Origin of the sequence: Streptomyces sp. NPDC007264 (assembly GCF_042869095.1) — a bacterium.
Taxonomy (GTDB): Bacteria; Actinomycetota; Actinomycetes; order Streptomycetales; family Streptomycetaceae; genus Streptomyces.
The window spans coordinates 56,322-113,992 of the sequence record NZ_JBIAFD010000021.1; the positions used below are offsets into that span (position 1 = coordinate 56,322).

Genomic DNA, 57,671 nt, shown 5'->3' on the forward strand with positions numbered 1-57,671 from the left:
TCCTCTACGACCCCACGCTTCCGCCCGACAGCGAAGCCGGCCACCGCGCGGCCTACTACCGCAATGCCATCGACGACCTGGCCGCGACCGGCAGCGCCGACCTCCTGCACACCGCCGGAACCAGCGACCCGCTCGACGCCGACGCCCTCAAACACGCATGGCGTGGCCTGTGCACCGCCCTGGTCCGCTGGTGGATCAACCACCCCGACGAGTCACCCGACGCCATGACCCGGCGCTGCGCCCGTCTGACCAGAGCCAGCCGGACCATCCTCGCCGCCGACGACGACACCCCGTGAGGCGGACGACGCCCCACACCCTCGCCGTCAAGAACTCGCGACCGTCACGAGGCAGGCAGGCGGGCCCGGCATCGTGCGCCGTGTCGAAGCCGGTGCGCCGGGTACTCGCAGCCCGTACGGGCGCCGCTCATTGCGCCGCGTGGCGAACCGACCTCGGCAGGTAGACGGTATGGCAATGACGCAGAACGCGGACGACGCAGCTGTGGGCGCGAGTGGGCGCGTACCCGATCTGCGGGTGGCCAAGAACCACCTGGAGCATCCCTCACCACGCGGCGTCCGGGACCAGGAACAGAACCTGCCGCGCGACCGCAACCAGGCGATCCTGGAGGCGGCGAAACAGGTCGGCACCCTCCTGAAGCGGAAGGGGCACGCCTTCGCGCTGGCCGGCAGTGTCGCCGTCTACGCCCACGGCGGAAGCGAGAACCTCCAGCACGACGCGGACTTCTGCGTCAGACCCGACGACGTGGAAGCGGTCGCGGCCACGCTGCGGGAGGCCGGACTGGAGGTGCACACGCCGCCGGAGGACTGGCTGCTGAAGGCCAAGTGCTTCGGCCAGGACATCGACATCATCTTCACCCTCGCGCACCGGCCCGTGACCACGGCCATGCTGGAGCGGGCGGTGGAACTGCCGGTCGACTCGGTGCGCATGCCGGTCCTGGTGCCGACCGACCTCATGGAGAGCCTGCTCGCGGCCTTCTCGGAGCACTACTGCGACTTCGGCGCGGTCCTGCCCATCGCGCGTTCCCTGCGCGAGAAGATCGACTGGGAGCGGGTGCGACGCGCCACCGGGGAGGCGCCGATGCCCGCCGCCTTCCTGTTCCTCCTGGAGCGCCTGAACGTCATCCCCCCGCGGCAGCCGTGCCCCGCGCAGCAGGAGCAGCCATGAGCGAGCACGGCGCGGAGCATCCGGGCGGTGCTCCGGCCGCCTGGCACACCGACTACCGCATCGCCCATCTCCAGGACCGGCTGGCCGTCGGCGACCTCGCCGAGCTGGGCGTCCGCATCGAGGCACGCGGCGACGCGGTGATGCTGACCGGCACCGTGCCCTCCGCGCAGTGCCGGGAGGACGTGCTGCGCATCGTCCACGAGGAGCTGAGCGGGCTCGCCGTCCACAGCGACCTCGTGGTCGCGGAGACCTCGTCCCCCGACCACGCGGAGGAGGTGACATGATCCGGGTCGCGGCCGTCGGGGACATCCACATGGGACCCGACAACCAGGGTCTGCTCCGGCCGGCGTTCGAGACGCTGCCGGAGTGCGCGGACATCCTGCTCCTGGCCGGCGACCTCACCCGGCACGGCACGCCCGGGGAGGCCCGTGTGGTGGCCAAGGAGGTCCAGGGGCTGGGCGTGCCGGTCGTCGCGGTCCTGGGCAACCACGATCATCACGCCGAGTGCCCCGAGGAGGTCACGGCGGTCCTCGAGGACGCCGGTGTCCGCGTGCTCGAAGGGCAGGCGACGGTCGTGGAGGGCAACGGCGCGCGCATCGGCGTCGCCGGCACGAAGGGGTTCGGAGGCGGCTTCGTGGGCCGCAGCGCGGGCGAGTTCGGCGAACCGCTCATGAAGGAGTTCGTCCGCTGCTCCCGGCGCTGCGCGGACGGCCTGCGGACGTCCCTGGACGAGCTGGCGCGCAACGGCTGCGACGTGCGCATCGCCCTGACCCACTTCTCACCGGTGCCGGAGACGCTGGCCGGCGAGCCGCTGGAGATCTACCCCTTCCTCGGCAGCTACCTGCTGGCGGAGGCCATCGACACCTCCGGTGCCGACCTCGCCGTCCACGGGCACGCCCACGCCGGCACGGAGCACGGCATGACGAGCGGCGGCGTCAGGGTGCGCAACGTGGCCCAGCCGGTCATCCGGCGGGCGTTCAACGTGTACCACCTGCACATCCGCGAACCGGCCGCGACCGGCGCGGCGGGCAACGGCTCCGGCTGAACGCGGGCTGGAACGCGCGGGGCCGCCGCGGCCGACCGCTGCCCTGACCGCTCGGCCCCCCGCTCGGGCCCACCGCTCAGGTCGGCTCCTGCCGCGAACACACCGGGTCGGCTCCCGCCTGCCCCGGGTCGGCTCCCGTCGGACACCCCGCGCCCGCCCGGACACGCCCAAGGCCCCGGCCCGCCCGTCACGGACGGGCCGGGACGCCTGCCCGGGGAGGACGAGGGGCGGGACCGCGGCCCACGGCGCCCGTCCCCCCGACCCGGCCCGACCCGCCCCGACCCGCCCCGACCCGGCCCGACCCGGCCCGGCCCGACCCGGCCCGGCCCGACACGGCCCGACACGGCCCGGCTCAGCCAGGCGTGATGCGGCCGCGCCAGGACCCGGACTCGCCCCCGCGGTGCTCGATGAACTCCTTGAAGCGCCGCATGTCCCCCTTGATGCGCCGGTCGACCATCCCCAGCATGTCCGCGGTCTTCTCCATCACCCCGCTCGGCTCGACGTCCATCACGAGTTCGACCCTGGTGTGCCGGTCGTCCACCCGCTGGAAGCGGACCATGCCCTTCTGCCGGGTGTCGCCGCTGGTGGTGCGCCAGGTGATCCGCTCATCGGGGAGCTGGTCGACGATCTCGGTGTCGAACTCCCGGCGTACACCGCCCAGCTTGGTGGTCCAGTGGTTGTGCCGGTCGTCGAGCTGCCTGACCTCCTCGACGCCCTCCATGAAGTTCGGGAACTCCTCGAACTGCGTCCACTGGTTGTACGCGGTGCGGACCGGGACCTCGACCTCGACCGATTCCTTGACGGTGCTCATCTCTGCGCCTCCTTGTCACTGACCGACTGCGGACGGCCGGTTCTGCCGTGCAGATCCGGCACCCCGCGCCGAGTACCCGGCAATCACCCGCTTACGGCCGTGCGGCGGCGACCCCGTTCGGGTGGGACCGGCGCGCGCCGTCACCGCGCGGCCCGGACGCGCTGGTAGCCGTGGTCCATGCCGCACAGCCTCCGCTCCGTCATCCCGCGTGCCCGCCGTACCTCCGTCCCCGTCGTCCCGCGTGCCTGGCGTGCCTGCGTCGTCCCGCGTTCCCGGCGCGCCCGGGCCGCCGTGCTCGCCTCCGCCGTCTCCGGCTGCCTCGTGGCCGCCGGCGCCCCGGCGCCCGCCGTGCCCCTGGGCGTCGGCGACCGGCTCTACCCGGCGCTCGGCAACCCCGGGTACGACGTCCGCTCGTACGACCTGTCCTTCACCTATCCGGGTGACAACAGTGAGCCGCTCACCGCGGTCACCACGATCCGTGCGCGCACCACCGAGCGGCTGGAGCGCGTCAACCTGGACTTCGCGCACGGCACGGTGCAGTCCGTCGCCGTCAACGGGGCGCCCGCGGACTTCGCCACCGCGGGCGAGGACCTGGTGATCACCCCGGTCACCCCGGTCCCCAAGAGGAGCACCCTGCGGATCACGGTGCGGCACACCAGCGATCCCGCGTCCCCGGACGGCCGTGACGGCGGCTGGGTGCGGACCGACGACGGGCTCGCGATGGCCAACCAGGCCGACGCCGCCCATCTCGTCTTCCCGTGCAACGACCACCCGTCCGACAAGGCGATGTTCACCATCCACGTGACCGCGCCGGACGGCTACACGGCCGTCGCCAACGGCCTGCCGGCGGGCAGCGTACGGACCGGCCGGACCACCACGTGGACCTACCGCACCGCACACCCCATGGCCACCGAGCTCACCCAGGTCTCCCTCGGCCGCACCACCGTGCTGCACCGCTCAGGACCCCACGGGCTGGCCCTCCGCGACGTCGTGCCCGCCGCGGACCAGACGGTTCTGCGGCCGTGGCTGGAGAAGACCCCCGCGCAGATCGCCTGGCTGGAGAAGAAGCTCGGACCGTATCCCTTCGAGACCTACGGACTGCTGATCGCGTCGGCGCAGACCGGCTTCGAACTCGAGACGCAGACGCTCTCCCTCTTCGAGAAGGGGCTGTTCACGGAGCCCGCGTACCCGCCGTGGTACGTCGAGTCGGTCATGGTGCACGAGCTGTCCCACCAGTGGCTCGGGGACAGCGTCACCCCCCGCACGTGGTCCGACCTGTGGCTGAACGAGGGACACGCCACCTGGTACGAGGCCCTGTACGCGGAGGAGACCGCCGGCAGGTCCCTGGAGGCGCGGATGAAGGCGGCATACAGCCTCTCGGACCAGTGGCGCGCCGACGGGGGCCCGCCGGCCGCCCCCAGGGCGCCGCGGCGCGGCCAGAAGATCGGCATCTTCCGTGCGAGCGTCTACGACGGTGCCGCGCTCGCGCTGTACGCGCTGCGCCAGGAGATCGGACGTCCCGCCTTCGAGCGACTGGAACGGCTCTGGGTGAGCCGGTACCGCGACCGCACGGTGACCACGGCGGACTTCGAACGCCTCGCGTCCGCCGTCGCGGGACGCGATCTGGGCGGGTTCCTCCGCGGCTGGCTCCACGGGGAGCGGACCCCGCCGATGCCGGGACACCCGGACTGGAGGAGCGGCCCCGTCCAGGCCGCCGGAGCGGCGCGACAAGTCGGATGACGAGACGGGGCGTGCCGTGCGACCATCGTCAGGTCCGCGGCGCGGCCCCCAGGGCGGGTGACCGGGAATCCCCCGGGGTATCCCAGCGTTGTGACCGGTGACGAGTACTGGGCCGTGAAGGGCCCGCGCTCCGTCGCCGCCATCAAGATCCCCATCGACGTAAGGACCCAATGACCTCCTCTTCTTCCCCTTCCCAGGACACCAAGCGCGTTGCGCACGCCTACCCCGAAGGTCTTCGGGCCGATGCCCTGATGGAAGAGGACGTCGCCTGGAGCCACGAGATCGACGGAGAGCGGGACGGCGACCAGTTCGACCGCTCCGACCGCGCGGCCCTGCGCCGTGTGGTGGGGCTCTCCACCGAGCTCGAGGACGTCACCGAGGTCGAGTACCGGCAGCTGCGCCTGGAGCGCGTCGTGCTCGTCGGGGTGTGGACCTCGGGGACCGCGCGGGACGCGGACAACTCGCTCGCCGAGCTGGCAGCGCTCGCGGAGACCGCGGGCGCGCTCGTGCTCGACGGCGTGATCCAGCGCCGCAACGAACCGGACGCGGCGACCTACATCGGCTCCGGCAAGGCCGCCGAGCTGCGGGACATCGTCCTGGAGACGGGCGCCGACACCGTCGTCTGCGACGGCGAGCTCAGCCCGGGCCAGCTGATCCACCTCGAGGACGTCGTCAAGGTCAAGGTCATCGACCGTACGGCCCTGATCCTCGACATCTTCGCCCAGCACGCCAAGTCCCGCGAGGGCAAGGCGCAGGTCGCGCTCGCGCAGATGCAGTACATGCTGCCGAGGCTGCGAGGCTGGGGTCAGTCGCTGTCCCGGCAGATGGGCGGCGGCAGCGGCGGCCTGGCCACCCGCGGTCCCGGTGAGACCAAGATCGAGACGGACCGGCGGCGGATCCGCGAGAAGATGGCGCGCATGCGCCGGGAGATCGCGCAGATGAGGACCGGCCGCGAGATCAAGCGCCAGGAGCGCAGGCGCCACAAGGTGCCCTCGGTCGCCATCGCCGGGTACACCAACGCGGGTAAGTCCTCCCTCCTCAACCGCCTCACGGGCGCCGGCGTCCTGGTCGAGAACGCGCTGTTCGCGACCCTGGACCCGACCGTGCGCCGGGCCGAGACCCCGAGCGGGCGGCTGTACACGCTGGCCGACACGGTCGGTTTCGTCCGGCACCTGCCGCACCACCTGGTCGAGGCGTTCCGCTCCACGATGGAGGAGGTCGGCGACGCCGACCTCATCCTGCACGTCGTGGACGGCTCGCACCCGGCGCCGGAGGAGCAGCTGGCCGCCGTGCGCGAAGTGATCAGGGACGTCGGCGCCACCGACGTGCCCGAGATCGTCGTGATCAACAAGGCGGACGCGGCCGACCCGCTGACGCTCCAGCGGCTGCTGCGGGTCGAGAAGCGCTCCATCGCCGTCTCCGCCCGCACCGGCCGGGGCATCGAGGAACTGCGGGCGCTCATCGACGCCGAGCTGCCCAGGCCGTCCGTCGAGATCGAGGCGCTCGTGCCGTACACGCACGGCAGGCTGGTGGCGCGGACCCACTCCGAGGGCGAGGTGATCTCCGAGGAGCACACCCCGGAGGGCACCCTGCTCAAGGCACGGGTGCACGAGGAACTGGCGGCGGAGCTGGCGCCGTACATGCCGGCCTCCGCGTTCTGACCCACGGCCGCGGCCCACGGCCACGGCCCACGGCGGAAGGGCCCGCTCCCCGAGACAGGGAGCGGGCCCTTCCGCCGTACGTGCCGCCGCGGCGGGGCCGCCCGGGCGAGGTGGCACGGGTACGGCGCAGCCGGTGCGTCGGCCGGCGGCGGAACGGACGCCCGGCGCGCCGACGCGCCGGGCGTGCGAGCCGGAGGCCGACGGGTCACTGACCGCCGTACTGGCGGCTCATGTTCTGGTACAGCGCCTCGGCCTCCTGGCCCAGCTGCGGTCCCGCGAGCCAGGTGTTGTCGGACGGGCCGATCGAGGTGTTCGAGACGAGTTCCGTCTTGCCGTCGACCACCCGGAACCAGCCGCCGCCGGAGGAGCCGCCGGTCATCGTGCAGCCGATGCGGTACATCGTCGGCAGGCCCGGGGACAGCGACAGACGGCCGGGCCGGTCGATGCACTTGAACATCTTCTGGCCGTCGTAGGGCGGAGCCGCCGGATAGCCCCAGGCACCCATCTTCCCGACCTCCGTCGCGGACGGGGCGGAGAAGTCCACGTCGAGGGCGGCGCCGACCGTCTCCTCCAGGGACTTGGTGCCGGACTCGGGCTTCACATGCAGGATCGAGTAGTCGTACGGGGCGCCGGCGCCGCCGGACTCCGAACCGCCCTGGATCCACTCGTTGGTGGTGGAGGCCCAGTCCGCCCACCACTGGCCGTACGGCGCGATCTCGGACGCGGCGGCGTCGGTCAGCTCGGAGGCGGGCCTGCCCTGGTCGTTGTAGGCGGGCACGAACGCGATGTTGCGGTACCAGCCTCCGCCGCCGCCCGCGTGCACGCAGTGGCCCGCGGTCCACACGAGGTTCGACCTGCCGGGATGGTTCACGTCCTTGACGACCGTGCCCGAGCAGACCATCGAGCCCTCGGGGGAGTCGAAGAAGACCTTGCCCACCGGGGCCGCGTGGTCGTGGTACGGGGTCTTCTCGGCCGCGGCCTGCACCGGCGCCGGATCCGGGTCACTCACACCCTGGTCGGCCGACGCGTCCTTCGCCGAGATCGTCTTGTCCGGGTCCTTGGCGGACTTCATCCGCTCGGGCTTCCACAGCCCCTTGATGACCGGGTTGACGAAGTCCTTGGCGGCGCTGAGCCACTTGTCCTTGTCCCAGTCCTTCCAGCCGCCGTTCGCCCACTGGTCGACGTCGATCCCGTGCTTCTTGAGCTTGTCGGCTATGTCGCCGGGAACATGGAGCTTGTCCTGGCCCGACGACGACTGCGAGGCGGTCGAGCCGGGCTTGTCGCCCGCGGCCGTGTCGTCGCCGTTGCAGGCGGTGGCGGTCAGCGCCAGCGCCGCGACGGTGGCGGCGAGAACGGTCCGCCTCGCGCGCCGGAGCGCGAAGGGCGTGGATTGGGAACGCATGCTGCTGTGACCCCCGTGAAAACGTGGTGATGTCCTGTCAGGTGCCGGCGGCGGACGCCGGATGCGGGGCCCGCCCGCAGGCGAGACCCCACTATGCCCGTGCGAAGGGGGACGAACGGCGGGGAGGCGGTGAAGATTCCCGTGAGCCGCCGCGCCGCCGGACGTCCCCGTCCGTCAGGCGCGACGCGTCACTGCGTCGCGAACTTCTTGCTGACCGACTGGTAGACGCCCTTGGCCACCGCTCCCAGCCGCGGGCCGGCCAGCCAGCCCGACGTCACCGGGCCGATCGAGGTGTTGGAGACCAGCGTCGGCTTGCCGTCCGAGCCCGTCTCCACCCAGCCGCCGCCGGAGGAACCGCCCGTCATGGTGCAGCCGATGCGGTACATCGTCGGGTCCGTCTTCGCGAGCGAGAGCCGGCCCGGCTTGTCCTGGCACTGGTACAGCTGCTGGCCGTCGTACGGGGCCGCAGCCGGGTAGCCGATCGCCTTCATGCTGTCGACCTTGGGCACGGCGGGCGCGTCGAAGCCGACGGGAAGGGCCGAACCGACGGTCTCCTCCAGGGACTTGCCGCCGTTGCCCTTCTCCGGAGTCACATGGATGACGGCGAAGTCGTAGGACGCGCCCTGGCCGCCCGTCTCCCCGCCCTGCTCGATCCACTGGTCCGAGGTCTGCGCCCAGTCGCCCCACCAGACGCCGTACGGTGCGAGCTGCTGCTTCGTCGCGTTCTGCAGCTCGGCCGCCGTCTTCCCGGCGTTGTTGTACGCCGGCACGAACGCGATGTTGCGGTACCAGCCGCCCTCCTTGCCCGCGTGCACGCAGTGGCCCGCGGTCCACACCAGGTTGGACTTGCCGGGGTGGGCCGGGTCCTCGACCACGGTCGCCGAACAGACCATGGTGCCGCCGGGAGCGTCGAAGAACACCTTGCCGGCCGTGGGCGCGCTGTCGTGGTACGCGGCCGGCACCGCCTGTGCCTTCACCGGCGCCGGAGTCGGGTCCGTGACGCCCTGGTCGCCCGAGAGGTCGTTGTCGTCGACCCCCTTGTCGGGGTCATTGGCGTCGCGCATCCGGCCCGGGTCCCACAGACCCTTGATGATGGGATTGACGAATTCGTCGGCCTCGCGCAGCCAGTCGTCCTTGTTCCAGTTCTTCCAGGCGCCGTTCTTCCACTTGTCGATGTCGATCCCGTGCTCCTTGAGCTTCCGGCGGATGTCGTCCGGGATCTTGATCTTGTCGTCGCCGGCCGAGGGCGCCGACGCGCTCGTCCGGTCGCTCGCCTTGGTGTCCCCGCCCGGGCCGCACGCCGTCGCGGTCAGTGCCAGCGCCGCGGCGAGGCCGAGTGCCGCCGGAACGGGGGAGATCGCGCGGCGCGCGCCTCTTCCTCGGGCGGCGGCGAAGAGCGGGCGTATGGGTCGCATGGTGTGAACTCCCCCTGGGACGGACCTGTGTGGAGGCGGCGGTGCACGGCCGTCGAGACGTGTGTGTGATCACCGCTTCCACCGAACGGCACCACACACTATGCGGTCGCTGTGGGGGAGTTCCGACGGAACGGCAACGGTTCCGTCACGGCACTGACCACCGGTGCACCTCTGCCGGGGCGGCGACGTCTTCCCCGTCCACGGTCCCCGTCTCCGGTCCCGCCCCCGTCCCGGACCGGCGGGCGGTGATCTCGCCTTCACCCGCTTCCCCGGGGCGTCCGCGTCGTTGGTACGTACGGGCGACCTGCCGTCGGTGCTCAGGCCCTCGCCCATAGCCTCTGGACAGCGGGAGGAACGGACGTCGTGGCCGTGACGGAGACTGCGGTGGTGCCGCTGGACGGCGAGCCGGAAGGGCGCGGGGGAGCGGAGGGGGAGCGCTCGGCCGGTGGGGCGGCGGGCGGAACCGCGGGAGGGCCTGACCCGCACGAGGGCATTCTGCGGCGGCAGTCGGCGCGCGAGTCCGCCGCGCGCACCTATGCGCGCGCCCTGCCGATCGTGCCGGTGCGGGCCCGCGGGCTCACCGTGGAGGGCGCGGACGGGCGCCGCTATCTCGACTGCCTCTCCGGCGCGGGCGCCCTGGCCCTCGGCCACAACCACCCGGTCGTCCTGGAAGCGATCCGGAAGGTCCTCGACTCCGGTGCGCCGCTGCACGTCCTGGACCTGGCCACGCCGGTCAAGGACGCCTTCACCACCGAACTGTTCCGCACCCTCCCGCCCGGCCTCGCCGACCGCGCACGCGTGCAGTTCTGCGGGCCGGCCGGCACGGACGCCGTCGAGGCGGCGCTCAAGCTGGTACGGGCGGCGACCGGCCGGACCGGGCTCCTCGCCTTCACCGGCGCCTACCACGGGATGACCGCGGGTGCGCTCGAGGTGTCCGGAGGCGCGACCGACGTCCGCGTGACCCGCCTGCCGTATCCGCAGGACTACCGCTGCCCGTTCGGCGTCGGGGGCGACCGCGGCGCCGAACTCGCGGCCCGCTGGACCGAGTCCCTCCTCGACGACGACAGGTCCGGTGTCCCCCGGCCCGCCGGCATGATCCTCGAACCCGTCCAGGGGGAGGGCGGGGTCCATCCCGCGCCGGACGCGTGGATGCGCCGTATGCGGAGCATCACCGAGACCCGGTCGATCCCGTTGGTCGTGGACGAGGTGCAGACCGGGGTGGGCCGCACCGGGCGCTTCTGGGCGGTCGAGCACAGCGGTGTGGTGCCCGATGTGATGGTCCTCTCCAAGGCGATCGGTGGCAGCATGCCGCTCGCCGTCGTGGTGTACCGCGACGATCTCGACGTCTGGAGCCCCGGCGCGCACGCCGGCACGTTCCGCGGGAACCAGCTCGCCATGGCCGCCGGCACCGCGACCCTCGCCTATGTGCGGGAGAACCGCCTGGTCGAGCGCGCGGCCGCGCTCGGCACTCGCATACTGGACCAACTGCGCAGGCTGGCCGAGGAGTTCCCGTGCATCGGGGACGTACGCGGCCGGGGGCTGATGCTCGGTGTCGAGCTGGTGGACCCGGAGGCCGTGCCCGGGCGGGCGCCCCTGGACCCCTCGACCGCCGTTCCCCCGGGGGACGGGTCCGGGTCCTGCCCCGCCGCGCCCGCACTGGCCGCCGCCGTCCAGCGGGAGTGCCTGCGGCGCGGCCTGATCGTGGAACTCGGCGGACGGCAGGCGAGCGTGATCCGGCTGCTGCCGCCGCTGACGATCAGTGACGAGCAGACGAACGCGGTACTGGACCGGCTCGCCGACGCGGTGGCGGCGGCGGCCCGGGGGCCCGTCCGCCGCTGAGACCGCCCCGCCCCGCCCTCCGGCCGCCCGCGAGCACGACGCCACCGAGCCCCCGGCCGGGTGCCCCGCCGCACCCGGCGGAACACGCCGGGCGAGCCGGATCGACCTCCCGAGGAACACCCTTGAACGCCACCCCCACCCCCGACCACGAGTCCCGCGCCCCCCAGCGGGAGACCGTCGCGCTCCCGCGGCAGACGACGGCACCACCGGAAGGGGGAGCGCCGCACGAGGAGCACACGCCGCAAGCCCAGCACGCGCCCCACGTGGAGCACACGCCGCAAGCCCGGCACGCGCCCCACGGCACCCTCGCCGACCCCCTGGACCACCCGGACCCGTACGCGGCGGCGGAGGCCGCCACCGTGGAGAATCTGCTGCGCTGCTGGGTCCGCGAGAACGACCTGCCCGCTCCCGCCGACGGCACGCTGTGCGTCCCGCTCCCCGCCAGCGGCACGGCCCTTCTCGCACCGGTCCGCCACTGGTCACCGGCCGGCTGGCACCGATTCGGCCCGCCGCACCTGGCCGACGCACCGGGGTCGGCCCCGCCGGCGGACGCCGTGACCGTGGCCGCCCTGCTGGCGCGCGAGGTGACGGGAACCCACCCTCCGCAGCAGCTCGCGACGGACGGTGCGCGAGGCTCGACGGCAGATGCCGCCCCGGGGCGCGGCGCCGGCCTGGTGGGCCGGGTCGCGGACTCCGTGCTGCGCACCGCCACCTTCATCGCGGAACGCCGCGCGCACCCCGCCGACGAGGGAACGGACCTCTTCCTGAGCGCCGAGCAGACGCTGCTGCTCGGGCACCCGCTGCACCCCACGGCGAAGAGCCGCGAGGGCCTCTCCGACTCCGAGACCCGGCTCTACTCGCCCGAAGTGCGCGGTTGCTTCCCGCTGCACTGGCTGGCGGTCGCGCCCTCCGTCCTCGCCGCCGACTCGGCGTGGACGGAAGGGGGCCGGCCCGTGGCGGCCGACCGGCTGACCGCACGGCTCGTCGGCCCCGGCCTGCCGCTGCCCCGGGGCTTCGCCGCCCTGCCGCTGCACCCCTGGCAGGCGCGCGAGGTCAGGCACCGCCCCGAGGCCGCGGCCCTGCTGGACGCCGGACTGCTGCGGGACCTCGGCCCGCACGGCGAGCGCTGGTACCCCACATCCTCCGTCCGCACCGTGCGCCGCCCGGAAGCCCCCGTGATGCTCAAGCTGTCGCTGGGCCTGCGCATCACCAACTCCCGCCGGGAGAACCTCCGCAAGGAACTCCACCGGGGCGTCGAGGTGCACCGCCTGCTGCGCAGCGGCCTCGGCCGGCAGTGGCAGTCCGCTCACCCCCGCTTCGACATCGTGCGCGACCCCGCCTGGGTCGCCGTCGACGACCGGGACGGCAGGCCCGTACCCGGGCTGGATGTCGTGATCCGCCACAACCCGTTCGCGCCGTCCGACGACGCCTGCTGCGTCGCCGGGCTCGTCTCGCTCCGGCCCTGCGCGCCGGCGGCCGGGGAAGGGCGGCCCGTGCTGCGCTCCCGGCTCGCCGAGATCATCACCCGTCTCGCCCGGCACACCGGCCACTCGTGCGGCGCCGTCGCCACCGAGTGGTTCCTGCGCTTTCTCGAACGGGTGGTGCGCCCGGTGCTCTGGCTGGACGGCGAGGCCGGTGTCGCCCTGGAGGCACACCAGCAGAACACCGTGGTCCTGCTGGACCGCGAGGGCTGGCCCGTGGGCGGCCGCTACCGGGACAACCAGGGGTACTACTTCCGTGAGTCCCGCCGCGCCGAACTCGACGCCCGGCTGCCCGGCATCGGGGAGCACAGCGACACGTTCGTCTCCGACGAGGTCACCGACGAGCGCTTCGCCTACTACCTCGGCATCAACAACGTGCTCGGCCTCATCGGCGCGTTCGGCTCCCAGGGCCTCGCCGACGAGCGGCTGTTGCTCGCCGCGTTCCGGGGCTTCCTCGCCGACACCGCCATCGGGCCCGACCGACTGCGCACACCGCTGCCCGCCCGCCTGCTCGACTCTCCCGTCCTGCGCTGCAAGGCCAACCTCCTCACCCGAGTGCACGACCTCGACGAACTCGTCGGCCCGGTCGACACCCAGTCCGTCTACGTCAGCATCACCAATCCCTTCCGTTCCTGAAGAACCCTTCCGAGAGGAGCGTCGCCGTGCCTCCCACCGATGCGAGCGCCGACACCACCTCCGCCCCCGGCCCCGGCCGTGGTGGTGGCCCCGACGTCGAGGACACCCTCGACCTGCGGCTGCCCGACCGGTTCATGGCGCTCCGCCCGGACGGCGCAGCGGGCCGGACCGGGGCGGACGACGCCGCACCGGCCGCAGCGGCCGCCCACGGGGACGCCGGCCTCCTCGACCACGTCGCAGACTGGGGCACCACCCCCACCCCCGCGGGCGGCCTCCACCTCGTCCCCGTGCACCCGGACCGTGATCTCCCTCTGATCACCCGCTGGATGAACGACCCGGCCGTCGCGGCCTTCTGGGACCTGGCGGGAGACGCGTCGGTGACCGAGCGGCACCTGCGGGCCCAACTCACCGGTGACGGACGCAGCGTCCCCTGCCTCGGCCTGCTGGACGGCACCCCCATGAGCTACTGGGAGATCTACCGCGCCGACCTCGACCCGCTGGCCCGCCACTATCCCGCCCGTCCCCACGACACCGGGATCCACCTCCTCATCGGCGGTGTCACCGACCGCGGGCGCGGCCTCGGCGCCACACTGCTGCGTGCCGTCGCCGACCTCGTCCTCGACCGGCGCCCCTGCTGTGCGCGTGTCGTCGCGGAACCCGACCTTCGCAACACCCCTTCCGTCGCCGCCTTCCTGGGCGCCGGCTTCCGGTACTCCGCCGAGGTCGACCTGCCCGGCAAGCGGGCCGCCCTCATGGTCCGGGACCGGAGCCTGCGCCATCTGCTGTAGATCCATCACTCTCCGTAACGAAACCGGCCGGCGCGCCGGTTCCCGGCCGAGGAGTCACCGTCACCCATTCGCCCGTTCGTGCCGCCCCGCGCCGCCGGTCCCGCTCGGCCTCCCCGGCGCACGCGACCGTGCCCGCTCCCGCACCACCCCGTGAGCGCGTCGGGCGTGACCGGTTCGATCCCCCGTTGTCACTGACGAGCCGTAGGGTGGTCGCGCTATGACGAAGCCCTCACTCCCCGAACTCCTGCATGCCGCCGTCGCAGCCGTCGGCGGCGCGGAGCGCCCCGGCCAGGTGTCCATGGCCCAAGCCGTCGCGGAGGCCATCGACGACGGTTCCCATCTGCTCGTCCAGGCCGGCACCGGCACCGGAAAGTCGCTGGGCTATCTGGTCCCCGCGCTCGCGCACGGCCAGCCCGTCGTCGTGGCGACCGCCACCCTGGCGCTGCAGCGCCAGCTCGTGGAGCGGGACCTGCCGCGCACGGTCGAGGCACTGCACCCGCTGCTGCGCCGCCGACCGGAGTTCGCGATGCTGAAGGGCCGCTCGAACTACCTGTGCCTGCACCGCCTGCACGAAGGCGTGCCGCAGGACGAGGAGGACGGGCTCTTCGACCAGTTCGAGGCCGCCGCGCCCACCAGCAAGCTGGGCCAGGACCTGCTGCGGCTGCGCGACTGGTCCCAGGACACGGAGACCGGCGACCGGGACGACCTCACACCCGGCGTCTCCGACCGCGCCTGGGCCCAGGTGTCGGTGTCGTCCCGGGAGTGCCTGGGCGCCTCGAAGTGCGCGTACGGCGCCGAGTGCTTCGCCGAGACGGCCCGCGAGCGGGCCAAGCTCGCCGAGGTCGTCGTCACTAACCACGCGCTGCTCGCGATCGACGCCATCGAGGGTGCGCCGGTCCTCCCGCAGCACGAGGTGCTGATCGTCGACGAGGCCCATGAGCTGGTCTCCCGGGTCACCGGCGTGGCCACCGGGGAGCTCACCCCCGGCCAGGTCAACCGGGCGGTGCGCCGCGCGGCGAAACTCGTCAACGAGAAGGCCGCCGACCAGCTCCAGACGGCGGCCGAGGGCTTCGAGCGGCTGATGGAGCTGGCCCTGCCCGGCCGCCTGGAGGAGATCCCGGAGGACCTGGCGTACGCCCTCATGGCGTTGCGTGACGCCGCCCGCACGGTGATCTCAGCGCTCGGCACCACCCGCGACAAGACGGTCCAGGACGAGGACGCCGTCCGCAAGCAGGCGCTGGCCTCGGTGGAGAGCGTCCACGACGTGGCGGAGCGCATCACCGACGGCTCCGAGTGGGACGTCGTCTGGTACGAGCGGCACGACCGCTTCGGCGCGTCCCTGCGCGTCGCCCCGATGTCGGTGTCGGGGCTCCTCAGGGAGAAGCTCTTCACGGACCGCTCGGTGGTCCTCACCTCGGCCACGCTGAAACTGGGCGGCGACTTCAACGGCGTCGGCGCGTCCCTCGGCCTCGCCCCCGAGGGCACGGAGGGCGAGGACGTCCCGCAGTGGAAGGGCGTCGACGTCGGCTCGCCGTTCGACTATCCCAAGCAAGGGATCCTGTACGTGGCGAAGCATCTGTCGCGCCCCGCGCGTGACGGCGACCGCGCGGACATGCTGGACGAGCTGACGGAGCTGATCCAGGCGGCCGGCGGTCGCACGCTGGGCCTCTTCTCGTCGATGCGGGCCGCCCAGCTCGCCGCCGAGGAACTGCGCACCCGCATCCCCGAGTTCTCGATCCTCCTGCAGGGCGAGGAGACGCTGGGGGAGCTGATCAAGAACTTCGCCGCCGACCCGAGGACCTGCCTGTTCGGCACGCTCTCCCTCTGGCAGGGCGTCGACGTGCCCGGCCCCAGCTGCCAGCTGGTCGTCATGGACAAGATCCCCTTCCCGCGCCCCGACGACCCGCTGATGAGCGCTCGCCAGAAGGCCGTCGAGGACGCCGGGGGCAACGGCTTCATGGCCGTCGCCGCGACGCACGCCGCGCTTCTGATGGCGCAGGGCGCCGGCCGCCTGGTCCGGGCGTCGGAGGACCGGGGTGTGGTCGCCGTACTGGACCAGCGGCTTGCGACGGCCCGGTACGGCAGCTATCTGAAGGCGTCACTGCCCGACTTCTGGTACACCACGGACCGCAACCAGGTGCGGAGGTCGCTGTCCGCGATCGATGCGGCGGCCAAGGCCGCCGAGGCCGACGAAGCCTGACGACCGGCTCCCGGGTTCTCCCGGGCAGCCGGCCGTCGCACCACGACGACCCCTGGACAGCATGGGGCCCCGGAACCGGCGCAGGGGTCCCGGGGCCCGGATCAGGGGCGGGCGTCGCACGGCCCCGCCCGCCGCGGCGGGTCACACCCGTCGCAGCACCGCCACCACCTTGCCGAGGATCGTTGCCTCGTCGCCGGGGATCGGCTGGTACGCGGAGTTGTGCGGCAGCAACCAGACGTGGCCGTCCTCGCGCTTGAAGCGCTTGACCGTGGCCTCGCCGTCGAGCATGGCGGCGACGATGTCCCCGTTCTCGGCGACGGGCTGGCGGCGGACCGTGACCCAGTCGCCGTCGCAGATCGCGGCCTCGATCATGGAGTCGCCGACGACCTTCAGGACGAAGAGCTCACCGTCGCCGACGAGCTGCCGGGGGAGCGGGAAGACGTCCTCGACCGACTCCTCGGCGAGGATGGGGCCACCGGCCGCGATGCGGCCGACGAGCGGGACGTACGACGCGGCGGGCTTGCCCGCGGTGTCGGTGGGCTGCACGGAGGAGGACTGGTCCGAGCCCCGCACCTCGTACGCACGGGGCCGGTGCGGGTCGCGGCGCAGGAAGCCCTTGCGCTCCAGGGCCATCAGCTGGTGCGCCACGGAGGACGTGCTGGAGAGGCCCACGGCCTGGCCGATCTCCCGCATGGACGGTGGGTAGCCGCGCCGCTGCACAGAGTCCCGGATGACCTCGATCACCCGGCGCTGCCGGTCGGTCAGCCCGGAACTGTCCGCCCGGATGCCTGGAGGTCGGCCGGGCAGCGACCTCTTGGGCCCCGCGGGGTTCGTGGCTTCGTTCATGGCATGCACCGGCTCGAGTCGGCCCTGGGAGCGGTCCTGGGCAGTGATGGTGGCACTGTCTGCGGTGGTGGTCACGTCGGCCCCTCTCGATGGTCTCCCGTGCAGCACAACGGTAGTTGCTTTCGAAAGGTTGCGCCAAACACACGTTCGAGTGAAAATTCGCGAATTATCTGACGCGATCGTGTGTCCAGGTGTATTGGCGTGCGTCGCCGTCGGCGGGCGAAGGTGCTCGTTGCTGTACTCTGCACCGCCGGGGTGATGGCCTTGTGGGCCGCCGTGTCCGGCGACCAGTCTGCCATCCGACGCCCCGCCGGCCGGGTACCGGCCCTCGTCCTCATGTGGTGTCCATCGGATCCGCGCTTGACCCGATCGGGTGTGTCCGCGCGGCACGTGCCAATCCGCCCGACGTGGGCGTGTCGTCGGCGAATGTACGGGCCAATCGCTAGATGTAGTGGTTGGATGGCGGTAGCGGCCCAGAAGTTGTGGTCCCCCTGACTTTCGCGGTCCCGGCGATCGCCTATGCTTGGGGCTGCTTCGAGGGGCCCGTGTGGCCCACGAGGTCAATGAGTCGTGCTGAAAAGGAGGGTTGGAGCCATGCACTGCCCCTTCTGCAGGCATCCCGACAGCCGCGTCGTCGACAGTCGTACGACCGACGACGGCACGTCCATCCGCAGGCGCCGTCAGTGCCCCGACTGCTCCCGTCGTTTCACGACCGTGGAGACGTGCTCGCTGATGGTCGTCAAGCGGTCCGGGGTCACCGAACCGTTCAGCCGCACCAAGATCATCAATGGTGTGCGCAAGGCGTGCCAGGGGCGGCCCGTCACCGAGGACGCACTCGCCCAGCTCGGCCAGCGGGTCGAGGAGGCGGTGCGGGCCACCGGGAGCGCCGAGCTGACCACCCACGACGTGGGGCTGGCCATACTCGGCCCCCTTCAGGAACTCGACCTCGTCGCCTACCTGCGGTTCGCGTCCGTGTACCGGGCGTTCGACTCGCTGGAGGACTTCGAGGCCGCCATCGCGGAACTCAGGGAACACCAGGGGGAGCGTCCGGCCGCGGGCGGCGGCGAGCACGAGAACGCCGCCGCGGAGCGCCGGGAAGCCGATCGCGGGTCCGGAGGGACGGCCGACGTCCCCGTTCCCGCCACCGCTGCCGACTGACGGGACGGCCGGCCCGGGCCGGCCTCGTCGGCGGCGCACCACAGACCCGTCACGCGCGCTCCCGCACGACGCGCGTGGCGAGCGGACACACAACACCGTGCCACGGGAAGAAAAGGGCACTTCAGGGCGTTTTCGCCCGATACAGGGAGGCGGCATGACAGAGACGGCGAGCGGTCCGGCACGAGGTTCCCGAGCGAAGGGCACCAAGGCCAAGGGGCTGCGCATCGAGCGCATCCACACGACCCCCGGCGTGCACCCGTACGACGAGGTCGAGTGGGCGCGCCGTGACGTCGTCATGACCAACTGGCGCGACGGCTCGGTCAACTTCGAGCAGCGTGGCGTCGAGTTCCCCGAGTTCTGGTCGGTGAACGCGGTCAACATCGTCACCAGCAAGTACTTCCGGGGTGCCGTCGGCACCCCGCAGCGCGAGACCAGCCTCAAGCAGCTGATCGACCGCATCGTGAAGACGTACCGGAAGGCCGGCGAGGACTACAAGTACTTCACCTCCCCCGCCGACGCGGAGATCTTCGAGCACGAACTGGCGTACGCCCTCCTGCACCAGGTCTTCAGCTTCAACAGCCCCGTCTGGTTCAACGTCGGCACCCCGCAGCCCCAGCAGGTCTCCGCCTGCTTCATCCTTTCCGTCGACGACTCCATGGAGTCGATCCTCGACTGGTACAAGGAAGAGGGCATGATCTTCAAGGGCGGCTCCGGAGCCGGCCTGAACCTCTCCCGCATCCGCTCCTCCAAGGAACTGCTCTCCTCCGGCGGCAACGCCTCCGGCCCCGTCTCCTTCATGCGCGGCGCCGACGCCTCGGCCGGAACGATCAAGTCGGGCGGCGCCACCCGCCGCGCCGCCAAGATGGTCATCCTGGACGTCGACCACCCGGACGTCGAGGACTTCATCGAGACCAAGGTCAAGGAGGAGGAGAAGATCCGCGCCCTGCGCGACGCGGGCTTCGACATGGACCTGGGCGGCGACGACATCACCTCCGTCCAGTACCAGAACGCCAACAACTCGGTCCGCGTCAACGACACCTTCATGAAGGCGGTCGAGAACGGCGGGAACTTCGGCCTGCGCGCCCGCATGACCGGTGACGTCATCGAGGAGGTCGACGCCAAGGCGCTCTTCCGCAAGATGGCCGAGGCCGCCTGGGCCTGCGCCGACCCCGGCATCCAGTACGACGACACCATCAACCACTGGCACACGTGCCCGGAGTCCGGCCGCATCAACGGCTCGAACCCCTGCAGCGAGTACATGCACCTGGACAACACGTCCTGCAACCTCGCCTCGCTGAACCTGATGAAGTTCCTGAAGGACGACGGCAAGGGCAACCAGTCCTTCGACGTCGAGCGCTTCGCCAAGGTCGTCGAGCTGGTCATCACCGCGATGGACATCTCGATCTGCTTCGCGGACTTCCCGACGCAGAAGATCGGCGAGAACACCCGCGCCTTCCGCCAGCTCGGCATCGGCTACGCCAACCTCGGCGCCCTGCTGATGGCGACCGGCCACGCGTACGACTCCGACGGCGGCCGGGCCCTGGCCGGTGCCATCACCTCCCTGATGACCGGCACGGCGTACAAGCGCTCCGCCGAACTGGCCGCGGTCGTCGGCCCGTACGACGGCTATGCCCGCAACGAGCAGCCGCACCTGCGCGTCATGAAGCAGCACGCCGACGCCAACGCCCGGGCCGTGCGCATGGACGACCTGGACACCCCGGTGTGGGCGGCCGCCACCGAGGCATGGCAGGACGTGCTCCGCGCCGGCGAGAAGAACGGCTTCCGCAACTCCCAGGCGTCCGTCCTCGCGCCGACCGGCACCATCGGTCTGGCCATGGGCTGTGACACCACCGGCGTCGAACCGGACCTCGCCCTGGTCAAGTTCAAGAAGCTGGTCGGCGGCGGCTCGATGCAGATCGTCAACGGCACCGTGCCGCAGGCACTGCGCCGCCTCGGCTATCAGGAGGAGCAGATCGAGGCGATCGTCGCCCACATCGCCGAGCACGGCAATGTGATCGACGCGCCGGGCCTCAAGCACCAGCACTACGAGGTCTTCGACTGTGCCATGGGCGAGCGCGCCATCTCCCCGATGGGCCACGTCCGCATGATGGCCGCGATCCAGCCGTGGATCTCCGGCGCCATCTCCAAGACGGTCAACATGCCGGAGTCGGCGACCGTCGAGGAGGTCGAGGAGATCTACTTCCAGGCCTGGAAGTTGGGCATCAAGGCGCTCGCGATCTACCGCGACAACTGCAAGGTCGGCCAGCCGCTCTCCGCCAAGAAGAAGGAGCCGGCCGAGAAGCAGGCGGAGGTGGCGGCCCCGGCGGCCAAGGCCGAGAAGGTCGAGAAGGTCGTCGAGTACCGCCCGGTCCGCAAGCGCCTCCCGAAGGGCCGTCCCGGCATCACCACGTCGTTCACCGTCGGCGGCGCCGAGGGCTACATGACCGCCAACTCCTACCCGGACGACGGACTCGGCGAGGTCTTCCTCAAGATGTCCAAGCAGGGTTCGACCCTCGCGGGCATGATGGACGCCTTCTCGATCGCCGTCTCGGTGGGCCTGCAGTACGGCGTGCCGCTGGAGACGTACGTCTCGAAGTTCACCAACATGCGCTTCGAGCCGGCCGGTATGACGGACGACCCGGACGTGCGGATGGCGCAGTCGATCGTCGACTACATCTTCCGCCGGCTGGCGCTGGACTTCCTGCCGTTCGAGACGCGCTCCGCGCTCGGCATCCACTCCGCCGACGAGCGCCAGCGCCACCTGGAGACCGGGTCCTACGAGCCGGCCGACGACGAGGTCGACGTGGAGGGCCTGGCCCAGTCGGCCCCGCGCGCCCAGGAGCTGAAGGCGATCGCCACCCCCAAGGCCGACACCGCGGCGGCCAAGCCGGCCCCGCAGCAGGCGCACACCAGCGCCGAACTGGTGGAGATGCAGATGGGCATCCAGGCGGACGCCCCGCTGTGCTTCTCCTGCGGCACCAAGATGCAGCGAGCGGGTTCCTGCTACATCTGCGAGGGCTGCGGCTCGACCAGCGGCTGCAGCTGACCCGGGCCCCTGGAGGGCGGCGCGGCCATCGGCCGTGCCGCCCTTCGGCGGTGCGTCCCTGCCGGGAGCCCGCGTCTGCGGTGGTCTCCCCGGGGGCGTTCAGGCGTCCTGCGGGCTGCCCATGACGCGGACGAAGCCGGCCGGGTCGGTGTCATAGCCGTGGATGCCCGGTCGGTACGCCCACTCGCCCGAGGCGTCGCGCACGAACTCGGCCACGGTCGCCGCCGTCGCGCCCAGCACGCCGCCGAAGTCGTCCTCGGCCAGGACCGTGTAGCCCTCGCGCAGGCGCAGTCCCGGGTTCAGCACACCGACGAAGGTCCTGCGGCCGGTGCGCTGCTGGATGACGACGCCGGCCACCACGCGCGCGTACCGCCTGTCGAGCCGGTGGAGTTCGAGCGTCATGACCTCGTCCCAGCCGAACCCCTTGCCGTCCACGCTGTCGCGGTTGAGGTTGATGGTGCCGTCGGGGGAGCGGTTGTCGAAGTGCACGAGATAGGCCGGATCCCCGTACGGATCCTCCGCCAGATAGGTCGCGGCCACGATGTCGAGATCGGTGGGCGGCTGCCCGGCCGGACTGGGATCCCATTTCACCGCCAGTTCCACCTTGCGCACGCCCTTGTTGAGACCGCTCACCCCGTCCCCTCCCCGTAGTCAAGTGGCCCTCTGTACGAACTCCGGTGTCGGGAGAGCCAGTTGTCCATTGTGCCTCGTACGCGGGGGTGCTCGCCCGGGTGTACTCCACCGGAGCGTGACCAACGCCACGCACGGGGGCCTTACGATGGCGCGGTGCTGGTCAAGTGGATTCGCTGCACCGTGGTGGACCGCCGCGGTTTCGAGCGGGGGCAGCGAAAGTGGGCGGGGCTTCTGGGGGAGCCGGGCTTCCGGGGACAGGGCGGGGGCTGGAGCCGGGCGAGGCCCGGTGTGGCGCACATCTTCGCGTTCTGGGAGAGCCGTGCGTTCTACGACTCGTTCATGGCGCGTTCCCACGACCGGCTGGCCGCGTCGCAGTCGGGCACCTTCAAGGGCCGGCAGGTCAGGCTCTTCGACCACCGGTTCGACGTGAAGACGGGATTCGAGCCCCGGTTCACGGACGCCGACCTGGTGCGCGTCGCGCACTGCCGGGTCCATGAGGAGCGGGCCGAGCACTTCGCCCTGATGCAGGAGAAGGTCTGGAACCCGGCCATGGCCGGCTCACCGGGCATGATCCGCGGACTGTTCGGCGAGGCGCCGGGTCATGAGTTCATGATCCTCTCGATGTGGCAGTCGGCCGCCGAGCACGGCAAGTACCGCGAGGAGCGGGTGGAGCGCCTGGCACTGAGGGCGCAGACGGAGGCGGACGTCGCGGCGCTCACGGGCGACATCGTGGATCTGGAGCCCGGCTGGACCGTGTGAGTTTGGAAACCGGATGGAGTCGGTGAGGGTGGTTCGAGTGTGACCTGCGCCGTATGGGCGGCTCTCGAGTGCTCGTTCGGGCGTCACCCGATCTAGGGTTTCGGCATGGCACGACCACGGCGCATCGTCCTTGTCCGGCACGGCGAGTCGGTGGGCAATGCCGATGACTCCGTGTACGAACGCGAGCCGGACCACGCCCTGCCGCTCACCGAGAGGGGATGGCGGCAGGCGGAGGAGACGGGAAAACGACTGCGGGAGATCTTCGGCCGGGAGCGCGTCAGCGTGTACGTCTCCCCCTACCGCCGTACCCATGAGACGCTCCACGCCTTTCACCTGGACCCCGGGCGCGTCCGGGTCCGGGAGGAGCCCCGGCTGCGCGAGCAGGACTGGGGCAACTGGCAGGACCGCGACGACGTACAGCTCCAGAAGGCGTACCGGGACGCGTACGGACACTTCTTCTACCGCTTCGCCCAGGGCGAGTCCGGCGCCGACGTGTACGACCGGGTCGGCGGCTTCCTGGAGAGCCTGTTCCGGAGCTTCGAGGCCCCGGACCACCCGCCGAACGTGCTCCTGGTGACCCACGGCCTGGCCATGCGGCTGTTCTGCATGCGCTGGTTCCACTGGACCGTCGCGGAGTTCGAATCGCTCTCGAACCCGGGGAACGGCGAGACGCGCATGCTCGTCCTCGGGGACGACGGCAAGTACACCCTCGACCGGCCGTTCGACCGCTGGCGCGACCCGGAGCCCTACTGGATCACCGGATAGGGCGGCAGGGCGATGGGCCGGCGTTTTGTCCTCCGCCGGGCGACCGGAGCGCGCCCCGGCCGGCCTGCGCGGGCCGACGGTGGGGTACGCGCTCCGCGCACGGTCCCTCGCGGCTGGTAGCCATGCGCTGCTCACGCGCCGCGAGCTGCCGCCGTACCCCCTGCGGTGGGCATCGTGCCGCGGGGCGGCCGCGTCGGTGCCTTGGCGTCGCGCTCAGGGCGCGCCCAGGGCGCGCTTCGAGCGGTCCCGAGCGGTCTTCGGGCGCTCTCTCCGGGTCGGCGGCGGTTCGCCTGCCTCCGGCCGCAGGACCGGAGGCAGGGGAGGGGCGGGATGCTCAGCCGCCGGCCGGTCCCGCCGTGCCGGACAGCGCCTCCAGGTCGCTCTTGCGGACGCGGATGACCACCGCGGCCGTGACCAGGGCCAGTGCGGCCATCGCGGCGGCCGGTACGAACGCCGTCGAGATGCCCTGGGCGAGGACCTCGTGGCCCCAGGGGGCCGGCATCTGGTGGGTCCTGGCGAACTCCGCCTTCTGCTCGGCCGTACCGCTCGCCAGGAACCGCGGTATCTGCTTGTCGGCCTCGTCCCGGCTGGCCGTTCCGAAGACGGTGGTCAGGATGGACAGGCCCAGCGATCCGCCCACCTGCTGCGTGGTGTTCAGCAGACCCGACGCCGCACCCGCCTCGTGCTGGGCGACGCCGGAGACCGCGGTGAGCGTGAGCGTCACGAAGTTCAGGCCCATGCCGAAGCCGAACAGGAGCATCGGGCCGAGCACTCCTCCGGCGTAGGAACTGCCGGGATCGATGAGCGTCAGCCAGCCGAGTCCGAGCACGACGAGCGTCGTCCCGACCAGCATGAACGGCTTGGGGCCGAGGACCGGCAGGAACCGCTGGGAAAGCCCGGCGCCGGTCACGATCGCGACCGTCACCGGAAGGAAGGCCACGCCGGCCGAGATCGGGCTGTAGCCGAGCACGTTCTGCACGAAGAGCACGATGTAGAAGAACATGCCGAACATCGCCGCGGCCAGGCTCAGCATGATCACGTACGTGCCGGACCGGTTGCGGTCGGTGAACATGCGCAGCGGCGTGATCGGCTCCCTGGCCCGCGTCTCGATGAGGGCGAAGGCCAGCAGCAGCACCACGGCCGCCCCGAAGGACCCGATGGCGAGGCTGTCCCGCCAGCCCTCCTCGGCGGCGCGGATGAAGCCGTACACCAGGGACGCCATGCCGGTCGTCGAGGTGAGCGCGCCCGCGATGTCGAAGCGTCCGGGGTGGCGTTCCGACTCGTTGATGTACCGGGGTGCGAGCACGGCGATCAGCACACCGATGGGTACGTTGACGAAGAGGACCCAGCGCCAGTCGAGCCACTCCGTGAGCATGCCGCCGGCCAGCAGGCCGACCGCGCCGCCACCGGCCGAGACGGCCGCGAAGACTCCGAAGGCCCGGTTGCGCTCCGGGCCTTCGGAGAAGGTGGTGGTGATGAGTGCCAGCGAGGTGGGTGACGCGATCGCGCCACCCATGCCCTGCAGGGCGCGTGCGGCGAGCAACTGCCAGGGTTCCTGGGCCAGTCCGCCGAGCAGCGAGGCGAAGGTGAACAGCAGGATGCCCGTCATGAAGACCCGGCGCCGGCCGAGGATGTCACCGGCCCGGCCGCCGAGGAGCAGCAGGCCGCCGAAGGTGAGGGTGTACGCGCTGACCACCCATGTCAGGTCGGTCGTGCTGAACTTCAGCGCGTCTTGAATGTGCGGGAGGGCGATGTTCACAATCGTCGCGTCGAGTACCACCATGAGTTGGCAGGCCGCGATGACGGTGAGCGCGATGCCGGGATGCCCCTCCCGGCGGGCGGCTCCTGGCTTCTGTTCCTGGATCAACGGAGAGGTTGTCACTATGGGTCCCCCACAAGTGTGTTAGTGAACGCTCGCGTTCACTGTCACGTCGAACGGTAGTGAGTCCCCTTCAGTGAACGCAAGCGTTCACTGACTTCATTGCCGTGCGGCACCGCTCGACCGCTCACCGCCTTACCCGAACCCCCCGCCTCCCCATGCCCAACGGAGATACACAGATGGGTACTTCGTCCCCGACGGCCCCCTCCGCTCAGTCGGCTTCCCTGCGCCGGCGTGGTGCCGTGCTCGAGCGAGCGATCCTCGATGCCGCGCTGGAGCAGCTCAGTACGGTCGGCTGGAACGGCCTCACGATGGAGGGCGTCGCCGCCGGCGCCCAGACCGGCAAGGCCGCGGTCTACCGTCGCTGGCAGTCCAAAGAGGATCTTGTCGTGGACGCGCTGCGGGCCGGTCTGCCGCGCTTCGACGAGGCGCCCGACCTCGGGAGTGTGCGGGAGGACCTTCTCGCGCTGTGCCGGCGGGCGCGCGACGCCATGTACTCGCGCCCCGGGTTCGCGCTGCGCTCGGTGATTCACGAATGCGACACCATGCAGGCCGAGCGCTTCCACGGTGTGATCTACCAGAGGGTCGTGGAGCCCACCATAAAGCTGCTGCGCGAGGTCATCGACCGTGGAATCCTGCGGGGAGAGGTGCGCCGCGACGCTGCCAACGGATATGTCTACGACGCCGTCCCGGCCATGATGATGTACCGCTCGAAGATGTGCGGGAGTGAATGGAGCGACCGGGACATCGAGGAGATGGTCGACCAGTTGATGACCCCGCTGCTCCGGCCGTAGCGGGGCCGTGGCGGGGTCGCGGCGGGGCCCGCCCGGGAGTGGACGGCGGTGCCGCCCCGGCCCGGGAACGGGGCGGCATCGGGGCAACCCGTCGCCCGGGGAAACCGGGGTGTCGCACGGTGATCCCGGCGGCGTACGCTAGGGGCGCCATGCCGTACGAACCCCCTACCCACACCGTCGAGCGCTCCCTTCGCGCAACGACCGGAGCGAAGGTCGTCGCCGGCGTCGACGAGGTGGGACGCGGCGCGTGGGCCGGCCCCGTCACCGTCTGCGCGGCGGTCACGGGCCTGCGCCGACCGCCCGAGGGCCTCACCGACTCCAAGCTGCTCACCGTCAAGCGGCGCACCGAGCTCGCCGGGGAGCTGGAGGCGTGGGTGACGGCCTACCGGCTCGGTCATGCCTCCCCCGAGGAGATCGACGACCTCGGGATGACGGCCGCGCTGCGGCTCGCGGCGGTACGCGCCCTGGAGGCGCTGCCCGTCCGGCCCGACGCGATCATCCTCGACGGGAAGCACGACTACCTGGGGACGCCCTGGAAGGTCCGTACGGTGATCAAAGGCGACCGGTCGTGCGTGGTGGTCGCGGCGGCCTCGGTGATCGCCAAGGTTCACCGCGACAAAATGATGGCCGAACTGGGCATCGACCATGCAGACTTCGGTTTTGCGGCCAACGCCGGGTATCCGTCACCCGTCCACAAGGCCGCACTGGAGGAGCGGGGCCCCACCCCGTACCACCGTTTGTCGTGGGCGTATCTTGATGCGCTGCCCCAGTGGCGGCACCTCAAGAAGGTCCGCAACCGGGCGGACGGAAGCGTGCCGGAAATCGAGGGCCAGCTCGGCTTCGACTTCTGACCCGTTCCGCTCGCACTCATGTGCCACCCGCCGACGCGAGTCGCACCGGCGTTTGATAGATATCAGCTCATGCCTCTCATTCCCGAGGAGCCTCAGATTCACGAGAGTGCCCAGGGTCCCCGCGCCACCCCGGCCAGCGGCCGTACCGCGCCGACCCCCCGTCCCGTACCCGGGCCCCGCCCCGCGGCCCCGGCGCGCCCCGGCCGTCCGGGCCCCCGGCCGGTGCCGGCTCAGCGCACCACGCGCGAACCGGCCACGCCCGAGCCCGGCCCGTCCACTCCCTCCGCGACCCCGCAGATCCAGCTGATCCCGGCCTCGGCCGAGGGTGCCCTGGACGCCGCCGAGGAAGCCGTCGACCTGCTGCTGGAGTCCGGCCGTGGCCCGGGCGACGTGCTGGTGATCACCACCGGCGCGCCGCACCCGTGGGCCGCGCACGAACTGTCCTTCGGCGAGGCCGCCTACTGGGCGCAGCACGACGCCGGCGACGACGTCTTCTACGCCGATGCCTCCGTCGTGTCCCGCGCCACCGCCCGCTCGGTGGTCGTGGTCGCCGTCAACGGCGGCGCGGACACCACCGTCGCCACCGCGCTTCCGCTGGCGCTCGCCAGGGCGGGTGCCCTGCTGATCGTGTGCGGCGACCCCGAGCAGATCAACTCGGTGCTGGGCGCGGGCGTCTGAGCGAACCGGAGCCGGTCCGGTTCGCTCCCGCTCGGCCGTCCGCCGCGCCGAAGGCCCTGGCCGGACGTCCGGCCGGGCACTGACCGGGTCGGCGGTGCCGTGTCGTCGGTACCGGTACGGCGGTCGCTTCCGCATGCCCTCCCACGAGGCGCCCGGCCCGGTTCCGCTGCCTCGGGGCGGGCGAGACGCGGCAGCGTGGCCTCCGGACCCGGCCGTCCGCGAACGCACGGCGCCCGACCGGGAGCGGCAGGCGCCGACCGGCACAGTGCCCGCGCCGTGTTCCCCGGGGCCCTGCCCCCGCCGCGCGGCGCCGCCCCGGAGCCCGGTCGCACCTCACACCGCCGAATCGCCGCCTCACACGACTCGACGGCGCCGCGCCGCCGAGGACGCCGAGCGGGCGAAGCCGCCGAGCGGGCGAGGCCGCCGCACCGCTCAGCGGGCGGCGGCTCGGCGCAGTACGTCGGAGGCCACGCCCCCGGTGCGCGGCTGTGGCGGCGGAGCGGCCGCCAGGCCGAACGCCTCAGGTGGTGACTCCGCGTTGGGGCGGCGTCCGCCCCGGCCCTCGCCGAGCACCTGCCAGCCGTCACGTGTCAGCGTGATGTACGCGCCGCAGCGCAGCCCGTGCAGGGTGCACGCATCACGCAGGCCCCACATCCACGCCCCGTCCTCCTCCGTCCACCGCGTGTCACCCTCTCGGCAGTAGAGCAGCACGGCCGTCCGCACCGGGGTGCGGCGCCGCAGGTCGTGCGGGATGACCCGGCGCAGCTGGGCGAGCAGCGCGTTGCGCAGCACCCAGCCGTCCGCCGGCGCCGGACGCCGGGTGAACGAGGCGCTCGCCCGCAGCCGTTCGTCCGGATCCAGGACGGCCACGACGGCCGTGGAGGGCCGCGGCCGGTGCCTGGAGTGCAGTCCGCTCACGATGTCGCGGGGATTGCGCAGCAGGGGGATTCCCGCGGCGGCCCATTCCGCGGGTTCGAGCATCCGGGCCACGGGATTGGCTGACACGGCGGACGGTCCGGCGGAAGCCGACATGGATGCCGCCGAGGACGGAGCGAATCCGAAGGTCACGATCCTCCCTTCGGCTACGCGCCCACTGTGCGGGCGAGGGTCGGACTTGGGGGAGCCCACGCCGCAGAGAGCCCTACCGGATCACGGCCGAGCCGCGCGGGGAGCGGACCTCAATTGTTCCCGCCGAACCGGAATGCGGCAACGAGCAATTGGCGCCGCCGACCGGTTCCTGGTGATGCGGGGCCTATGTCCCCTGCCGTCTCCGCCCGGAAGTGTTCCCCGGGGACGAACAGGTCACGCCTGCCGAGCCGCGCCGCACGAGGGCTGCCCGGCGCGGCGTCCGTGCCGAGTCGTGCCACGGGGCGAGCGGCCGCCCACGAGGCGGCGGGGCGGCCGAACCGGAGCCGGAAGCGCCGGGAACCCCGGCCGGACCCGCCCGCGGACCGATCGTGAGCCGGTCGGCACGCTGGGTGAACTGGCCGAGTGCCCCCGCCATCGGGTTGCATGGGGGCATGGACCATCTGGAGCTGCGCGCCGAAGCCGACGCCGTCCTCGCCGAGCTCGTCGGCGCCCCGGCGGGTTCGGCGCGGCTGCGGGAGGACCAGTGGCAGGCCGTGGCGGCCCTGGTCGAAGAACGCCGGCGCGCGCTGGTGGTGCAGCGCACCGGCTGGGGCAAGTCGGCGGTGTACTTCGTCGCCACGGCCCTGCTGCGCCGACGTGGGGCGGGCCCCACGGTGATCGTCTCGCCGCTGTTGGCGCTGATGCGCAACCAGGTGGAGTCGGCCGCGCGGGCCGGCATCCGGGCCCGCACCATCAACTCGGCCAATCCGGAGGAGTGGGACGCCATCCACGAGGAGGTCGAGCGCGGTGGGACCGACGTTCTCCTCGTCAGTCCGGAGCGCCTCAACTCCGTGGGCTTTCGCGAGCTGATACTGCCCAGGCTCGTGGCCACGACCGGTCTGCTGGTGGTCGACGAGGCCCACTGCATCTCCGACTGGGGCCACGACTTCCGCCCCGACTACCGCCGGCTGCGGGCGATGCTCACCGAACTCGCCCCCGGCGTGCCGGTGCTGGCCACCACCGCGACCGCCAACGCGCGGGTCACGGCGGATGTGGCCGAGCAGCTGGGCACCGGCGCCGGTGAGGCCCTTGTGCTGCGCGGCCCGCTGGAGCGCGAGAGCCTGCGGCTGGGCGTGGTCCGGCTGCCGGACGCCGCGCACCGTCTGGCATGGCTCGCCGGGCACCTGGACGAGCTCTCGGGCTCCGGGATCATCTACACCCTCACCGTCGCCGCCGCGGAGGAGACCACTGCCTTTCTGCGGCAGCGAGGCTTCCAGGTGGCCTCCTACACGGGACGCACGGAGAACGCCGACCGGCTGCAGGCCGAGGTCGACCTCCAGGAGAACCGGGTCAAGGCGCTGGTCGCGACTTCGGCGTTGGGGATGGGCTTCGACAAGCCGGACCTGGGCTTCGTGGTTCATCTCGGCTCTCCCTCCACGCCGATCGCCTACTACCAGCAGGTGGGCCGTGCGGGCCGCGGTGTCGAGCACGCCGATGTGCTGCTGCTGCCGGGCAAGGAGGACGAGGCGATCTGGCAGTACTTCGCCGAGAGCGCCTTCCCGCCCGAGGAGCAGGTCCGGCAGACCCTCGCGGCCCTCGCCGCCGCCGGGCGGCCGCTGTCCGTGCCGGCCCTGGAGGCGGCGGTGGATCTGCGGCGCAGCCGACTGGAGATGATGCTGAAGGTGCTCGACGTGGACGGGGCCGTCGCACGGGTGAAGGGCGGCTGGACGGCCACCGGCGAGCAGTGGGCGTACGACGTCGAGCGGTACGCCCGGGTCGCCCGGCAGCGGGCGGCCGAGCAGCAGGCCATGCGTGACTACGTGAGCACCTCCCGGTGCCGGATGGAGTTCCTGCGCCGGCAGCTGGACGACGAGGGGGCGGCCCCCTGCGGCCGTTGCGACAACTGCGCGGGAGCGTGGGCCGACCCCTCCGTGTCGGCGGAGACGCTGTCCGGGGCGGCCAAGGAACTGGATCGCCCGGGGGTGGAGGTCCAGCCGCGCCGTATGTGGCCGACCGGGCTGTCCGCACTGGGCATCGACCTCGGGGGGCGTATCCCGGCCGGCGAGCAGTGCTCCACCGGACGGGCCCTGGGACGGCTCTCGGACATCGGCTGGGGGAATCGGCTGCGCCCGCTGCTGGCCGAGCAAGCGCCCGACGGACCGGTCCCCGACGACGTCCTGCGGGCCGCGGTGGGGGTCCTCGCCGATTGGGCGCGCTCTGCGGAGGGCTGGGCGTCGAACGCCCCGGACGCACCTGCCCGGCCGGTAGGAGTCGTTGCCGTGCCCTCCCGGGCCCGCCCGCAGCTGGTCGGCTCCCTGGCCCGCGGAATCGCGGACGTCGGCCGCCTCCCCTACCTGGGCACCCTGACGTACACCGGGCCGAGCGGCGCTCACCCGGCGCGCCGCAGCAACTCCGCCCAGCGGCTCAAGGCACTGGTCGGCGCCCTGGCCGTCCCCGAGGAACTGGCCGGCGCCCTGAAGCGCTCCCCGGGTCCCGTCCTGCTCGTGGACGACTGCACCGACTCCGGCTGGACCCTCGCGGTTGCCGCCCGCCTGCTCCGCCGGGCAGGCAGCGGACAGGTGCTTCCCCTGGTCCTGGCCGCGGCGGGCTGAGCCGGCCTGCACACGCTGAGCCGGCCTGCACACGCTGAGCCGGCCTGCACGCGAGGCGGCCTGCACACGAGGCGGCCTGCACGCGAGGCGGCCGACGGGACACCGGCGCGGGAATCGGGTTCCCGGGGACGGGCGAGCACCCGGGGCGACGGGCGGCCGCAGGCTTCCGCCCGACGAGCAGGCCGGGGCCGGAGCCGGCGCAGGGGGGAGGGCGCCGGAAGGGGACGCCGCCCACTATGTTAGACACCCGGGGTATCCAGTTTTCAGGGTGGAGCCGAACCGATGCGCATCTCCGAACTGAGCCGCCTCAGTGGCGTCTCCGTCACGACGATCAAGTACTACCTCCGTGAAGGTCTGCTCCCTCCCGGGCGGCAGACCGCGGCGACCCAGGCCGAGTACGACGAGCAGCACCTGCGCAGGCTCCGGCTGATCCGCGCGCTCGTCGGCGTGCGGGGCCTGCCCGTCAGCACCACCCGGGACGTGCTGAACGCCCTGGCGCAGCACATCAGTGACACCCACCGCGTCCTCGGCCTCGCCCTCGGTGCGATCCAGCTCTCGGAGGAGCCCGACGCCGGCTCGCCGGAGTCGGCCGTGGTCGACGCGCTCGTCGAGGAACTGGGCTGGCAGGTGCACCAGGAGGCACCGGCCAGGGCCGCCCTCGCCAGGACCCTCACCTCCCTGAGCACGCTCGGTACCCCGCTGGACCGGCAGATGCTGCTGCCGTACGCGCGCCTGGCCGAGCAGACAGCGGTCCTCGACCTCGACCAGCTCGACGGGATCGGGGACCCGCTGGAGCTGGCGGAGCGCGCGCTGCTGCTGACCGTTCTCATGGAGCCCGCGCTGCTGGCGCTGCGTCGGATGGCCCAGGAGAACGAGTCGGCGCGCCGGCACGGCGAGCCCTGAAACACCCCGCGGGGCAGCCGGGCCGCCCGCCGCTGCCGGCCGGGTCCGCCCGGCAGCCGTGCGGCCCGCCGCCGGGACCGGGACGGGCGGCACGCGCACGGAGCTGACGTGTCAGGCGTTGTCAGGGCGAGGGCCGGGGGACCGGCCGCCTCACTAGGGTGGCGGGCGCGGACGTGGCCGACGCGTCGGGCCCTGTTCGCCGCAGGGCGTGCCGTGGCGCTGAGCCTCTTGGATGAGGGGGGCGGGCACATGCGACGGACCGACCCGCACAAGTTCGGCGATGCGTCGGCCACGCCCCGCCATCGGGCGCGAGGAGTCATCCGTCATGCCGAAAGGGAACAGCCATGAGCACTGCCCCGAACGTCCCGACCACCGCACTCGTCACCGGCGCGTCCTCCGGGCTGGGGACGGAGTTCGCCTCCCAACTCGCCGCCCGGGGCCATGACCTGGTCCTGGTGGCCCGCTCCCGTGACCGGCTCGAGGCGATCGCCGAGGAACTGACCGCGGTCCACGGCGTCAAGGCCCACGTGGTGGTGCAGGACCTCTCGGAACCCCACGCGGGCCGGAAGGTGGCGCGGGAACTCGCCGACCGGTCGCTGCACGTCGACCTGCTGGTGAACAACGCCGGGTTCGGCACCGTCGGCCGCTTCGAGGAGATCGCCCCGGAACGCGACCACGACCTGCTGATGGTGAACGTCGTCGCACTCGTCGACCTCACCCACGCGCTGCTGCCCGGCATGACGGAGCGGGGATCCGGCGCGGTTCTCAACGTGGGGTCGACGGCCGGATACCAGCCCAGCCCGTATCTCTCGGTCTACAGCGCCTCGAAGACGTTCGTGCTCAACTTCTCGCTCGCGCTGCGCCAGGAGTACCGGCGCCGCGGCATCCGTGTCACCGCCCTGTGCCCGGGCCCCGTCGAGACGAAGTTCTTCGAGGTGATCGGCACCCGCAACGCCGCCGTCGCCGGCAGCTTCACCACGCCCGGCCCCGTCGTCCGGACGGCGCTGAAGGCCCTCGACCGGGACCGCGCGTACGTCACGCCGGGTCTCGGCAACGCGATCACGGCGCATCTGAACCCGCGGCGCCCGCGCAACCTGGTGGCCTGGGTCGGCGAGCGCATCTGCCGCAAGGCCCTGCGGCCGGAGGCGGGCTCCGCGGTCCCCGCCGCCCACGGCGCGGCGAGCTGAGCCGTCGACGCGGGTGTCCCGCCGAGGTCGGCCGGCCCCGGCGGGCGAGGAGGCCCCGGCGGACGCGGAGGCTCCGGCGGGCGGGGAGGCTCCGGCGGACGGGGAGGCCGGTCAGCGCAAGCGGTCCGGTGAGAGGAAGTCCAAGGGGGTCTTCGGGGCCCGGTTCTGGACGAGGTCCGCGAGGGCCTCGCCGATGCCGGGAGCGTGGGCGAGGCCGTGGGCGTTGTCGCCGGCCGCGACGATCACGCGCGGATCGCCGCCCGGACGGCCCAGCACGAACAGCCCGTCGGGGGTGTGCGTCTGCGTACTCACCGCCACCCGGGCGGGGAGCGGTGCCAGCCCCGGCACCTTGGCCGGCAGCAGCCGCGTCAGGTCCGACCAGTCGTCGGGGGTGACCGAGCGGTCGAGGTCCTCCGGGTCGATCGGCTTGGCCGCCGTCCCGCCGTCGTGCAGGCCGAGACGGACGTCGTGCCCGCCCTCCGCGCCGTGACCCCACAGGACGCGGCCGTCCTCCAGCTCGCGCAGGACCGCCGGGAAGCTCTCCAGGTCGAAGCCGCTGTCCGGTTCGAGCGGACGGAACCGGCAGACGGGCGTGCGGACGGTCCGCAGCGGCAGCCCGGAGAGCAGCGTCGGCAGCCACGCGCCCGCCGTCAGCACCACCTGACGCGCCGTCACCGAGCGCTGGACGGTGTGCAGACGGACCCCGCCCGACATCGGCTCGACGAGGGTGACCCGGGAGTCGGCGTACACCCGTGCGCCCGCCCTCTCCGCCAGGGCGACCGCGGTCCGCACCGCGCGCTCCGGACGGACGATGCCCGCGGACGGCTCCCACACGCCCACGTGATGGGCGGGTACGCCGGTGTGCCGCGGGAACCGGAAGCGCAGCGCGGTGGCCGTGAACGTACGGATCGGGACACCCTGCGCGCGGGCCGCGCGGAGCGTGCCGCCCGCCAGCCGCCCGTTCTCGGGCCCGATCACAAGGCTGCCGGAGGCCACGAACGGGCTCTCCCGCCGGGTGTCCGCCAACTGCGCCCACAGCTCCCTCGATCTGCGGGCCAGCGGGGCCAGCCCGGGGTGTTCCGGGCAGGTGAGGCGGGCCATGGGGGAGCCGCCGTGCGACGATCCGAGCGCATGGCCCGGCGTGAACCGTTCGACCCCGATGACGTCGACGCCCCGGGACGCCAACTGCCACAGGGCCGCGGCGCCCCACGCGCCCAGTCCCACCACCACGGTCTCGGCATCCCAACGCGTCATGCGGTCGGCTCCCTGCCTCTCGTGACATCGCCGGGGCACAGCCGACCACGGGCGGGTGCGCGCAGGCATGAGTAACCGTCACTCACCTGGCACGGCCGTTCGCCCTCTCGAAGGCTGCGGCCGGTGCCGGCCGGCACCGGCCGCAGCTCTGATTTGGAGTACCTGAGTACTCATGCGCCCGGGCTGCCGCACGTGATCACCTCGGTGGGCGGTGCTTGCCGGCCGCGACGACTGTTGGAGGTTTCGATGCAGTTCCGGGTACTGGGGCCCCCTGGGATCTACGACGATGTCACACAGCGGAGCGTGCAGCTGACCAGCCCCAAGCAGCGGGTGCTGCTCGGGGCGCTGCTGGTTCGCCTGGGGACGCCGGTGCCGACCGACGAGCTGATCTACGAACTGTGGGGAAGCCGCACACCGGACAAGGCGGGCAACGCGTTGCAGGCGCACGTCTCACGGCTGCGTCAGCAACTGATCGAGGTGGAGCCCTCGCGGGCCAACACCCCGCGCCTGGTCGTCCGTGGCCCAGGTTATGTGCTTCAGGCCCGGCCCGACGAACTCGACAGTGTGCAGTTCCGGCTCCAGGTGACCAGGGCGAGGCGCCTGGTGGGGTCCGACCCGCAGTCCGCGGCGCTGCTGCTGCGCAAGGCCCTCGGCCTGTGGCGCGGACCGGCGCTGGACGGTGGTGCCCACGGACCGCTCTGCTCCGCCGCGGCCGAGCGCCTGGAGGAGGAGCGGCTGCTGGCCCTGGAGGACCTCTGCGACGCCTCACTGCGTCTCGGGCAGCACCGCCAGGTCGTGCACCAGCTCGAGGAACTGGTCGTCGCCCATCCCTTCCGCCAGCGCTTCCGCGACCAGCTGGTCGTCTCGCTGCAGCGCTGCGGACGCCAGAGCGAGGCGCGCGCGGTACGCGAAGCGGTGCGCCGGCCCTCGGCGGCGGAACCCGGCTCGCCGGGCCGGGCGGGCAATGTGCGGATACTGCGCGATCCGTGCGGTGTCCGACCGGCGACGCTCGACCAGCCGGTCGTGGAGCGTACCGCCGAACGGCCGGGCGACGCGGATCTCGTCGACGGCCCCCGCACGCAGGGTCACGAACTGCTCCGGCTCCGCGGCCGGGTCGAGGAACTGATGTCGCAGCAGCATGCCCTCCGCCTGGAGCTGGAGCGGCTGATGGCCCTGGTGGAGGAGAGGGTCCCGGCCCGCCGCAGGGATTCCGCGTGATCGCGGGCACCGGTCACCGGCGTTCCGTCGAGGGCCGACGGCGGGAATTCGACCACGTGTTCCGGTTATTTCGAATATCCCGACTTTTCCTGGAGGAGACGTTCATGCATGTCATGCACAACACCTGCACGGGTGCCGCCGCCCCCGAGCAGGTATGGAAGATGCTCGTCGATTGCGAGGCGTTCCCCGACTTCCTGGACGGCGTCAACGAGGTGACGATCCTGGACGAGGACGGCGATCGCCGCATCAGCAGCTGGGTCGTCGAGCTCAGGGGCTCGGAGATGGAGTGGGAGCAGGAGGACCACCTCGACCACGAGAAGCGGCGCTGGGATTTCCGGCAGACCGAGGGCGACCTCACCCATTACGCGGGCCACTGGCAGGTCGTCGAAGACGTCGAGGGCGTCGCCCTGGAACTCGAGGTCGAATTCGATGTCGGGCTGCCGATGCTGGCCGACATGATCCACCCGGTCGTGGCGAAGGCCCTGGAGGGCTATCAGCGGGGAATCATCGGTCAGAGCGCGTAGGAGACGAGGACCATGACAGAGCCGCATGTCATCGATGCCAAGGAAACCTTCCGCCGGGTGAAGCGACATTTCTCCCCCGCGCTTGCCGTGGCCGGCCGGTTCACCGGTCAGGGAGCCGTCGAGGTCTCGGCCGATGGCTGCCGGGTGACCCTCTCGGACGGCCGGACCCTCCTGGACTTCGGCTCCTACGCGGTCGCGCTGCTCGGGCACGGCAACCCGGCGATCGTCGAGGCGGTCCGTGCCCAACTGGACGTGATGCCCACCTCCACGCGCACGGTGCAGAGCTCCGTCACGCCGCTCGCCGCGGAGCGCCTGACCGAGTACGTCGGCGGTGGGCTCGGCCGCGTCTACTTCGGGTGCGGCGGCGCCGATGCCGTCGAGGCGTCCGTCAAGCTCGCCCGCATGGCCACCGGCCGCACCACCGTCGTCGCCGTCGACGGCGCCTTCCACGGGAAGTCCCTGGGTGCCCTGGCGCTGACCGACAACCCCCGTTTCAGGTCGGGCCTCGAGCCGTTGCTCCAGGGTGTCGTACGGGTGTCCGCCGACGACCCCGAGGCGGTTGCGAAGGCGGTGCGCGAGCACGAGGTCGCGGCCGTCGTCTTCGAGCCCGTCCAGGCCGAGAACGGTGTGCGGATCCTGGACGGGACGATCCTTGCGCAGTGGTGCCGGGACGCCCACGCACAGGGCGCGTTCGTCGTCTCCGACGAGATCCAGGTCGGTCTGCGGCGCTGCGGCGTCCGGTCCATGGCGGTGGCCGCCGGGCTCGACGTGGACTGCGTCCTGCTCGGCAAGCCGTTGGGCGGCGGCGTGCTGCCGGTCTCGGCCGCGGTGGGCAACGACCGGCTCTTCGCCCCCCTGCTGGCCGACCCGATGGTGCATACCGCCACCTTCAGCGGCCACCCCCTGAGCACCGCGGTGATCCCCGTGGCGCTCGACCTCATCGAGCGGCACGCCGAGCAGGGCGAGCGGGTCGAGGCCGCGATGCGGGAGGGACTGGCCGGCCTTCGCAGGCAGTACCCCGACATCGTGGTCGAGACCCGCGGACGCGGGCTGCTGTGGGGCATCGACTACCGCTCGCCGGAGCTGGCCGGCGATGTACTGACCGGGCTCGCGCAGCGCGGCATGGTCGTCTCGCCCTGCCTGAGCCGCCCCGCCACCATTCGCCTGCTCCCTCCGATCGTCGCCACCGACGCCGACGTCAAAGAGGCGATGACCCTGCTCACCGATGCGACAGCCGGGGCCGCTGCCGACGCGTAGCGCATCGGCAGCGGCCCGCGGACCGACCCCGGAAACGGAATGTCCCCGGAAGGACCATGGATAACTGATGACTTCGACGATACCCACAGAAGTCGCCGACGAGTTCGCCGCCGATGTCGTGCTGGCCGACGACATCACCGGCTTCCCGGCCCCCGACCCGCAGACGGTGTCCGAGGTGTTCCTCACCGGCGCGACCGGGTTTCTCGGGGCGTTCCTGCTCAGGGACCTGCTGCAGCGAGGACTCGTCGTGCACTGCCTGGTCCGCGGCGCGGACACCGACACGGCCCTGGAGCGGCTCAAGGCCAACCTTCGGGCCTACGAGCTGCTCGACGGCCTCGACCTGGACCGGGTGCACCTGCACATCGGCGATGTCACCCGGCCACGGCTCGGCATGGCGAAGGAGGCGTACACCGAACTGGCCGGGCGGGTCGGCGCGATCTACCACTCCGCCGCCAAGGTCAACTTCCTCACCATCTACAAGTGGCTGCGGAAGTCGACCGTGGAGGCGACCCACGAGATCCTGCGGTTCGCCTGCGCGGCGCAGGCCACGCTGCACCACGTCTCGACCACGGGCGTGTTCGAGCCAGGGACGGGTGCGCCGCGCGGGGAGCTCGACCCGACCGGGCCGCCCGAGGCGCTGTCGCTGGGCTACACCAAGAGCAAGTGGGTCGCCGAGCAACTGGTGCTCGAGGCGTCCCGCAGGGGCGTGCCCGTGACGATCCACCGCCCCGGCCAGGTGTGGGGCGACTCGCACACCGGCGCGTGCCAGCCGAACGACTTCGTGTGGCGGTTCATCAAGGGCTCCATCCAGACGGGCCTTTACCCCCGCAAGTTCCGGCTGTCGATGAACATGGTGCCGGTGGACTACGTCAGCGCTGTGATCGTCGCCGCCTCCCGGCACCCGGAGGGGACCGGCGGGATCTACCACGAGGTGAGTCCCGCCACGCTGGGCTCCGAGGAGATCCTGAGGCTGCTGCGCGCCGCCGGCTACGAGCTCAAGGAGGTCGGCATCCTCAAGTGGATGAAGGCCATCGCGGCGGACCTCACCAACTCCATGGCTCCCTTGCTGAGCATCCTCGTGGAGTCGGAGAAGGTGGAGGTCGCCGAGTTCTCCGACGAGGTCACGCGCGATCTGCTGAAGGGCTCGGGGCTCGGCTGCCCCGACATCGACGAGAAGGTCTTCGGCGGGTACGTCGGATACTTCGTACGGCACGGCGTCCTGCCGGCTCCGCCGGCGTGAGGCGCGGCGCACGGGTGTGACGACATCGGCGGTGTCCCGCGGAACAGTCCCGCAGGGCACCGCTGCCGCGCGCCGGCCGGATCTTCCGCACCGGTCCGGCGGCCGACGACGAGGAGGCGCCTGCCGGGGCCGTGGCCCCGGCAGGCACCGTCGGACGCTCCCGGTCACAGCACTAGGCCCTGTCGTTTGGGATCATCCCGGCGTCGCGGGGTCCGGCACGCACATCTGCGGCGTTGTCGTCGGTTGCCGACGCGCCGCGTCGGCGCCCTCCTCCGCCTTGCAGCTGCACGCACCGGACCCCGCTCGGGTCGGCCGGAAGGCGCCGGGACCCACAGCCGGCCTGATCCGAACGACAGGGCCTAGGCGACGTGCCCCGAGCCCGTCGCGCCGAGGAGCCGCAGTGGTGCCATGCGGTTCGCCTCCTGCGGCCGCCCGAGGAGCTTGTCCAGGCCGCGTCTCAGTTCGTTGCGCGCCGTGATGCCGAGCTTGTGGTAGATGCGGTGCAGATGGTTCTCGACGGTGCGCACCGAGACCACCAGGCGGTCCGCGATGTCGCGGTTGGACATCCCGGTCGCCGCGAGCGCGGCGACCTCCCGCTCCCGGGGCGTGAGGGAGGCGGAGTCTCGTTCCTCCCGCCCGTCCGCGTCCGTCCACGGGGGGAGGGGCACGCCGCCGTCCCGCAGCAGCTCCCGGCAGGCCGCCCAGGCCTGCCGGGAACTGCGGTACTGGCCCGAGGCCCGGAACGCCTGTGCGGCCTGGGCCGCGGCCTCGCTCGCGAGCGGCAGCGCACCCATCTCGCCGAGTCGCCCGGACACCTCCATCAGCGCGGCGCCGCTGCCGTCCGCGAGGGCCTCGATGTAATCGGCGAACAGCCGGATCAGGCCGCCGGCGGCGCGGGCCGCGGGCAGCAGGGCCCGGTGGGGGAACCGGACCGCGGCGCCGTCCGTGACGCGGGCCGCCAGCAGCAGCGCCGTGGTCGCCCTGACCGTGCGGCCGGCCGCACCCGCCCGTTCGGCCAGGTCCACGGCTTGGGCGGCGGCACCGCCGTAGTCCCCGGTGTGAGCGAGGACCAGCGCGCTCTCGTACGCGATCTCGTCCTCGGTGATCGGGGTCGCCAGGACGTCGCCGCGCAGCGAGCGGACCTCGACCAGGGTGCGCAGGGCCTCGGCGTGGCTGCCCGACTCGGCGAGCGCACCGGCCAGTTGGGCGAGCGGCCAGGCACCGGTGACCGGGTACTCGTGGGCCGTCTCGGAGGTGATCGCCCCCCGGAGCAGTGCCACGGCCTGCTGGGGCTGCCCCAGCAGCCGCAGGAGCCGGCAGCGGTCGAGCAGCGCCTGGAGGAGGACCGGGCGGCCGTGTCCGGGATCGTAGCGGTGGACCGCGTCGAGTGCCTCGGCCGCGCCCTTGAGATGGCCGAGGAGGGAGGAGCAACGCGCGGAGACGGTGTTGGCGAGCATGAGGGCGTCGACGTCCCAGTCGTCGGAGGCGTCCCGGTAGCGGTCCAGCAGCTCCAACGCGCCCGTGAGGTCTCCCAGCTCGGTGCGGGCGAAGGCCACCGTGGGGACCACCGTCTGGGCGAGGGGAAGGTCCGGGGCCTCCTTGCCGAGCACCATCTCGCCGAGGGCGACCGCTTCGTGGAGCCGGTCCGACATCACGGCGATCAGGACGCGGGTCCCGTGCAGCATCCCGGCCTGCTCGGCGCCGACCGCCGAGATCGTGCGGTCCAGCAGATCGCCGGCCTCCCGCACCCGCCTGAGGCTCCACGCCATGTTGGTCACGCGGGTGTGCACCGCGGCGACGTACTCGGCCAGCGGCACCTCCACACCGGAGTCCAGCGCCGGGGCCAGCACCGCCTCGGCCTCCGCGGAGCGGTCCTGGCCGACCAGTACCTGGCCGAGCAGCAGGGCCGCCCGGACGTGGTCCGTGGCACGGCCGGGATCCTTCGCCGCTACGCGCGTCACCATGCGGCGCAGATCCGCTCCGTACGCGGTGGAGTCAGGCACGGGACCGCGCAGCGCAGGGGCGTCCCGGTCCGAAGGCGTCTCCTGGAGGGCGAGCAGGCACATGCGCTCCGCGAGCGGGAACTTCCGGCGCCGGAGGGCGACATGGGCCGCGGTGAGCAGTTGCTCCGGATCGGGGACGAGACCTGCGTCCATGCGCAGCGAGACGATGCGCAGGACGTCGTCCTCCCGGCGCGCCCCGGTGCCTTCGAGGGCGTCGGCGACCTCACGGCGCAGCCGCTGCGCGGTGAGGCCGGACATGAGGGACGCCACCACCACACGGCTGAGCGGCACGGACAGCCGCAGCCGGACGCGCGAACGGCAGCGTTCGACGCTGACGATACGGCGCAGGTCGAGCGACTCCGCAGCCTTGGACAGCCCCGCCGCGGCGACGATCTCGGCCTCCAGCGGTTCGGCGACGGCGAGCATGTGGACCAGTTCCAGCTCGTCGTGGCTGAGGTCGCGCAGTCCCACGCGGATGACGTCCGAGAGCCGCTTGCCGGGACGTTCGGTCAGACCGGGCCAGCGCCAGGCGCCGTCGACGCAGCGCAGCGAACCGTCCTCCAGGGCGTGTTCGACGAGTTCGCGCAGCATCAGCGCGTTGCCGTGCGTGGCCGCCCACAGCCGTTCCAGGGTGGCGGTGTCGGTGTGGCCGCCCAGCCGGGCCCGGAGCACGGTGCCCATCGCGGTGCTGTCGAAGGGCGCGACCTCGATGCGTTCGACCAGCCGTTCCACCCAGAGCTTGTCCACGCCGGCCGGCGCGGGCACGTCCTGACGGGCGGCGGCGATGACGACGAGGCGCCCCGCCGCGACCAGTCGGTGCAGCCGGACGCCGGACGCCGCATCGAGCAGATGGGCGTCGTCGACACCGACGAGGGGCGGGTCACCGGCGGTGCCGTCCGGAGTGGACGGCTGGAGGGCCTCCAGGCACTCGGCCAGGGTGCCGAACCCGCGCGTCCGGGCCCCGCTGCTCCAACCGGCTCCGCCCACGCACAGGACCGTACGGCCCTCGTCGGCCGCCTGCCGCAGAGCGGCGGACAGGAGGAGGCTCTTGCCGACTCCGGGAGCGCCTACGAGGAGCGCTCCGCCGCGTCGTGCGACAGCGTTCCCGAGGGCGTGGAGCTCAGCTTCTCGTGCAGTTATCGGCCAGTCGAAAGAATCGCTAGTTGACATCTTTTCATGCCCCCGCGGTCGAATGATCTGAGCCATCTTGCGATGTATGTCCGAGTTGCGCCAGCTCGTATTTCGCTTTAAATTTGAACGTTCAAATAGCTAACGAAAGAAAGCGTTTCCTGCTGACTCTCGGAGCTTCTTCGGTGATTGACGTCCTAATCAAACGAGGCAGGTTCGAGCCAGGTATTCCCGGATGATGGACAGTATAGACCGGCAGGTCGGAAGTTGAGCTGTCACGTATACAACAAAATATTCAACACATCTAATTCCCTGGTCAGAGCGGGTGTCTGGAAGGTCTACCGAATGGTAACCGGCAACTTGGACCGGCACATCTGACACCGCTTCCGGTACCGTTCCGAAAGAGGGAGCGACATCGGTTTCCCCGTTTTTCAAGCTCGCTCAGCGGACCCCACGGAAGGCCCGTGGGGTCGCGTTTCCACCGACGGTGGAGCCGAGTATGAAAAATTCAGGTCGCGTCAGGATTTCTGCCCTGCCAGATTCCAGTTCCGAGCCCGGCTGCGCTGCGTCCAGAACGATGCGTATCGGCCATCCGCGGCGACGAGTTCGGCGTGCGTACCGCGCTCCACGATCCGGCCCCCGTCGAGGAACAGGATCTGGTCCGCGCCGGCAACGGTCTGCAGCCGGTGGGCGATGACCAGGATCGTGCGGCCGGCGGTCAGTGCGCTCAGCGCTTCCTGCACCGCCTGTTCGTTCTCCGGGTCGAGCGACGCGGTGGCCTCGTCGAGCAGCACGATCGGGGCGTCCTTGAGGATCGCCCGGGCGATCGACACCCGCTGCCGCTCGCCGCCGGACAGGAGGGCGCCGCCCTCACCGACCCGGGCGTTCCAGCCGTCGGGCAGCCGGTGCACGATCTCCTCGACCCGGGCCAGCCGCGCGGCGTCGCGCACCTCGGCGTCGGTGGCGGTGGGACGCCCGACACGGATGTTGTCCAGGACGGTGCCCTCGAAGAGGTAGACATCCTGGAACACCACGGAGACACGGGACATGAGGACCTCCGGCTCGATCTCCCGGACGTCCACCCCGCCGACGCGCACCGCTCCGGAGTCCACGTCCCAGAAGCGGGGGACGAGCTTGCTCACCGTGGTCTTGCCGGACCCGGACGGACCGACCAGCGCGGTCGTCGTGCCCTCGGCCAGGGTCAGGGACACACCCGAGAGGACCGGCTTGCCGTCGTAACCGAAGCAGACGTCCTCGAACTCGACGGAGTTGCCGTCGGGGACCCGCGGGTCGTCCGGCTGCGGCAGCGTGGGCTGCTCCAGCAGGTCGGCCACCTGGGCCAGGGCGGAGCGGGCCGTGGTCAGCGTGGAGCCGAGCACCGCGGTCTCCGCGATCGGCTCGGTGAACCGCACCGCGAGGACCAGCAGGGCCAGCAGCCTGGCCACGTCCAGACCGCCGTCCAGCGCCAGATACGTGCCGGTCACCAGGACGACGGTGAAGGCGGCCTGGACCACCAGCGCGAAGCCGACCAGTCCGGGCACCCCGGTGACCAGCACCCGGCGGGACGCCTCGGTCTGGGTGCGCAGCGCGTCGTCGAGCCGGGTGCCGGAGCGGGCATCGCCCCGGCCGAACACCCGCAGCACCGGCTGAAGCTGGGCGAACTCCACCACCAGTCCGCCGGTCACGGCACGGGCCGCGGTGCGGGCTTCGTCGGCCTGCCGGCTCAGCGACGTGCTCCACCGGTGGACCAGGACGATCACCGGAACGGTCAGCGTGGCCGCGAGGGCCAGCCGCCAGTCGAACACGTACATGAGGGCGACCACGGTCGCCGGTGTGACGAAGCTGGTCACCAGGGGGCGCAGGAGATGGGCCGGTACACCCATGATGTCCATCACGTTCTTCGTGACGAGCTGGCCGAGCTGCCCGACGCGCTCCGGAGCGAACCAGCCCAGCGGGAGCTCGGCCACCCGGTCGCCGATGCGGTGGCGCAGGCCCTTCGAGAGCGTGGCACCCGCCTGGAACCCGGTGAGCAGGCTCCAGCAGTACGCCGCGCAGTAGAGGACCGACACCCCGAGCAGCGCCCACAGCCACGGCCAGACCTCCGTCGGGTCGGAGCCGAACAGCGCCTCGAGCACCGGGACCAGCAGGGCGAAGGCGATGCCCTGCAGCACCGCGCCCACCACCAGGGCGACGAGCATGCGCCGCACCGGGCGTGCATGCTCGGGGCCCACCACATCGACGAGTTGGCGGATCATCGGCTCGTTCCTCCCGCCGTGGAGGCGTGCGCGGCCGGTGCGACGGGGCCCGGGCCGGGGGGCCGCCACCGGGCCGTGCGTTCATGGGCGTGCCACATCCGGGCGTACCTGCCGCCCGCCGCGACGAGCTCGGCGTGCCGGCCCCGCTCGACGATCCGTCCTTCCTCCAGCACCACGATCTGGTCGGCGCCGACGACGCTGGAGAGCCGGTGGGCGATCATCAGCACGATCTTGCCCCTGGTCAGCGCCGACAACGCGTCCTGCACGGCGGCCTCGGAGTGGGGGTCGGCGTGCGCGGCGGCCTCGTCGAGGACGATCACCGGGGTGTCGGCGAGCAGCGCCCGCGCGACGGAGACGCGCTGCGCCTGGCCGCCGGACAGCCGCGCATCGTCGCCGATCACCGAGTCGTAGCCGCGCGGCAGCGCCTCGATCACGTCGTCGACGCGGGCCGCACGGGCGGCGGCGCGCACCTCGTCCATGTCGGCGTCCGGCCGCGCCATGCGGATGTTGGCGGCCACCGTGTCCTGGGTCAGGCGGACGTCCTGGAAGACGAACGCGACCCGGCTGTAGAGGTCTTCGAGCGCCATGTCCCTGATGTCGACGCCGCCGATGCTGATCGTGCCGCCGGTGACCTCCCAGAACCTCGGCAGCAGCGCGGCCAGCGTGCTCTTGCCGGAACCCGACGGGCCGACCAGCGCGGTGACCGTGCCGGGCGCCAGTTCCAGGTCCGCACCGGCCACGGCCTCGTGCCGGCCGTCGTGGGAGAAGCGGACGCCCCGGTAGACGACTCGGTTGTCCGACGGGGTCCGGGGCGCATCCGGAACGGGGAGGCCCCGGGTGCCGAGGATCCCGGCGACGCGCTCCGCCGCGCCCCGGGCGATGCGCAGCTCGTAACTGGCGTAGAACAGCGACAGGATCGGCGCGGTCAGGCCGATCCCGAGCAGCGCGAACGGCAGCAGGTCCACGGCGTCGAGCCGGCCCTGCGTCACGAACAGCGCGCCACCGGTGAGCGTGGTCACCAGGACCACGATCGGGGACAGGACGACCTCGGCCGCGGCCTTGGAGTACAGGGTGGAGCGCACCCAGTTCAGGAAGAACGCCGAGAAACCGTCGGCCGCCTCGGCGAACTCGCGGTGCGCGCGATGGGCCTGGCCGAAGGTCTTGACGACCGCGATGCCCTGCACGAACTCGACGGCACTGCCGTTGATGCGGCCCATCGCCCGGTCGTACTCGGGCAGGTTCCTGGCCATTCCGGCCATCGTGGCGCTGTAGAGCGTCAGCCCGATGACCAGGGGGGCGACCACCACCAGGGTCATCCGCCAGTCGACCCAGAACAGATACGCCAGTGAGGTGGCCGGAACGACGGTCGCCGTGGTGATGTCGAGCAGCGAGTGGGCGATCAGATGGTGCATCGCGTCGACGTCGTCCTGCACGGCCTGCTTGACCTGGCCGGAGTTGCGGGACGAGAACCAGCCCAGCGGCACCCGGCCGAGGCGGTCGACCAACGAGCGGCGGATGTGGAACTGCAGGGCGTTGTCGGCGAGGTGGGAGATCCCGCCCGCCACGAGCGCGACGATCAGCCTGACCAGCAGCGCCCCGGCGCCGATCGCGGTGACGGTCCAGGCCTCGCGGGTGCGGTCGGGGGTGTCGTCGAGCAGGACCCTGCCCAGCTCGGAGACGGCGATGAAGGGCACCACGCCGGCGGCCGCCGAGACGGCCTGAGCGGCGATCGCCCAGCGCAGCTTTGCCTTGATCGGATCGAGGATCGCGCCGAGCGCGGCCTTTCCCGCGGCCATGCGGGCCTCCAAGCGCTGTGGTTGGACAGCTGTTAGACGATGTCCAACAGGGGACGACTGTACCCGCCCCCCGTTGTTTCGCGTCAAGCACGACGACGGGGGTGGGACGGCGGAGAGGGCGAGCGTCGCGCGCCGAAGTGCCCTGGACGGCAGGGCACTTCGGCGCGCCGGAGGGTCACCCGGCGACGGGGACCGGTTCCTTCGCGTCCGGAGCCTCGTCGGACTCCTTGATGCCGTACCTGGTGTAGAACCTGGCCAGCGGGCCGGGGGCCCACCAGGCGCCCCTGCCCATGAGCTTCATCACGGCGGGCACGAGCAGGATGCGGACGACACCGACGTCCACCAGGATCGCGAACACCATGCCGACGCCGAACAGTTTCATCATGAGCACACCGCTGGTCGCCATCGCCGCGAGCGGCACGCACATCAGCAGCGCGGCGTTCACGATCAGGCGGCCGATCCTCTGGAGCCCGGACGCCACGGCGGCGGTGCTGTCGTCCAGCGCGTCGTACTGCTCCCGGATCCGGGAGACGAGGAACACCTCGTAGTCCATGGAGAGACCGAAGATCAGCGCGAACAGCATGATCGGCATGTTGGGCTCGATGTTGCCCGTCGAGTCGAAGCCGATCAGGCCCTCGAGGTGGCCCTCCTGGAAGATCCACACCAGGACACCGAACGTCGCCGACAGCGACAGCAGGTTCATGAGGATCGCCTTCAGTGGCAGCAGCACCGAGCCGAACGCCAGGAACAGCAGGAGGTACGTCGCCACGGCCATGTACAGCAGCATCCACGGCAGCGTCCGCCCGAGCGCGTCGAGGGTGTCGTCGAAGACCGCCGTCTCACCGCCGAAGTACGCCTCGGCGCCGACCGGTGGCGGCACCTGCTTCAGCCGGTTCACCAGGTCACGCGCCTCGGTGGAGACCGCGGCGCCGTCGAAGGTGACCGACACCCGCGCGGTCGTGCCGGTGGCGCCGGTGATCCGCGCACCGGTCGCACCCTCGGTCCCGCCCAGCCGCTTGGCGTAGGCCTGGAGCGCGGCGCCCTGCTCCCGTGAGGTGGCGTCCGACGCCAGCACCAGCAGCGAGTCGATGGACTTGACCGCGTCGCTGTCGAAGTCGTGGTCCAGGGTGTTCTGGACCTGGCGGCCCTCGGCGCTGTTGGGCAGCTGCCGGGCGTCGCTGATGCCGAACTCGACGTGCCGGAAGGGTGCGGCGAGCGCCAGCAGCACGGCCAGCGTGCCCACCGCCACGATCGCCGGGCGCCGCATGAGGCCCTGCGCGAGGCGGTACCAGGCGCCCCGGCCCTCCTGGCCCGCCGCCTTCTTCCGGCGGCGCAGGGACAGGGCGTTGACCTTCGCGCCGAGCACGGCCAGGGCCGCGGGCAGGGCGATCAGCGAGAACAAGACCGACAGCACCACCGCGGCCACGCCGCCGTACGCCATGGACTTCAGGAAGCCGAAGGGGAAGAAGGTCATGCCCGCCAGGGCGACCGCGACGGTGATGCCCGAGACCACGACCGTACGGCCTGCGGTCGCGACCGTGCGGACCAGCGCGTCCTCGCCGCTGTGCCCGTGCTCCAGCTCCTCGCGGTAGCGGCTCACGATCAGCAGGCCGTAGTCGATGGCGACCGCGAGACCCAGGATCGAGACGAGGCTCATGGCGAACACGGACACGTCCGTGAGCTGCGCGATGATCCGCAGCACCGCCATGGAGCCAAGGATGGCGAGGCCGCCGACCAGCAGCGGGAGACCGGCCGCGGCCAGACCGCCGAAGACGATCACCAACAGCACGAAGAGGACCGGGAAGGACAGGCCCTCCGCCGCTCCCAGGTCCTTGCCGATCTCGTCACTCGCCTGGTGTCCCGTGGGCACCGCACCGCCGCGCAGGCTCTCCAGCCCGGGCGCCGCGAGCTTGTCCTTGATCGCCTTGTACGACTCCTCCTTGGCGTTGTCGTCGCCGCCCCGGAGGTTGATCGCCACATAGGTGGCGTGCCGGTCGTGGCTGACCTGTGCCGGCATCCCGGTCATCCAGAAGGTGGAGTACCCGGTGACCGCCGACTTCGGCAGCCCCTGCACCGTCTTGGTGACGGCCTGCTGGAAGGACGGGTCGTCGACCGTGCGGTCCGCGTCGCGGTAGACGACCACGGCGTCGGGAGCCCGCTGCGGGAAGGCCCGCTCGGCCAGCTGGGCGGCCCTGCGGCTGTCCGACCCGGGATCCGCGAACCCGCCGGGCTTCATGTCGCCGAAGACGCCGACGCCGTAGGCGCCGGACAGGATGGCGAACAACAACGTCAGGACCAGGAGGGGTTTGCGCCTGTGGAACAGGAGTCGCCCCAGCGCCTCGAACATGGCTCTCCCTACGAGGTAGTTGGCGAGCGCCGCAGGCCTGCCAGGGTCCGGCGCCGCAGCAACGGTAACAGTGTTTTCGTTGCGTACTCCAGGGCTCTTGCTCACTGTCTAACCGGATGTACTCGCGGTAACCTGCCGTGACCTGTGACTTCTACTAAAAAAACTCTCCTCCAAAGGGTTGCGCTCCGGGTCGTAAGGGGTCTGACGTCAGGCTGACAACCCGTCAAGGGGCATTGGTAACGGCGTTGTAATACCTTGGGCGGATGGCCAGGCTCAAGACACATGACGAAGCACTCCGACTGCGGCTCATCAACCGCGCGGCCGCCACGGTCTTCGACCGCGGCACGGCGGCGCTGAGTCTGCGGCAGCTCGCGGCGGACGTGAAGACCTCGACCACGGCGGTCTACTCGCTGTTCGGCAACAAGGCCGGCCTGCTGGCGAGCCTCTACGAGCAGGCCGCGCGGCTCTTCGTGGTGCGGCTGGCCGCCGTTCGCCCGACGGACGATCCGGCGAACGACGTGATCCGCCTCGGCCTCGCCTATCGCGAATACGCGCTCGCGAACCCTCACCTCTACGCGATTCTCTTCTCGGAGAGCCCCGCCCGGTTCGAGCCGGCGCCGGAGGGACAGCGCCAGATGCTCGAGATGTACCAACCGCTCGTCGACGCGGTGCGCCGGGGGCAGCAGGCCGGACAGTTCACCACCCAACTCGAAGCCGAGGTCGTGGCGTTCGCCTGCTGGGCCACCGCCCATGGGCTGGTGTCCCTGGAGCTGTCCGGCAACGGGCCGCCCAGCCTGTCGATCGCCGACTCCTACGAGCGGATGCTGTGCGCCGCGGTGGCGGGGTGGCGGGCCGCGGAAGAGGCGGAAGAGGCGGAAGAGGCGGGAGACGGTTCACGGTCGTGAGACAGGCCCGGAGCGGTGTGCTCCGGGCCCGCTGCCGTCGTGCCGGGGAGAGGCCGCCGTCGTCCCGGGGAGAGAGGACCGGCGCCCGGTGCGGGGGGTGCGGCGGGTGCGCGGGCCCGCATCACCTCGGCGCGCCCGGCGGCGCGCATCACCTCGGCGTCAGCGCGCCCGCGGCCGCCGCCAGCCCCGCCTCCTCGTCGCGGCCCGCGAGCGGGCCCGTCGCGTACACGCCCGGCCGCTCCGCGGCGACCAGGCTCGTCAGCATCCGCCCGGCACCCACCTCCACGAAGGTCCGCGCACCGGCGGCGTGCAGAGCCGCGAGGGCCGTGCGGAACTCGACGGGGGTCACCAGGTGCAGGGCGAGCAGGCCGGCGAGGTCGTCCCCGTCGCGGTAGTAGCGCCCGAGGATGGGCGAGTACACCGGTACGGTCGTCGGGCGCTGCGGGAACCCGGCGACGCGCTCGGCCAGTTCACGGCGCGCCTCGTCCAGCAGCGGATTGTGGAAGGGATGCGGGGAGTGCAGCCCCGTCGCCGTGATGCCGAGCCGCCGGGCGATCGCCGTGGCCGTACCGAGCGCTTCCGCGGGGCCGGAGACGACCGTCTGGTCGGCGGAGTTGTCGACGGCCACCACGAGGGCGGGGTGGCCGATCAGGGCCACGAGCCGCTCGGCACGCTCCCGGTCGCAGCGCAGGGCGAGCAGCGAACCCCCGCTGCGGTCGTGGGCGCGCACCGCGGAGATCCGCTCGCACAGCACCGCGGTCGCGTCCGCCAGGTCGTAGGCGCCCGCGCAGGTCAGCGCGGCCACCTCGCCCAGACTGTGCCCCAGGTGGATCGAAGGGCGCGCGCCACGTTCGGTGAGCAGCCGGTACGTGGCCACCGAGGTGGAGAAGACGGCGAGCTGAAGGATGTCCGAAGCCTGCGCGAGGAGGGTCGCCGGACTCGGCGGCGAGGGCCGGAACAGCACCGAGGACACCTCCTGGCCGAGCCGCTCCTTCGTGACCGCGTCCACCACCTCGAAGGTGCTCCGCACGGCGTCCGTGCCGCGCTCCCAGAGCCCCGCGAGGGCGCCGGGACGGTAGGCGCCCTGCCCCGGGAACAGGGCGACGGTCAGATCCAGGTCTCGGTTCATGGCGACTCCCGTCGTCGTCGGAGGCCCGATGCGGCGATCGGCTCGGTCGGGCCGGTCGGATCGTCAGGACCCCTGGCGCCCACGCCTGCCGGCCGTCCCCGACGGCGTGGGCGGGGGCGGGGGCGCGCCAGGGGGTCGGGCGGAGCGACCCACCAGGGGGCCGTCGTACGAGGCCGTTGCGGCCCGGCACGGTGATGGCCCGGCACGGTGATGCGGGCGGCGGCAGGGCGCAGCAGAACCCGTCGAGTTCCCGGCGTTGGTCCTCCCGGCGAGCGGCCGCCCGCGCCGTGCCGTCAGACGAAGGCGTCCACCGCCGGTTCGGGCGGCAGCCGCAGCTCTGTCACCGCAGGGACTCCCCGGCGCCCGGCAGACGTGCGGCGTCGAGGAGTTCGGCGAGCTGGAAGGCGAGGTCGAGGGACTGCTCGCGGTTCAACCGGGGATCGCACACCGACCGGTAGCGTGTGGGCAGGTCGGCGAAGCCGAGGCCGGCGCCGCCGCCGACGCACTCCGTCACGTCGTCACCGGTCAGTTCCAGGTGCACCCCGCCCGGGTGGGCGCCCAGCCCGTGCAGCACCTCGAAGAATCCCGTCAGCTCGTCGAGGACGTCGTCGAACCGGCGGGTCTTGTGCCCGGACGGCGCGCTCACCGTGTTGCCGTGCATGGGGTCGGACACCCAGGCGACGGACCGCCCCTCCGCCATGACCCGCTCGACCAGGCCGGGCAGCACCCTCCGCACGGTCCCGGCGCCCATCCGGACCACCAGCGTCAGCCGGCCCGGCTCGCCCCCCGGCGACAACCGGTCGATCAGGCGCAGCAGTTCGTCCTCCTCGACGGTCGGACCGATCTTGACGGCGATCGGATTGCTGATCCGGGAGAAGTACTCCACGTGCGCCCCGTCCAGGCGCCGGGTGCGCTCGCCGATCCACAGCAGGTGCCCGGAGGTGGCGTAGGGCCGGCCGGTGGCCGCCTCGACACGGGTCAGCGCCGACTCGTAGTCCAGCAGCAGCCCCTCGTGGGACATGAACAGCTCGTCCGGCGTGTGCCAGCCGTCGCCGGTGCCGGTGAAGCCTCCGGCCTGCTCGATCTCCTTGGTGAGCGACTCGTAGCGGGCTCGCTCCGGTGAGGCGGCGGTGAACTGCCGCAGGGCCTCGAGCGCGTGCCCGGGCCCGGAGTGCTCGTCGGCGCCGAAGGCCCGCACGAGGTTCAAGGTGGCGGCGGACTTGTCGTAGACGCGGACCAGCCGCTGCGGGTCGGGGATGCGGGCGGCCGCCGTGAAGGCGTGCCCGTTCACCGCGTCGCCCCGGTACACCGGCAGTTCGACGCCCCGCCTGGTCTCGGTCGCCGCCGAGCGCGGTTTGGCGTACTGCCCGGCCATGCGGGCGAGCGTCACCACGGGCAGCGACATCACGTATCCGAAGACGGTGGCCAGTTGCTGGAGGGTGCTCGCGGTACGGCCGATGGACATGGCGTTGACGGCGTCCAGGGCCTCGGCGCAGTCGCCGCCCTGGACCAGGAACGCCTCGCCGCGCGCGACCGCGGCCAGTCGGGTCTTCAGCAGGTCGCACTCGCGTGGCGTGACCAGCGGCAGGCTCGACGCGAGGGCGGTGACCGCGGCGTCGAGCGCGCCGGAATCCGGCCACGCCGGCTGCTGCCCGGCCGGGAGCGAGCGCCAAGTGGTGTGCACCGCGTGCGCGGTGGCTGGATCGAGCAGGGAAGTCACGCAGTCAGCTCCGCTCGGTGAGGCACAGGTGCCAGTGCATGGGTGACCAGGTCGTTCAGAATGTCCGCGCCGCGGAGGGTCATCACCGACGCGGGGTGGAACTGCACGGAGGCGAAGCCAGGTCCGCGCAGCCCGTGTACCTCGCCCGTCCCCTGGTCGCGGGCGACCTCGACCAGCTCCGGGCACAGCGGGCTGTCCAGCGGCGCGCCGTCGCTGTACGCGGCGAAGGTGTTGTAGAAGTAGACCTGTTCCGGGGTGCCGAACAGGTCGACGGTGCGCCGCACCCCCTGGTTCGGGAAGCCCAGCCTTCGCAGTTCGAGCCCGAGCAGCGAGCCGAGCACCTGGTGGCTCAGGCACACCGCCACGAAGGGGATCCGCAGGTCGAGCAGCCGGGCGGTGACCGCGCGCAGATGGGCGATCTTGGGATGGCTCACGTCGCGGGGGTCACCGGGGCCCGGGCCGAGCAGGACCAGGTCGTACCCGGTCGGGCGGTACGGCTCGTCGTAGCGGCGGATCGTCACGTCGTAGCCGAGGCTGCGCAGTTGCAGTGCGCCCATCGCGGGGAACGTGTCCTCCGCATCGATGATCAGCGCTGTGCCGCTGATCGCCGGCCGCACCGGTTGCGACGCGAGCCAGAACTCCGACAGCGGAGTGTTGCGCGAGGCGAGCGCCGCCCGGATCTGCGGATGCCGCTCCAGGCCGGCCGGGCGGCGCGGCTCGGCGACCCGGTGCAGGGCGTCGAGCAGGCCCGCTGCCTTCGCCCTGGTCTCCGCGGCCTCCTTGGCGGGGTCGGAATCACGCACCAGCGTGGCGCCGACGCCGATCCGGACCCGGCCGGCCGCGTCGACGTCCGCCGTCCTGATCATGACGGCCGAGTCCATGCGTCGCCGTCCGGCGGCATCGCGGCCGATCAGGGCCGCCACGCCCGAGTAGTAACCCCGGCCGCTCGGCTCGAACTTGGCGATCACCTGGCAGGCGCTCTGCACCGGGCTGCCGGTCACCGTCGGGGCGAGCAGGGTCTCCCGCAGGATCTCGCGGGCGTCCCGGGCGCTGTGGCCGACGATGCGGTACTCGGTGTGGGCGAGGTGGGCCATCTCCTTCAGGTGCGGCCCGACCACGTGTGCGTCGTCGCACACGCGGCTCATCATCTTCAGCTCCTCGTCGAGCACCATGTACAGCTCGTTGGTCTCCTTGCCGTCGGCGAGGAAGTCCAGCACGGACGCCACGGTCGGGCCGCCGGCCGGATAGCGGTAGGTGCCGCTGATCGGGGTCATCACGGCGACGCCGTCGTCGAGACTGACATGGCGTTCCGGGCTGGCGCCGATGAAGGTGCGCTCACCGGTGTGGATCAGGAACGTCCAGTACGCGCCGGGCTCGCCGCGCAGCAGCCGCCCCCAGAAGGCGAGCGCCGTACGCGTCGACCAGCCGGGGATCTCGGTGACGAAGGTGCGCTTGAGGACGAAGTTGGCGCCGGAGCCATGGCCGATCTCCTCGTCGAGCACACGGCGCACGAGGTCGCCGTACTCCTCGTCGTCGAGGTCGAAGCGGCCTTCGTCGGTGTGGACGGGCCAGGCCAGGACGGTGTCGAGCACGTCGTCGACGGGGAGCAGCGCCTGGTCGCGCACGGGCATCGCGAGAACCGGTTCGCCGTCGTCGTGGTGGTCGTAGCCCCGCTCGCCGATCACCCGGTAGGGCAGGACGGCGAGCACCTCGTGGGTGCCGGGCTCCCCGGAGTCGGGGAGCGGCAGGTCCGCCGTTCCCGCGACGGTGCCGAACTCGCCCAGCAGCAGGTCGACATGGCCGGCGCCGCCGCTCTCGGGCCGGTGGAGCAACGCGAACGGGCGCCCGCCCCCGGCCAGTTCCTCCAGGGAGATCATGAAAGGTCTCCTACGGACGCGGGGGCGGCCGCGGACAGCGCCTGGAGCACCGCCGCGGCCGGCAGGATCATGGCGCACCGGGACGCCGCGTACTCGAGCGCCATGCGGTGGAACTCCGGCGTGAAGTCGGCGATCGCGTCGGCGACCACGAAGGGCTCGATGTCGTGCGCGAAGGCGTCGCAGGCGGTGAGCAGGATGCCGACGTGGGCATAGACCCCGCAGATGATCAGCTGGTCGCGGCCCTGCTCACGGAGCGTCTCGAGCAGCGGGGTGCGGTGGAAGGCGCTGGCCCGCCACTTGGTCAGGACGGTGTCGTGCTCGCCGGGTGCGAGGACTTCGGGGATGCCCCGGTCCTCGGGAGCCGCCGACATGCCGGGGCCCCAGAAGGCCGCGAGCAGACCGCGCTGCCGGGGCGTCATGTCGCCGGGCTGGGCCGAGTAGACGACCGGCACCCCGAGGTCGGCGCAGCGCTCGCGCAGCGCCCGCACATGGGAGAGCAGATCGGTGCGCGGCTGGGCACCGGCCGCGAACGGGGCGAGGAAGTAGTGCTGCATGTCGTGCACCAGCAGCATCGCACGCCGTGGATCGACGCCCCAGGAGACCGTGTTGGGCGGCAGCTCTGAGGGCCGTGGCATCGGGTACGGGTCGATCGGTGCGATCGCCACGTCGGGTTCCTTCCTGGTCGGATGACGGCTGACGGCGGGGCTCCGTGGCCCCGGGGTGCCGACGGCGCACGTCGGGGTGCGCCCGGGACCGAGGCGGATTCGGTCCCGGGCGCGTCTCGGGCCGGACCGGGGAGGGGTCCGGGACGTCAGGGCCGGTGGTCGGCCGGCCCCGAGGCGCGGGTGGTCGGGTCTCGGGAGGGTCCCGCCGGTGCGGGACGGTGCACGGGTCAGGCGCCCAGCGCCGCGCCGCCGTCCACGGTCAGGTCCTGCATGGTGATGTGGGCGGACCGCTCGGAGAGCAGGAAGAGGACCGCGTCGGCGATGTGGGCCGGCTCGGCGATCCGGCCCAGCGGAATGCCGACCCGGTAGGCATCCGGCATCCCCTCCACGGAGACGCGCTCGGCCGCGTCGCCCTGCAACGCGGTCAGCATCGGCGTGCGGGTCGAGCCGGGCGCCACGACGTTGCAGCGGATGCCGTGGCGGGCGACCTCGAGGCCGAGGCACTTGGTGAACATCGCGGAGGCCGCCTTGGACGCCGCGTACGCCGCCATCGAGGTCCGGGGGGTGAGGGCCGCGTTGGACGCGATGGTCACGATCGAGCCCCGCCCGCGCGGAATCATCATCCGGGTCACCGCCCGGCTCGCGTGGAACACCCCGCTCGTGTTGACCGCGAACGTGACGTCCCACTCCTCGTCGGTGAGTTCGCTCGCCAGGCCGCTGCGCAGGACCCCGGCGGCGTTGACGAGGTAGGCGATCGGCCCGAGTTCCGCCTCGGCCTTCGCGACCGCGGTGTCCACGTCCACGCTGTCCGTGACGTCCGCGGCCACCGCCAGCACGCCCCCGCCGAAGCCGTCCAGCTCAGCCGCCAGCTCCCACAGCGCCATGACGTCCCGGTCCAGCAGCGCCACCGGGACACCGGCGGCCGCCAGGGCCCGGGCGATCTCGGCCCCGATGCCGCCCGCCGCCCCGGTCACCACCGCGACGCCCGACCAGTCCGCGCCGGGTGCCCCCGTCGCCGTTCGGACCTTCTCCGCGCTCATCGGGCCACCTGCCCGAGTACCCGGTCGACCGCTTCGGCGGGCACGCGCAGGGCCCGGATCGTGAAGCCGCGCAGCGCCTGCAGATAGCGGTCCCGCAGCGCCGTCTCGTCGACCTCGACGCCGCGGCCGCCTGCCACCAGGGTGCGGCCCCCGACGATCACCGTGTCCACGTCGGCGGAGCCGGCCAGCCACAGGAAGCTCTCCAGCGGCCGTGGATTGAGCAGATAACGCCAGTCGTCGGCCCGGACGAGCAGAAGGTCGGCCTGCTTGCCCGGCTCCAGGGTGCCGACGGCGTCGTCCCAGTGCAGCCCCTTGGCAGCGATCCGGGTGGCCATCGCGAGCGCGTCGGTGGGCAGCACCTCGGTCTGGTCGGCGCTCATCTCGTTGTACATCTGCCAGGCCGCGCGCATCGTCTCGGCGATGCCCGCACCCGGCAGCGCGGCCGCGTCGGTCGACAGCGACACGTCCAGCCCCGCCCGGCGCAGCGCCGGCACCACCCCGGTCTCGGTCAGCGAGGACTCGCCCGAGGGACCGTACTTGCCGGGGGAGTGGCTGATGTGCGCCCGCGCGGCGAGCATCAGCTTCTGCTCGTGCTCGTCGAGGAACGCGCCGTGGCCGGCCATCAGCCGGTCGTCCAGCAGGCCGAACTCGGCGAGGCGGCGCAGCCCGGTCTCCCCGTGGTACGTCCGCATCAGGTCGGCCTCGTTGCGCAGCGCACCCACGTGCGTCGCGAACGGCAGGTCGTGCCGGGTGACCAGGTCGGCCATTCCGCGCGCCAGTTCGTCGGTCATGTTGGTGACGTACGAGATGTTCGGACGGCATCGGATGCGGCCCGTGGTGTCCGCGGCGACCGCACCGAGCAGCGACTCGAAGCCGGCGAGGACCGCGTCGGCGTCCCGGGTGCGCAGGATCCGCGACCGGTCGGGAGGGCAGACCGCGTCGCTCGCCCAGGTGCTCGCCGAGAAGCGGATGCCGAGACGGCGGGCCGCGGCCACCATGGAGTGCGGACGGTTGAGGGAGCCCATGTCGCCCAGCGTCGTCACCCCGCCGCGCAACTGGATCCACATCGAGTACTCGGCGATGGCCTGGGCCTCTTCCGGCGCCAGGGCCTCGATCAGGCCGTCGAAGCGGTCGAACGTGGCGGAGATCTCGTGCATGTCACCGCCGCCGCCCATGAACCCGACCTGGTCCTCGCGGTCGGAGGCCGGCCTGAGCGCACCGCGCAGGGTGAAGCCCATCGCGAACATCTCGTGCCAGTGGGCGTTCACGAAGCCGGGCAGGACCATCATCCGGCTCGCGTCCACCGTCCGCAGCTCCGACCTGTCGGCCGCGTCCAGCGCCGCCACCGCCTGCTCGACCTCGGCCACCGGGCCCACCGCGGCGACCTTGTCGTCCACGATCAGGACGGCGCCCCGGGCGTGCACGGCGTTCTGCGCGTCAGCGGTGTAGACGGTGCCGCCGGTGATCAGCCGGGCCGCCATCACGCCACCCCCGGCTCGGTCGGCACGGACGCCGCCAGTGACTGGAGGTGGGCGAGCCAGCCGTTCAGCGTGGGCGCGGCGACCAGGGCGTCGAAGTCCACCGGGATGCGCGCCTTGCGCCAGCGGCCGACCAGCCGCATGATCTCCAGCGAACTCAGACCGAGCAGCACCAGGTTGGCGTCCGCGTCGATCCCGGAGGGCTCGATGCCCAGCACGGGCGCGACGAGGGCGCGCAGCTCGCGTTCGGTCGGGGGCATAGGAGTGTCCACGTCAGCCTTCCTGCTCGGACGCGGCGTGTGCGGCCAGCGCCTTCTTGTCGACTTTGCCGAGAGGGGTCAGGGGGAGTTCGGGCACGTAGCGCACGACGTCGGGGAGCTTGTAGTCGGCGACGCCCTGCGCGTGCACGGACCGCTTGAGCTCGGCCGGCGGGACCTCGGGTCCGTCGGCGACCAG

Annotated in this window: 45 protein-coding genes (2 of these 45 cut by a window edge); 25 read left to right on the forward strand and 20 right to left on the reverse strand. The window is 72.1% G+C overall.

All coding sequences use genetic code 11. The features are described from left to right. From ACFYMU_RS28875 to ACFYMU_RS28890, 4 genes are all read left to right on the forward strand, one after another. Positions 1 to 296, forward strand: partial view of a TetR/AcrR family transcriptional regulator gene (locus ACFYMU_RS28875; RefSeq protein WP_388379169.1) — the end only. 343 nt of this gene lie to the left of the window's left edge; the window shows 296 of its 639 coding nt (coding positions 344–639); its start codon lies beyond the left edge, outside the window; it ends in the stop codon at positions 294 to 296. A gap of 175 nt (positions 297 to 471) precedes the next feature. Beyond that, positions 472 to 1,182, forward strand: coding sequence for a nucleotidyltransferase family protein (locus tag ACFYMU_RS28880; RefSeq protein WP_388379172.1), 711 nt, complete (start codon positions 472 to 474; stop codon positions 1,180 to 1,182). Beyond that, positions 1,179 to 1,466, forward strand: coding sequence for a BON domain-containing protein (locus tag ACFYMU_RS28885; protein ID WP_388379175.1), 288 nt, complete (start codon positions 1,179 to 1,181; stop codon positions 1,464 to 1,466). The genes ACFYMU_RS28880 and ACFYMU_RS28885 overlap by 4 nt, the downstream gene beginning before the upstream one ends. Beyond that, a complete protein-coding gene (locus ACFYMU_RS28890) occupies positions 1,463 to 2,227 on the forward strand; it encodes a metallophosphoesterase (RefSeq protein WP_388379178.1) in 765 nt (254 codons plus the stop codon). Before ACFYMU_RS28885 ends, ACFYMU_RS28890 begins: the two co-directional genes overlap by 4 nt. 352 nt (positions 2,228 to 2,579) lie before the next feature. Here the strand turns inward: ACFYMU_RS28890 and ACFYMU_RS28895 are convergent, their stop codons facing one another. Beyond that, positions 2,580 to 3,038: an SRPBCC family protein gene (locus ACFYMU_RS28895; protein ID WP_388379181.1), complete on the reverse strand. Its 459-nt coding sequence runs from the start codon at positions 3,036 to 3,038 to the stop codon at positions 2,580 to 2,582. Between the two features lie 177 nt (positions 3,039 to 3,215). Between ACFYMU_RS28895 and ACFYMU_RS28900 the strand changes: the two genes are divergently transcribed. After that, the gene (locus ACFYMU_RS28900) at positions 3,216 to 4,778 is read left to right on the forward strand and encodes a M1 family metallopeptidase (RefSeq protein WP_388379184.1); all 1,563 of its coding nucleotides are present in this window, start codon (positions 3,216 to 3,218) and stop codon (positions 4,776 to 4,778) included. A gap of 170 nt (positions 4,779 to 4,948) precedes the next feature. Next, complete coding sequence (gene hflX / locus ACFYMU_RS28905; protein ID WP_388379187.1) at positions 4,949 to 6,439, forward strand: GTPase HflX; 1,491 nt, start codon at positions 4,949 to 4,951, stop codon at positions 6,437 to 6,439. A 205-nt stretch (positions 6,440 to 6,644) separates the two neighbouring features. Here the strand turns inward: hflX and ACFYMU_RS28910 are convergent, their stop codons facing one another. Both ACFYMU_RS28910 and ACFYMU_RS28915 read right to left on the reverse strand, forming a co-directional pair. Continuing rightward, a complete protein-coding gene (locus tag ACFYMU_RS28910; protein WP_388379190.1) occupies positions 6,645 to 7,841 on the reverse strand; it encodes a trypsin-like serine peptidase in 1,197 nt (398 codons plus the stop codon). 188 nt (positions 7,842 to 8,029) lie between these two features. Continuing rightward, positions 8,030 to 9,256: a trypsin-like serine peptidase gene (locus ACFYMU_RS28915; RefSeq protein ID WP_388379193.1), complete on the reverse strand. Its 1,227-nt coding sequence runs from the start codon at positions 9,254 to 9,256 to the stop codon at positions 8,030 to 8,032. A 363-nt stretch (positions 9,257 to 9,619) separates the two neighbouring features. On the opposite strand from ACFYMU_RS28915, the gene ACFYMU_RS28920 reads away from it, so the two are divergent. The 4 genes from ACFYMU_RS28920 to ACFYMU_RS28935 all read left to right on the forward strand — a co-directional run bounded on the left by ACFYMU_RS28920 (position 9,620) and on the right by ACFYMU_RS28935 (position 16,200). Next, entirely contained in the window at positions 9,620 to 11,095 is a 1,476-nt protein-coding gene (locus tag ACFYMU_RS28920) for a diaminobutyrate--2-oxoglutarate transaminase family protein (protein ID WP_388379197.1), read from the forward strand. A 122-nt stretch (positions 11,096 to 11,217) separates the two neighbouring features. After that, on the forward strand, positions 11,218 to 13,212 hold the full coding sequence (locus tag ACFYMU_RS28925; protein ID WP_388379200.1) for an IucA/IucC family protein: 1,995 nt from the start codon (positions 11,218 to 11,220) through the stop codon (positions 13,210 to 13,212). Between the two features lie 26 nt (positions 13,213 to 13,238). Continuing rightward, the gene (locus ACFYMU_RS28930) at positions 13,239 to 14,000 is read left to right on the forward strand and encodes a GNAT family N-acetyltransferase (protein ID WP_388379203.1); all 762 of its coding nucleotides are present in this window, start codon (positions 13,239 to 13,241) and stop codon (positions 13,998 to 14,000) included. 217 nt (positions 14,001 to 14,217) lie between these two features. Further along, positions 14,218 to 16,200, forward strand: coding sequence for an ATP-dependent DNA helicase (locus tag ACFYMU_RS28935; protein ID WP_388379206.1), 1,983 nt, complete (start codon positions 14,218 to 14,220; stop codon positions 16,198 to 16,200). A gap of 141 nt (positions 16,201 to 16,341) precedes the next feature. Here the strand turns inward: ACFYMU_RS28935 and lexA are convergent, their stop codons facing one another. After that, entirely contained in the window at positions 16,342 to 17,121 is a 780-nt protein-coding gene (lexA, locus tag ACFYMU_RS28940; RefSeq protein WP_388379209.1) for a transcriptional repressor LexA, read from the reverse strand. A 519-nt stretch (positions 17,122 to 17,640) separates the two neighbouring features. On the opposite strand from lexA, the gene nrdR reads away from it, so the two are divergent. Next, positions 17,641 to 18,204, forward strand: coding sequence for a transcriptional regulator NrdR (gene nrdR / locus ACFYMU_RS28945; RefSeq protein ID WP_388379212.1), 564 nt, complete (start codon positions 17,641 to 17,643; stop codon positions 18,202 to 18,204). Positions 18,205 to 18,358: 154 nt separating this feature from the next. After that, a complete protein-coding gene (locus ACFYMU_RS28950; protein ID WP_388379215.1) occupies positions 18,359 to 21,250 on the forward strand; it encodes a vitamin B12-dependent ribonucleotide reductase in 2,892 nt (963 codons plus the stop codon). A gap of 99 nt (positions 21,251 to 21,349) precedes the next feature. Here the strand turns inward: ACFYMU_RS28950 and ACFYMU_RS28955 are convergent, their stop codons facing one another. Then, complete coding sequence (locus ACFYMU_RS28955; RefSeq protein WP_388379218.1) at positions 21,350 to 21,883, reverse strand: TerD family protein; 534 nt, start codon at positions 21,881 to 21,883, stop codon at positions 21,350 to 21,352. A 153-nt stretch (positions 21,884 to 22,036) separates the two neighbouring features. Between ACFYMU_RS28955 and ACFYMU_RS28960 the strand changes: the two genes are divergently transcribed. Next, on the forward strand, positions 22,037 to 22,642 hold the full coding sequence (locus ACFYMU_RS28960) for a YdbC family protein (RefSeq protein WP_388379221.1): 606 nt from the start codon (positions 22,037 to 22,039) through the stop codon (positions 22,640 to 22,642). Positions 22,643 to 22,747: 105 nt separating this feature from the next. Beyond that, positions 22,748 to 23,407: a histidine phosphatase family protein gene (locus ACFYMU_RS28965; protein ID WP_388379224.1), complete on the forward strand. Its 660-nt coding sequence runs from the start codon at positions 22,748 to 22,750 to the stop codon at positions 23,405 to 23,407. Positions 23,408 to 23,741: 334 nt separating this feature from the next. Here the strand turns inward: ACFYMU_RS28965 and ACFYMU_RS28970 are convergent, their stop codons facing one another. Continuing rightward, positions 23,742 to 25,289: an MFS transporter gene (locus ACFYMU_RS28970; RefSeq protein WP_388379227.1), complete on the reverse strand. Its 1,548-nt coding sequence runs from the start codon at positions 25,287 to 25,289 to the stop codon at positions 23,742 to 23,744. 176 nt (positions 25,290 to 25,465) lie between these two features. On the opposite strand from ACFYMU_RS28970, the gene ACFYMU_RS28975 reads away from it, so the two are divergent. From ACFYMU_RS28975 to ACFYMU_RS28985, 3 genes are all read left to right on the forward strand, one after another. Next, positions 25,466 to 26,080 (forward strand): TetR/AcrR family transcriptional regulator, encoded by a 615-nt coding sequence (locus ACFYMU_RS28975; protein WP_388379229.1) that lies wholly within the window; start codon positions 25,466 to 25,468, stop codon positions 26,078 to 26,080. A 149-nt stretch (positions 26,081 to 26,229) separates the two neighbouring features. Beyond that, the gene (locus ACFYMU_RS28980) at positions 26,230 to 26,931 is read left to right on the forward strand and encodes a ribonuclease HII (RefSeq protein WP_388379232.1); all 702 of its coding nucleotides are present in this window, start codon (positions 26,230 to 26,232) and stop codon (positions 26,929 to 26,931) included. A 69-nt stretch (positions 26,932 to 27,000) separates the two neighbouring features. Beyond that, on the forward strand, positions 27,001 to 27,609 hold the full coding sequence (locus ACFYMU_RS28985) for a hypothetical protein (RefSeq protein ID WP_388379235.1): 609 nt from the start codon (positions 27,001 to 27,003) through the stop codon (positions 27,607 to 27,609). Positions 27,610 to 28,041: 432 nt separating this feature from the next. Here ACFYMU_RS28985 and ACFYMU_RS28990 read toward each other — a convergent pair whose 3' ends face one another. Then, positions 28,042 to 28,677 (reverse strand): hypothetical protein, encoded by a 636-nt coding sequence (locus ACFYMU_RS28990; protein WP_388379238.1) that lies wholly within the window; start codon positions 28,675 to 28,677, stop codon positions 28,042 to 28,044. Positions 28,678 to 29,129: 452 nt separating this feature from the next. Here ACFYMU_RS28990 and ACFYMU_RS28995 point away from each other — a divergent pair, with 452 nt between their 5' ends. The 3 genes from ACFYMU_RS28995 (at position 29,130) to ACFYMU_RS29005 (ending at position 33,379) form a co-directional block, all read left to right on the forward strand. Next, positions 29,130 to 31,289, forward strand: a complete 2,160-nt coding sequence (locus ACFYMU_RS28995) for a DEAD/DEAH box helicase (protein ID WP_388379240.1) — start codon at positions 29,130 to 29,132, stop codon at positions 31,287 to 31,289. Between the two features lie 282 nt (positions 31,290 to 31,571). Next, positions 31,572 to 32,192: a MerR family transcriptional regulator gene (locus tag ACFYMU_RS29000; RefSeq protein ID WP_388379243.1), complete on the forward strand. Its 621-nt coding sequence runs from the start codon at positions 31,572 to 31,574 to the stop codon at positions 32,190 to 32,192. Positions 32,193 to 32,536: 344 nt separating this feature from the next. Then, positions 32,537 to 33,379, forward strand: a complete 843-nt coding sequence (locus ACFYMU_RS29005) for an SDR family NAD(P)-dependent oxidoreductase (protein ID WP_388379246.1) — start codon at positions 32,537 to 32,539, stop codon at positions 33,377 to 33,379. 111 nt (positions 33,380 to 33,490) lie between these two features. Here the strand turns inward: ACFYMU_RS29005 and solA are convergent, their stop codons facing one another. Next, positions 33,491 to 34,633 (reverse strand): N-methyl-L-tryptophan oxidase, encoded by a 1,143-nt coding sequence (gene solA, locus ACFYMU_RS29010; RefSeq protein ID WP_388379249.1) that lies wholly within the window; start codon positions 34,631 to 34,633, stop codon positions 33,491 to 33,493. Between the two features lie 246 nt (positions 34,634 to 34,879). On the opposite strand from solA, the gene ACFYMU_RS29015 reads away from it, so the two are divergent. The 4 genes from ACFYMU_RS29015 (at position 34,880) to ACFYMU_RS29030 (ending at position 38,872) form a co-directional block, all read left to right on the forward strand. Next, complete coding sequence (locus ACFYMU_RS29015; protein WP_388379252.1) at positions 34,880 to 35,851, forward strand: BTAD domain-containing putative transcriptional regulator; 972 nt, start codon at positions 34,880 to 34,882, stop codon at positions 35,849 to 35,851. Continuing rightward, on the forward strand, positions 35,848 to 36,375 hold the full coding sequence (locus ACFYMU_RS29020) for a type II toxin-antitoxin system RatA family toxin (RefSeq protein WP_388379255.1): 528 nt from the start codon (positions 35,848 to 35,850) through the stop codon (positions 36,373 to 36,375). The genes ACFYMU_RS29015 and ACFYMU_RS29020 overlap by 4 nt, the downstream gene beginning before the upstream one ends. A gap of 12 nt (positions 36,376 to 36,387) precedes the next feature. Further along, a complete protein-coding gene (locus ACFYMU_RS29025) occupies positions 36,388 to 37,632 on the forward strand; it encodes an aspartate aminotransferase family protein (protein WP_388379258.1) in 1,245 nt (414 codons plus the stop codon). A gap of 67 nt (positions 37,633 to 37,699) precedes the next feature. Continuing rightward, complete coding sequence (locus tag ACFYMU_RS29030; protein ID WP_388379261.1) at positions 37,700 to 38,872, forward strand: thioester reductase domain-containing protein; 1,173 nt, start codon at positions 37,700 to 37,702, stop codon at positions 38,870 to 38,872. 359 nt (positions 38,873 to 39,231) lie between these two features. Here ACFYMU_RS29030 and ACFYMU_RS29035 read toward each other — a convergent pair whose 3' ends face one another. From ACFYMU_RS29035 to ACFYMU_RS29050, 4 genes are all read right to left on the reverse strand, one after another. Continuing rightward, complete coding sequence (locus tag ACFYMU_RS29035) at positions 39,232 to 41,862, reverse strand: LuxR C-terminal-related transcriptional regulator (protein WP_388379264.1); 2,631 nt, start codon at positions 41,860 to 41,862, stop codon at positions 39,232 to 39,234. A gap of 659 nt (positions 41,863 to 42,521) precedes the next feature. Then, on the reverse strand, positions 42,522 to 44,258 hold the full coding sequence (locus ACFYMU_RS29040; RefSeq protein WP_388379267.1) for an ABC transporter ATP-binding protein: 1,737 nt from the start codon (positions 44,256 to 44,258) through the stop codon (positions 42,522 to 42,524). After that, complete coding sequence (locus tag ACFYMU_RS29045; RefSeq protein ID WP_388379271.1) at positions 44,255 to 46,054, reverse strand: ABC transporter ATP-binding protein; 1,800 nt, start codon at positions 46,052 to 46,054, stop codon at positions 44,255 to 44,257. The genes ACFYMU_RS29040 and ACFYMU_RS29045 overlap by 4 nt, the downstream gene beginning before the upstream one ends. Positions 46,055 to 46,229: 175 nt before the next feature. Further along, positions 46,230 to 48,401 (reverse strand): MMPL family transporter, encoded by a 2,172-nt coding sequence (locus tag ACFYMU_RS29050; RefSeq protein WP_388379274.1) that lies wholly within the window; start codon positions 48,399 to 48,401, stop codon positions 46,230 to 46,232. A 263-nt stretch (positions 48,402 to 48,664) separates the two neighbouring features. Here ACFYMU_RS29050 and ACFYMU_RS29055 point away from each other — a divergent pair, with 263 nt between their 5' ends. Further along, complete coding sequence (locus tag ACFYMU_RS29055) at positions 48,665 to 49,306, forward strand: TetR/AcrR family transcriptional regulator (protein ID WP_388379277.1); 642 nt, start codon at positions 48,665 to 48,667, stop codon at positions 49,304 to 49,306. Positions 49,307 to 49,454: 148 nt separating this feature from the next. On the opposite strand, the gene ACFYMU_RS29060 is transcribed toward ACFYMU_RS29055, so the two are convergent. The 8 genes from ACFYMU_RS29060 to ACFYMU_RS29095 all read right to left on the reverse strand — a co-directional run. Next, on the reverse strand, positions 49,455 to 50,435 hold the full coding sequence (locus ACFYMU_RS29060) for an ACP S-malonyltransferase (RefSeq protein WP_388379281.1): 981 nt from the start codon (positions 50,433 to 50,435) through the stop codon (positions 49,455 to 49,457). Between the two features lie 340 nt (positions 50,436 to 50,775). Further along, complete coding sequence (locus ACFYMU_RS29065; RefSeq protein ID WP_388379284.1) at positions 50,776 to 52,155, reverse strand: 3-deoxy-7-phosphoheptulonate synthase class II; 1,380 nt, start codon at positions 52,153 to 52,155, stop codon at positions 50,776 to 50,778. Further along, positions 52,152 to 54,032: an anthranilate synthase family protein gene (locus ACFYMU_RS29070; RefSeq protein ID WP_388379287.1), complete on the reverse strand. Its 1,881-nt coding sequence runs from the start codon at positions 54,030 to 54,032 to the stop codon at positions 52,152 to 52,154. The genes ACFYMU_RS29065 and ACFYMU_RS29070 overlap by 4 nt, the downstream gene beginning before the upstream one ends. Beyond that, a complete protein-coding gene (locus ACFYMU_RS29075; protein ID WP_388379290.1) occupies positions 54,029 to 54,697 on the reverse strand; it encodes an isochorismatase family protein in 669 nt (222 codons plus the stop codon). The genes ACFYMU_RS29070 and ACFYMU_RS29075 overlap by 4 nt, the downstream gene beginning before the upstream one ends. A 227-nt stretch (positions 54,698 to 54,924) precedes the next feature. Next, positions 54,925 to 55,737, reverse strand: coding sequence for a 2,3-dihydro-2,3-dihydroxybenzoate dehydrogenase (locus ACFYMU_RS29080; RefSeq protein WP_388379292.1), 813 nt, complete (start codon positions 55,735 to 55,737; stop codon positions 54,925 to 54,927). After that, the gene (locus ACFYMU_RS29085; RefSeq protein ID WP_388379295.1) at positions 55,734 to 57,218 is read right to left on the reverse strand and encodes an amidohydrolase family protein; all 1,485 of its coding nucleotides are present in this window, start codon (positions 57,216 to 57,218) and stop codon (positions 55,734 to 55,736) included. The genes ACFYMU_RS29080 and ACFYMU_RS29085 overlap by 4 nt, the downstream gene beginning before the upstream one ends. Continuing rightward, positions 57,218 to 57,475 carry a phosphopantetheine-binding protein gene (locus ACFYMU_RS29090; protein ID WP_388379298.1) on the reverse strand — a complete coding sequence of 86 codons (258 nt, stop codon included), beginning with the start codon at positions 57,473 to 57,475 and terminating at the stop codon, positions 57,218 to 57,220. The genes ACFYMU_RS29085 and ACFYMU_RS29090 overlap by 1 nt, the downstream gene beginning before the upstream one ends. A gap of 13 nt (positions 57,476 to 57,488) precedes the next feature. Beyond that, positions 57,489 to 57,671 carry the final stretch of a (2,3-dihydroxybenzoyl)adenylate synthase gene (locus tag ACFYMU_RS29095; RefSeq protein ID WP_388379301.1) on the reverse strand. The gene runs 1,437 nt beyond the window's last position, so 183 of the gene's 1,620 nt are visible here — the last part of the coding sequence; its start codon lies off the right edge, out of view — the gene reads right to left on this strand; it ends in the stop codon at positions 57,489 to 57,491.

Coding starts and splice junctions, on each gene's coding strand:
- ACFYMU_RS28880 (WP_388379172.1), top strand. CDS start 472: ATGACGCAGAACGCGGACGACGCAGCTGTGGGCGCGAGTGGGCGCGTA.
- ACFYMU_RS28885 (WP_388379175.1), top strand. CDS start 1,179: ATGAGCGAGCACGGCGCGGAGCATCCGGGCGGTGCTCCGGCCGCCTGG.
- ACFYMU_RS28890 (WP_388379178.1), top strand. CDS start 1,463: ATGATCCGGGTCGCGGCCGTCGGGGACATCCACATGGGACCCGACAAC.
- ACFYMU_RS28895 (WP_388379181.1), bottom strand. CDS start 3,038: ATGAGCACCGTCAAGGAATCGGTCGAGGTCGAGGTCCCGGTCCGCACC.
- ACFYMU_RS28900 (WP_388379184.1), top strand. CDS start 3,216: ATGCCGCACAGCCTCCGCTCCGTCATCCCGCGTGCCCGCCGTACCTCC.
- hflX (WP_388379187.1), top strand. CDS start 4,949: ATGACCTCCTCTTCTTCCCCTTCCCAGGACACCAAGCGCGTTGCGCAC.
- ACFYMU_RS28910 (WP_388379190.1), bottom strand. CDS start 7,841: ATGCGTTCCCAATCCACGCCCTTCGCGCTCCGGCGCGCGAGGCGGACC.
- ACFYMU_RS28915 (WP_388379193.1), bottom strand. CDS start 9,256: ATGCGACCCATACGCCCGCTCTTCGCCGCCGCCCGAGGAAGAGGCGCG.
- ACFYMU_RS28935 (WP_388379206.1), top strand. CDS start 14,218: ATGACGAAGCCCTCACTCCCCGAACTCCTGCATGCCGCCGTCGCAGCC.
- nrdR (WP_388379212.1), top strand. CDS start 17,641: ATGCACTGCCCCTTCTGCAGGCATCCCGACAGCCGCGTCGTCGACAGT.
- ACFYMU_RS28950 (WP_388379215.1), top strand. CDS start 18,359: ATGACAGAGACGGCGAGCGGTCCGGCACGAGGTTCCCGAGCGAAGGGC.
- ACFYMU_RS28965 (WP_388379224.1), top strand. CDS start 22,748: ATGGCACGACCACGGCGCATCGTCCTTGTCCGGCACGGCGAGTCGGTG.
- ACFYMU_RS28975 (WP_388379229.1), top strand. CDS start 25,466: ATGGGTACTTCGTCCCCGACGGCCCCCTCCGCTCAGTCGGCTTCCCTG.
- ACFYMU_RS28980 (WP_388379232.1), top strand. CDS start 26,230: ATGCCGTACGAACCCCCTACCCACACCGTCGAGCGCTCCCTTCGCGCA.
- ACFYMU_RS28985 (WP_388379235.1), top strand. CDS start 27,001: ATGCCTCTCATTCCCGAGGAGCCTCAGATTCACGAGAGTGCCCAGGGT.
- ACFYMU_RS28995 (WP_388379240.1), top strand. CDS start 29,130: ATGGACCATCTGGAGCTGCGCGCCGAAGCCGACGCCGTCCTCGCCGAG.
- ACFYMU_RS29000 (WP_388379243.1), top strand. CDS start 31,572: ATGCGCATCTCCGAACTGAGCCGCCTCAGTGGCGTCTCCGTCACGACG.
- ACFYMU_RS29005 (WP_388379246.1), top strand. CDS start 32,537: ATGAGCACTGCCCCGAACGTCCCGACCACCGCACTCGTCACCGGCGCG.
- solA (WP_388379249.1), bottom strand. CDS start 34,633: ATGACGCGTTGGGATGCCGAGACCGTGGTGGTGGGACTGGGCGCGTGG.
- ACFYMU_RS29015 (WP_388379252.1), top strand. CDS start 34,880: ATGCAGTTCCGGGTACTGGGGCCCCCTGGGATCTACGACGATGTCACA.
- ACFYMU_RS29025 (WP_388379258.1), top strand. CDS start 36,388: ATGACAGAGCCGCATGTCATCGATGCCAAGGAAACCTTCCGCCGGGTG.
- ACFYMU_RS29030 (WP_388379261.1), top strand. CDS start 37,700: ATGACTTCGACGATACCCACAGAAGTCGCCGACGAGTTCGCCGCCGAT.
- ACFYMU_RS29040 (WP_388379267.1), bottom strand. CDS start 44,258: ATGATCCGCCAACTCGTCGATGTGGTGGGCCCCGAGCATGCACGCCCG.
- ACFYMU_RS29045 (WP_388379271.1), bottom strand. CDS start 46,054: ATGGCCGCGGGAAAGGCCGCGCTCGGCGCGATCCTCGATCCGATCAAG.
- ACFYMU_RS29050 (WP_388379274.1), bottom strand. CDS start 48,401: ATGTTCGAGGCGCTGGGGCGACTCCTGTTCCACAGGCGCAAACCCCTC.
- ACFYMU_RS29055 (WP_388379277.1), top strand. CDS start 48,665: ATGGCCAGGCTCAAGACACATGACGAAGCACTCCGACTGCGGCTCATC.
- ACFYMU_RS29060 (WP_388379281.1), bottom strand. CDS start 50,435: ATGAACCGAGACCTGGATCTGACCGTCGCCCTGTTCCCGGGGCAGGGC.
- ACFYMU_RS29070 (WP_388379287.1), bottom strand. CDS start 54,032: ATGATCTCCCTGGAGGAACTGGCCGGGGGCGGGCGCCCGTTCGCGTTG.
- ACFYMU_RS29080 (WP_388379292.1), bottom strand. CDS start 55,737: ATGAGCGCGGAGAAGGTCCGAACGGCGACGGGGGCACCCGGCGCGGAC.
- ACFYMU_RS29085 (WP_388379295.1), bottom strand. CDS start 57,218: ATGGCGGCCCGGCTGATCACCGGCGGCACCGTCTACACCGCTGACGCG.
- ACFYMU_RS29090 (WP_388379298.1), bottom strand. CDS start 57,475: ATGCCCCCGACCGAACGCGAGCTGCGCGCCCTCGTCGCGCCCGTGCTG.